The organism is Limimonas halophila, assembly GCF_900100655.1.
In the GTDB taxonomy this organism is placed as follows: domain Bacteria; phylum Pseudomonadota; class Alphaproteobacteria; order Kiloniellales; family Rhodovibrionaceae; genus Limimonas; species Limimonas halophila.
This window is the reverse complement of sequence record NZ_FNCE01000001.1, coordinates 55,970-112,322: the sequence shown is the minus strand read 5'-3', so window position 1 is coordinate 112,322 and position 56,353 is coordinate 55,970. Positions and strand designations below refer to the sequence as shown.

The following is a 56,353-nucleotide window of genomic DNA, read 5'->3' as shown; positions in this document are numbered from 1 at the left end:
TGGGCGCGCGGTTATAACCACGCCCCCGCCGGCACGCAAGGTCGCGCGTCGGCCGGACCGCGGCGATGGAACGGCGCGCGCCGCGTTTTGAACGAACAGTTGGAACCCTAACGTATTCGTGTCCATTTCGACCCGGCTTTTCCTAAATTCCAGTTAACCACGGGGTTTACAGCCACGGTTGGCTTTTCTAATCCTCCCGATGGTTGCGGCCTGTTTACTTGCCACCAAAAAGTTTTAAAATTCCTGGTGGGAAATAGGTGAACCGGCGCGTGAAAGCGCAAACCGTGCAAAGCTGAACAGTTGGCGAGCAATGATGGGTGATCCGCAGGAAAACGTTGGGCACGCCGTGAACGACGAGCCGGGCGTGGCGACGAGCGAAGCGACCTCCGCCTCGGGTGAGGACATCGCCGTTACCCTGGAGCAGTTGATCCGGGTGCACTTCAGCCAGAGCTTCCGCAGCGGCCTCAAGCCCGCGCAGTGGCACGCCCTGCGGTACTTCGCCACCGCCGAGCCCGAGGACCGCACGGTCACGGCGTTCGCGCGCCACCGCGCGTCCACGATGGGCACGGCGTCGACGACGATCTCGACGCTCGTGCGCAAGGGCTATCTGGCGCGCGACTACGGCCGGGGCGTTCCGCGCAATCGCGGGCTGCACATCACCGACGCCGGGCGCGAGTTGCTGCAACAGGACCCCATCCAGAACCTGGTGAACGCCATCAACCGCCTCGGCGACAGCGAGCGGGCGAACCTGGACACCGCGCTGCACAGGCTGGTGGCCGACATGGTGGATTCGCCCGACCGCGAGACGGCGTAGGCACCACGGTTCGGGCGCGGCGGCAGGTTCGACGCCGCGCCCGCGCCGCCCTCGCCGTCAGCCGTGACGCCGGGCGAAGGCCCGCACGGCGTCGGCAACGGCGCCGGGCGCGTCCTCGGGGCTGAAGTGCCCGGTGTCCGGAATGGTCTCCAGCCGTGCGCCCGGAATGTCGCGTTCCAGTTCGTGCGCGTAGCTCACCGGCTGCCAGCGGTCGTCCGCACCCCACAGGATGTGGACGGGCACGCGAATGCCGCTCAGGGCCGGCGTCAGCGCTTCGGTGTAGCGGCTGTCGTAGTGGCGGACCTGATGGTGGAAGAAGGACACCTTCCCCATGGGCCCGCTCAAGGGTTGCAGGTAGGCGTCCAGCACCTCGCCCGTCATCGTTTCCGGGTCGTGGACCGTCATCTGCAGCTGACGCGTCAGCATGGCGTGAAAATCCGGTTCGGCCATCGCGGTATAGCTGTCGAAGTGATCGCGGATGATGGCCCGCCACGTTTCGGACGGCCAGGAGTCGTAGCTCACGCTGTCCACCAGCATCAGCCCCCGCACGCGCTCGGGCGTATGCACGGCCGCGCGCAGTCCGACGGCGCCGCCGATGTCGTGGGCGATCAGAATCGCGTCCGACAGGCCCCAGTGATGCAGTAGCGCCCCTAAGAGCGCCTCCTGCGCCGCCACCGAGGTGTCGGCGGCCAACGGCCGTTCCGACGCGCCGAAGCCCAGCAGATCGAAGAGGTGCACGCGCAACCCTGCCTCGACGAGGCGCGGCACGACATTGCGCCAGATCACGCTGTGCGACGGCGTTCCGTGAATGAGCACCACCGGCGTTCCATCCGCCGGGCCGTGCACGCCCGTGGCGATGCGGTGGCCGTGGACGAGCGCGTTCCCGGTCAACGGGCTTTGGATCGGCATGGCTCAGGCCCTTTCGTGCTCGTGAACGGGGCCGAGGGTGCCGCCGCGCGCGACCGGGCATAAAGCGGCCAATGGCGATGCCTGTCATCACGGCCTGTGCGACCGGCATTCACACCGCGCGGCCAAGCAGGCACGCTGCCGTCACCGCAAGCCACCAGCCGCGAGCCACCGCCATGCGACACCTGCTTGCCGCCCTTGCCGCCCTCGCCGCCGCCGGCCTGGGCACCGCCCCCGCCGCCGCGAGCCCCGACACCGCGGCCGCGGCCAAGGCGCCGGTCCAGACCAGCCAGGCGCAGTCCTTCAGCGACGACACCATCTACCGCTTCGCCAAGGCGGCGCTGAACGTGCGCAACGTCTTCTCCCGCAACGCGGAGGATTTGAAGAGCGCCCAGCGCAAGCAGGAAAAGAAGGAAATCGAAGAGCGGATGCGCAAGGAGATCCGCGAGGCCGTGGACAACGCCGGGCTCACGGTCGAGCAGTACAAGAAGATCAATCAGGCGATGTCGCAGGATCCCCGCCTGCGCCAGCGGGTGCTGCAGCTGGTCGAGCAAATGGGCGGCGGCCAATCGAGCGGGCAGTAATGCGGCGCCCGTCTCGGCGTCCCCGGGGCTCGGCACCGCGCTTGTCCCACGGCAAGCCCGGCGGCACGATACGGCCGGTATGCACACCGAAGGAGACCCGCTCGTGACCGTGACGCTCAGCCTGACCGACGTCGAAGACCTCACCCGCCGCGCCCTGCTCGCCTCGGGCGTCGCCCCCGGCAACGCCGAGTCCGTGACGCAGTCTGTGGTGGCGGCGGAGCGCGACGGCATCCACAGCCACGGCCTGGCGCGCCTGCCCACCTACTGCGAGCACGCGCGCTGTGGCAAGATCGACGGCCGCGCCGAGCCGACGCGCGCGCAGCCGCGCGCCGGCACCGTGCTGGTCGACGCGCGCGACGGCTTCGCGCACCCGGCCATCGACCTGGGCTTTGACGTGCTGCCGGACGCCGCGCGCGAGGCCGGGATCGCCGCCATGGCGGTGACGAACTCCTACAACTGCGGCGTCGTCGGCTATCACGTGGAACGGCTGGCCGAGCAGGGCCTCGTGGCGCTCGGCTTCGTCAACGCGCCCGCCTCGATCGCGCCGTGGGGCGGCCACAAGGCAACCTTCGGCACCAACCCGCTGGCCTGCGCCGTGCCGCGCGCGAACGCCGCGCCGCTGGTGATCGACCAGTCCTCCAGCGTCGTCGCCAAGAGCGAGGTCATGGTGCACAAGCAGAAGGGCGAGCCGCTGCCCGAGGGCTGGGCGCTGGACGCCGACGGCAACCCGACGACCGACCCCGAGGCGGCGCTGGCCGGCGGCACGATGGTCCCGGCGGGCGGCTACAAGGGGGCCAACCAGGCCCTGGTCGTGGAGGTCTTCGCCGCCGCGCTGACCGCGAGCAGCCTGTCCATCGACGCCTCCTCCTTCGCCAACAACCAGGGCGGCTCGCCGGAGACGGGGCAGTTCTTCGTCGCCGTGGACCCGAACGCCTTCGCGGGCGCGATGTTCGCGGACAAGGTGGAACGCCTGCTGGGCGCGATCGGCGAGCAGGAGGGCACGCGCCTGCCCGGTCAGGGCCGCCTGAAGGCGCGCAGCACCACAGCCGAGGCCGGCGTGGCGATCAAACAGGATCTATACGACAAGATCCGCGGCTACGCCGAGGGCTGAGCGACAGGCTCAGCCCGTCGGCTCGCTGACCGCGCAGCCGTCCTCGCGCGCGGCCTCGCACAGCCATTCCCAGACGGAGACGCCGACGCTCCGGGCGACGATGACGTCCGCCGTCGGCGTGCCGTCCACCAGATGGATCGCCGCCGAGACGTGGCCCAGGGCCGCCAGGCGCACCTCGCCGGGCCGGAACGCGGCTGCGTGCAGGTCGACCGCGCAGCCCTTGGCGAGCACCCGGCGCGTCGCCGGGCCGGACAGGCGGATGATCGTGCGGCCCATGCTGACGTCCACGACGGCCGCCGACGCCTCGCCCAGGCCGTCACGCAGCTCGCGGTCCAGATCCCAGCCGTGCGTTCCGGGCCGCATCACCAGCCAGCGTGCGGGGCCATTCCACAACACCGTTGTGGTGCCGTCGCTGGCGCTGCCGTTGGGCTGACCCGGCACGTCGAGGCCGGTGGCGGTGGCCAGCGCGGCGCGCAGCGACTCGCCGTCCTTGTCCCAGGCGGAAACCTGCACGATGGCGACGCCCCGGCGCTCCGCCAGGGTGACGCCGGGCGCGTCGCCGCTGATGCGGCCGAAGCGGCCGGGCGCGTAAACGCTTTCCAGCGCGGAACGGGCGTCAGGCATGAAGGCGGGCCCCCTCGGGATCGACGAACACCGGACTGGTCACGCGGGCCGCGACCGTTTCGCCGTAAAGCGGGTACTGGGCGTAGACGACCTCGCCCTCGCGCTCCCGGCCGCGTTCCAGGAACGCCAGCGCGATGGAATGGCCCAGCTCCGGGCTGAACGAGGTGGAGGAAATGTGCCCCAGCAGCGTCGCCGGGATCTCCGGCTGCTCTTCGGCCGTGAGTTGTGAACCCGGCCGGAGCTTGTGCGACGCGTCCACCGGAACGAGGCCCACCTGCACCTTGCGGCCCTCGTCGTGGAACGCCTCGCGTTCCAGCGCGCGCCGGCCGATGTAGTCCTTCTTGCCGGAGAGCATGCGCCCCAGGCCCAGGTCGCCGGGGCTGGTGCGGCCGTCCAGCTCGGCGGCGACGGGGTGGCCCTTCTCGGTGCGCAGCACGCCCAGGGCCTCGGTGCCGTACGGGGCGATGCCGAGATCCGCGCCCGCGGCCATGACGCGTTCCCACACCGCGCGGCCGTAGTCGGCGGGCACGGCGATCTCGTAGGCCAGCTCGCCGGAGAAGCTGATGCGGAAGATGCGTCCCGGCACGCCGGCGACCGTGGCCGTGGTCACGCCCATGAACGGCAACGCCTCGTTGCTCACGTCCGCGTCTTCGACCACGCGCGCCAGCACCTCGCGGCTCTTCGGGCCGGCGAGCGCCATGGTCGCCCACTGCTCGGTGACCGAGGCGACGTCCACGCGCAGCTCCGGCCAGTCCACGGCGAGGTGGCGCTCCAGCCGCGCCATGACCGAGCCGGCCTTCCCGGTCGTCGTGGTCATGACGTAGTGCGTCTCGCCCAGGCGCGAGGTGGTGCCGTCGTCGTCCACCATGCCGTCCTCGCGCAGCATGGCGCCGTAGCGCGCCTTGCCCACCGGCAGGCGCTTCCAGCCGTTGATGTAGACGCGGTTGAGCAACTCAGCCGCATCCGGCCCCTGGATGTCGATCTTGCCCAGGGTGGAGACGTCCACCATCCCGACGGCCCGGCGCACGGTGCGCGCCTCGCGTTGGATGGCCTCGTGCGCGCTCTCCCCCGGCTTGGGGTAGTACTGCGCGCGCAGCCACAGCCCGGCGCTCGTGAACACCGCGCCGTGCTCGACGTGCCAGTCGTGCATCGGCGTGCGCCGCGTCGGCTCCAGGTGCGCGCCCGTGTCCTGCCCCGCCAGCGTGCCGAAGGTGACGGGCGTGTAGGGCGGGCGGAAGGTGGTGGTGCCCACCTGGTCCATGGGCTCGCCGCGCAGTTCCGCCAGCAGCGCGTGGCCGTTGACGTTGCTGGTCTTCCCCTGGTCGGTCGCCATGCCGAGCGTGGTGTAGCGCTTCAGGTGCTCGACCGCGCCATAGCCCTCGCGGTGGGCCAGCTTGACGTCCTTGGCGGTGACGTCGTTCTGGAAGTCGATGAAGTTCCGGCCCATCGAGCGGCTGCCCGGGATCGCCCAGAGCGCGCGCACGTGGCCGCGGTCCTCGCTGTCGCAGGCGGGACGCTCGGGCGCGGTGCCGCTGCCGTGCCCGGTGGCGTGGGCGGCCTCGGCGCCGGTCTTGAAGCCCTCGCGCAGGCAGTCCGCGAGGTTGAGCGTGCCCGCGGCGGCGCCCGCCGAGCGCTCGGCCTGCTTGGACGCGCCGGGGACGAAGGCGCCGATGCGGTCGTCGTAGACGGGCCGCCCGCCCGCCTGGGAGTGCAGGTGCACCGCCGGGCTCCAGCCGCCGGACATGGCGACGAGATCGCAGGGAATGCGCCGGCGCGCACCCTCGACGCGCGCGCCGTCCTCGCTCAGCGCCATGACCTCGGCAGCGCGGACGCCGTGGCCGCCGCGCGTCGTCACGACGGTGTGGCCCGTCAGCACCTCCAGGCCCTTTTCCTTCACCTGCCGCATGAGCGCGCCGCCCCCCTTCGGGCGGACGTCCACCACGGCGGCGACGCCCAGCCCGGCCGCATGCAGGTCCAGCGCCGTGCGGTAGCCGCTGTCGTTGTTGGTGGCGATCACGGCCGTCCAGCCCGGCGCGACGGCGTACTGGTTGACGTAGGCGCGCGCCGAGGCGGCCAGCATGACGCCCGGCCGGTCGTTGCCCGCGAACACGAGCGGGCGCTCGATCGCCCCCGTGGCGTGGACGACGCGCCGGGCGCGCACGCTCCACAGGCGCTGGCGCGGCAGGTCCGGGTCGGGCTCGGGCAGATGGTCCTGCACACGTTCGGCGAGCGCCACGTTGTTGTGATCGTAGTGGCCGAAGGCGGTCGTTCGCGGCAGCAGCGTCACGTTGGGCGCCCCGGCCAGCTCGCCCGCGACGCCGGCTGCCCACGCCGCACCGGACTCGCCGTCCACGCTCAGGCGCTCACGGCGCAGCCAGCCGCCGAAGCCCTCGTTCTCGTCGGCCAGGATGACGCGCGCGCCCGTCTCCGCCGCCGCCTTGGCCGCGGCCAGCCCGGTGGGCCCGCCGCCGACGACGAGGACGTCGCAGTGCGCGTGCATGCGCTCGTAGCGGTCGGCGTCCGCCTGCTCGGGGCTGACCCCCAGCCCGGCGGCGTTGCGGATGATGCGCTCGTAGAGGTGCCAGGCCTTCTGCCCGCCGCCCATGAAGGTCTTGTAGTAGAAGCCGGCCGGGAAGAGCGGCGAGAGGACCCCCGTCAGCGCGTTCACGTCGAACCCGAGCGAGGGCCAGCGGTTCTGGCTCTGCGCCACGAGGCCGTCGGTTAGCGGCGTCATCGTGGCGCGCGTGTTGGGCTCGTAGCGCGCGCCCGCGCCCAGGCCGACCAGCGCGTTGGGCTCCTCCGCCCCGGCGGACACGATGCCGCGCGGGCGGTGGTACTTGAAGCTGCGCCCGACCAGGCGCACGCCGTTCGCCAGCAGCGCCGACGCCAGGGTGTCGCCCGGATGGCCGGTGTAGCTGCGGCCGTCGAAGGTGAAGGTCAGCCGGCGCTCGCGGTCGATGGCGCCGCCCGAGGCGCCGGCGGAGAGGCGGTGCGGTTGCTCGCTCATGCCGTCTCACCCGTCGCATCCGGCGCCAGGGCGTCGTGCGGCCCGCCGGTCGCCAGAACTTCGTGGGTCGTGGTGTCGCGGACGACCTTGATCCAGGCGCGGCAGCCGGCGCTGTGCTGCCACAGCTCGGCGTGCGGCCCCTTGGGGTTGGCGCGCAGGTAGATGTGATCGACCCAGGCCTCGCGCGAGATGGCGTCCGGATCGGCGGGGCGCATCGCGGCCGCGTCGCCGCCGTAGGTGAACTCGCTCTGGTCGCGCTCGCCGCACCAGGGGCAGCGGATCAGCATGTCAGATTCTCCTAATGGGCTCCGGGCCGCGGGCCCATGCCCTTCTCGTCGACGACGCGGCCGGTGTGGAAGCGCTCCAGCGTGAAAGGCGCGTTCAGCGGGTGGGGTTCGTCGCGGGCGATGGTGTGGGCGAAGGTCCAGCCCGAGGCCGGCGTCGCCTTGAAGCCGCCGTAGCACCAGCCGCCGTTGAGGTAGAGGCCGTCCACCGGCGTCTTGGCGATGATGGGACTGCCGTCCATGGACATGTCCACGGTGCCGCCCCAGTGGCGCAGCATGCGCAGCCGGCTGGCCCGCGGGAACATGGCCGTCAGCGCGCCCGCCAGCGACTGGATCGTGGGCAGGTTCCCGCGCGCGGCGAAGCTGTTGTAGCCCTCCAGGTCGCCGCCGAAGACCAGCTCGCCCTTGTCCGTCTGGCTGCAGTAGAGGTGCGTCGCGCCGGAGGTGACGACCATGTCCAGCGTGGGCTTGAGCGGCTCCGACACCACGGCCTGAAGCACGTGGCTCTCGATGGGCGTGCGAATGCCCGCCATGTCCGCGAGCTGCGTGGTGTGCCCGGCGACGGCGATGGCGACCTTGCCCGCCGTGATCGGGCCGCGCGTGGTGTCCACGCCCGTCACCGCGCCGCCGTCCCGGTGGATGCCCGTGACCTCGCAGTTCTGGATGATGTCGACGCCCAGCGCGTCCGCCGCCCGCGCGTAGCCCCAGGCGACGGCGTCGTGCCGCGCCACGCCGGCGCGCGGCTGCAACAGCCCGCCCATGACGGGGAAGCGCGCTTGCGGCGACACGTCCAATGAGGGCACACGCCGCGCGACCTCCTCGCGCGACAGCAGCTCGGCATCCACGCCGCCCAGGCGCATGGCGTTGCCGCGCCGGGCGAAGGCGTCGAGCTGGCCTTCCGTGTGCGCGAGGTTCAGCACGCCGCGCTGGCTGAACATCATGTTGAAGTTGAGCTCCTGGGAGAGGTTCTCCCAGAGCTTCATCGACCACTCGGTGAAGTAGGTGTTCGGCTCCAGCATGAAGTTGGAGCGCACGATCGTGGTGTTGCGGCCGGTGCCGCCGCCGCCGAGCCAGCCCTTTTCCAGCACGGCGACGTTCGTGATGCCGTGCTCGCGCGCCAGATAGTACGCCGTGGCCAGGCCGTGGCCGCCGCCGCCGATGATGACGACGTCGTAGGCGGGCTTGGGGGCCTTGTCGCGCCAGGCGGGCGTCCAGCCCCGATGGCCGCCGAGGGCGTGGCGCAGCAGGCTGAGCGCGGAATAGCGCTCCCGCACCCGCGGTTTGCCGGCGTCGTCGGGCCGCGCAGGCCGCACAAGCTCCGAGGCCATCGTGACGGCGTTCTCCCCCAGTGGTGATCCCATCGCAGAGGCGTACAGCCGCCCGCACCCGGCCGTCCAGCCGGTCCCCGCGCGCGGTGCCCGCGATTATCACCTGTCAGCCGCCGCGCCGGAGTCAAGCACCGGCTGTCGATTTGCGCCCCACGCGCCGCGATCGACGGGGCCGACACCGGGTTTCGCCCCCGGCCGGTCTTATCGATCCATTTCCCCGGCAAATCGAGCCCCGGTGAGCGCGGAAACGAGACTCGACACGCCGCCGCGACGGCTCAGGCGCCATCCGGTTCGGGTGCCGCTTCGTCCAGAACCCAGTCGACGAAGGTCTGGGTTTCCGGCGCGAGCGCCGTGCCGGCGGGATGGACCAGGTGGTAGGCGCCGCGCGGCTGCATCGTGGGCGCGATGGGGCGGACGAGCTGCCCGGCTTCCAGGAAGTCCTGCACGAGGTGCCGCCAGCCCAGCGCGACGCCCTGCCCCGCGACCGCGGCCTGGATGAGCAGGGTGTAGGTGTTGAACAGCAGCCCCGAGCGGTGCCCCGGCGCGGCACGGCCTTGCGCGCGGAACCATTCCCCCCAGTCGACCCAGTCCTGATAGGACACGTCCAGGTGGAGCAGGGTGTGCTCGGCGAGCGCGTCCAGGCTGGTCAGGCCGGGATGCGCGCGCAGGTAGGCCGGGCTGCACACCGGAAAGATCTCGTCGGCGAACAGGCGCGTCGTCTCCAGCCCCGGCCAGTCGCCGCCGCCGTAGCGGATGGCGGCGTCCACGCCCTCGCGGACGGGATCGACGTAGGGGTCGAAGGCGGTGATGCGCAGCTCGATGTCGGGATGCGCGGCGCGGAAGTTGGGGATGCGCGGCATCAGCCAATAGGTCGCGAAGGCCACCGAGGTCGCCACGGTCACCTGGGCCGAGCGCCCGCGCTGGCGCAGCTGGTCGGCCGTCTCCGCGATCCGGCCCAGGCTGGCGGACACCGCGGCCTGCAGGCGCTCGCCCTCGGGCGTCAGGCGCAGCCCGCGGTGCAGGCGCTGGAACAGGCGCACGCCCAGGTCGTCCTCCAGCGCGCGCGTCTTGCGGCTGACCGCCGCCTGGGTCAGGCACAGCTCCCCCGCCGCCTTCGTCACCGAGAGGTGGCGCGCCACGGCCTCGAAGGCGACCAGCGCGGCCAGCGGCGGCAACGTCCGGTTCAGTGTCGCCATCGCGCGTCCCGCCCGCTTTATTGCGCTGCAACATTACGCAGCGTCAATCGAGCAATACGAATTCATGCCGTTCACGCCGCGATGACGATACGCCAGCCTTTTCGATGATGAAACACGCCGCGCACCCGAACCGCGGGCATCGAGGGAGGTCACGCCATGACGCACGCCATCACGGACGGGATCACGACCGGGAGCCTCGCCGACCGCTTCCCGGCCGAGATGTTCGAGGCGGCGAAGCGCCCCGTGGCGGAGGCGCGCGGCCTGCCCAACGCGTGCTACATCGACCCCGCCTTCCGGGCGTATGAGCGCGAGCAGCTGTTCGCGCGCACCTGGACGTGCATCGGCACGGCCAGCTCGCTGCCCCGGGCCGGCTATGCGCGCCCCGTGGACTTTCTGGGCGTGCCGCTGGTGATGGTGCGCGACCACGACGGCCAGGTGCACGTCTACCACAACGTATGCAGCCACCGCGGCGTGAAGCTCGTCACCCAGCCGATGCGCGCCAAGGGCCGCCTGCGCTGCCCCTATCACTGCTTTTGCTACGAGCTGGACAGCGGCGAGCTGACGGCAACACCGCACTTCGGCGGCCAGAACGTCGACGAGCACCCCGCCCTGGACCGCTCGCAGCACGGCCTGAAGCCGGTTCGCAGCGCCGTCTGGGCGGATCTGGTGTTCGTCAACCTCGCGGAGAACGCGCCCGAATTCGCCGAGCACGTGCGCCCGCTCGCGGAGCGTTGGCAGGCCTACGACCTCAGCCTCATCCGCCACGGCGGCGAGATCGGCGGCGCCATGGACTTCGACGTGGCCACGAACTGGAAGCTGGCCGTGGAGAACTACTGCGAGAGCTACCACCTGCCGTGGGTGCACCCGGGCCTGAACAGCTATTCGCGCCTGGACGACCACTACAACATCGCCGAGCGCAGCTACGCCGGCCAGGGCGTGACCAACTACGCCCCGAGCGACGACGCACCGCTGCCCAAGTTCCCCGGCCTCAGCGCCGAGCAGGACACGGCGGCGGAATACGTCGCGCTCTTCCCGAACGTGCTGCTCGGCATCCAGTCCGACCACTTCTTCTCCATCTGGCTGGAGCCGCTTTCCGAGGGTCGCACGCTGGAGCACCTGAACCTCTACTACGTCGGCGACGAGGCGGTGTCCGACGCCTACGCGGAGAGCCGCCGGCGCACGATCGCGCGCTGGGAGGAGGTCTTCGTCGAGGACGTGGACGTCGTCCAGCGCATGCAGGAAGGCCGGCATTCGCCCGCCTTCCAGGGCGGCTTCTTCTCGCCCGTGATGGATACGGGCACCCACGCCTTCCACCACTGGGTCGCGCGCGCGATGTCGGAGGACGGCGCCCTCGACCACGCGCCGGTGATGGCGGCCGCCGAGTAGGCTGCCCGTCCCGGCGGAGGGCGCCGCCGTGGTGCCCGATCCGATCCGTTTGCCTCCCCCGGCGCCGGGGTGCGCTGGTTTTCGCCCGCGCCAGCGCACCCCGCGCCAGCACGGTGCGGGGTGGCCGCCAGCGCTCGGCGGTCACCGCGCAGCCGAGCCAACGCCTTGCGCCAGCGCGATTTTTGCGGCCGCGCCGGGGCCGGTCGGCCGGCCAGCCAGCCAGGCGAATTCGTCCGCAATCCAATTGTGCTTGAAGGACGGCGGCATCTCCGTAAGGATGACCGCCGTGTTTCATCGTTCCGGAGGCCCGGGCGCTTGGCAAAAGCCCCGAGGTGGTTCAACCGAAGTCGGCGCCAGCCATCGGCACAGTCAGCCGGGTCGGCATGCGCGCGTCCCGCGCCGCGCGCCCGGATCGCGCGGCCAGCGTTTTGGCGCGTCTCCCCACCCGACATGCCCAGCCACACCGCCGGTGCGTGCAGCCATGATGGGCGTACCGCCGGCACATGGGTTGGCGGCGCACCGCTCCGCCCGCGACCGTCGTTGCGGGCCGGCGGGGCCGTGTGGCCGCCGCGACGGGCCGCCGCGATGCGGCACCCCACACAAACCACCAATGGGAGGCTTCACATCATGAAGCGTAGCCTGAAATTCGGTCTCGCGCTTGCCGCCGGCGTTTCGGTCGCCGGCGCCGCGCAGGCGCAGGAAGTCATGATCGGCCACACGACCTGGACCAGCAACCTCATCACGACGCACATCGTGAAGACGGTCCTGGAGCAGGAGATGGACCGCGAGGTTCAGCTGATGCAGGTCGACCCGGCGCCGCTGTACAAGGGCGTCGCCAGCGGGGACGTGGACTTCCACACCGTCGGCTGGCTGCCGAGCACGCACTCCGACTACTACAAGGACGTGAACGACGACGTCATCAGCATGGGCGCCATCTACACGCGCGCCCGCCTGGGCTGGATCGTTCCGGCGTACGTGCCCGAGGACAAGATCAGCTCGATCCCGGACCTGAAGAAGGACGGCATCAGCGAGAAGCTGGACGGCACGATCACGGGCATCGGGCCCGGCGCCGGGCTGACGCGCCTGTCCAAGAAGGCGATGGACGACTACGGGCTGAAGGATGCCGGCTACGAGCTTGAGATCTCCTCCGGCGCCGGCATGACCTCCTCCGTCAAGCGCGCGATCGACAACGAGGAGTGGATCGTCGCCACGAGCTGGAGCCCGCACTGGATGTTCGGCCGCTGGGACCTGCGCTACATCGAGGATCCCAAGAAGACGCTCGGCAAGTTCGAGCACGTCGACATCATCGCCCGCGAGGGCTTCTACCAGGACGACCCGGAGGTGGGTGACATGCTCTACCGCATGCAGATCCCGATCGCCGACGTCCAGGCGGCGATGTACGACGCCGAGGAGTCCTCCTACAGCGAGGCCGCGCAGGCCTACGTGGACGCCAACGCGGATCGCGTCGACTACTGGGTCAGCGGCGAGATGCAGTAAGCCGCCGGCCATCGGGCGGGCGACGGGCCCGGTCGCGACAGCGACCGGGCCCTTTTTATTTGACCACGGCAATCGAACCGACCACTTTCCGTCATCGATTATTTTTCAAAATCGGAATCGCGGATATTTAAAATACTTGTCGTTAACAAGCGGAACAAATAGAATTCCATCCGCCCTGCCGTCAAGAAAACGGTCGAGGCGAAGGTATCGCGCTCCCATGACCGGGCGGCCGAGGGACAGCACCCCGCGGCCGAAACAAACGACACCAAAACGATCGGCCGCCCTGCATTCACGGGGAGGTCGTGATGAAAATCCCGTACGACAATCCGCGCATCCACCTCTACACGCGCATCCAGAAATCGCCGTTCTTCTACGCCTCGCGCCAGCACGGCGTGCAGTCCTACACCGTCTGCAACCGCATGTACCATCCGCGCCACTACGACGACATGATCGCGGAGTACTGGAAGCTGGTGAACGACGTCACGCTGTGGGACGTCGCCGTCGAGCGTCAGGTGGAGATCACCGGCCCGGATGCCTTCGAATTCACGAACATGCTCACCCCGCGCGACCTGACGAAATGCAAGGTCGGGCAGTGCAAATACCTGCCCATGACCGACGAACAGGGGAAGATGGTGAACAACCCCGTTCTCCTGCGTCTGGGTGAGAACCACTTCTGGCTCTCGGTCGCGGACGGCGACGTGCTGCTGTGGGCACGCGGCGTCGCAGTGCATTCGGGCATGGACGTGCGGATCACCGAGCCGGATGTGGCACCGGTGCAGATCCAGGGCCCCAAGGCCAAGGACGTGATGCGCGACCTCTTCGGCCCGGAAATCCTGGAACTGAAGTACTACTTCATGACCGAGGCCACGCTGAACGGCATGCACGTCGTGATCTCGCGCACCGGCTACACCGGCGAGGTCGGCTACGAGATCTACCTGCGCAACGCGCGGCGCGACGGCACGGCCTTCTGGAATACCGTCGTCGAGGCCGGCAAGCCCTACAACCTCGCGCCCATCGGGCCGTGCCAGATCCGCCGCGTCGAGGCGGGCATCCACAGCTACGGCTCAGACATGGTGATCTTCAACGATCCCCTGAATCCCTACGAGCTGGGCCTGGACAAGCTGGTGGACCTGGATCAGGAGCAGGACTTCATCGGCCGCGCGGCGCTCCGGCGCATCCGCGACGAGGGCGTGTCGCGCAAGCTGGTGGGGATCGAGCTGGGCGGGGATCCGCTCATCGGCTACATCGAGGACTACCTGCTGGTCCACGACGGGGACAGCCACATCGGCTACGTCACCTCGGCGTTCTGGTCGCCGCGGCTGGAAAAGAACATCGGCTACGCCCTGGTGCCCATCGCCTACGCCGAGACCGGCACGCACCTCTCCGTCGCCAAGGCGGCTGGCGTCGTGGACGGCACCGTGGTCCCCATGCCCTTCGTCGATCCCAACAAGGAGATCCCGAAGAGCTGACCCGCGCGGCCGGGCGCACCACCGCGTCCGGCCGCATAACCACAGATCAACGGGCTGCTTCCGCAAACGGCATGTGACCCGCCGCGCCGGACAAAATAGGGTCATGGCGGATAGACCGGGGCAAAAATGCCCCACCCCAGGTGAAGAGGTCCGGAATGCAAACGCACGCCGACGTGGTTGTCATCGGTGGCGGCGTGGTGGGCTGCAGCGTGCTCTACCACCTCGCCAAGGCCGGCTGGACGAACCCGGTCCTGATCGAGAAGTCGGAGCTGACCGCCGGGTCCACATGGCACGCGGCCGGCGGCATGCACACGCTCAACGGCAACACCAACGTCGCCACGCTACAGAAGTACACCATCGACCTCTACCGCCAGCTGGAGGAGGAGTCCGGCCAGTCCTGCGGCATCCACATCACCGGCGGCGTCATGCTGGCCGCCGACCGCGAGCGCATGGACTTCCTGCGCCAGCTCCACGCCAAGGGCCGCTATCTGGGCATGGACACCGAGCTGCTCGATGCGGCCGAGGCGGCGCGGCGCTTTCCGCTGATGGACCCGCAGCACTTCGTGGGCGCGCTCTACGACCCGCTGGACGGCCACGTCAGCCCGGCGGACGTCACCCACGCCTACGCCAAGGCGGCGCGCACCAACGGCGCCACGATCCACCGCCACACCTCGGTGGACGCCATGCACCAGAAGCCGGACGGCACCTGGCGCCTGGAGACCTCGGCCGGCCCCATCGAATGCGAGCACGTCGTCAACGCCGCCGGGCTGTGGGCGCGCGAGATGGGCCGCATGGCCGGCGTGGAGCTGCCCGTGCAAGCCATGGAGCACATGTACGTCATCACCGACGACATGCCCGAGGTCGCGGAGATCAACGAGTCCACGGGCGAGGAGGTGCTCCACGCCATCGACTTCTCCGGCGAGATCTACATGCGCCAGGAGCGCGGCGGCATGCTGATGGGGACCTACGAGAAAAACCCCAAGGCCTGGGCGCCGCACAGCACCCCGTGGGACTTCGAGCACGAGCTGCTGGCCCCGGACTTCGAGCGCATCACGCCCTCGCTGGAAAAGGGCTTCGAGCACTTCCCGGCGCTGCAGAACGCGGGGCTGAAGCAGGTCATCAACGGCCCCTTCACCTTCGCGCCGGACGGCAACCCGCTGGTCGGCCCCGTCCGCGGCCTGACCAACTACTGGGTGGCCTGCGGCGTCATGGCGGGCTTCAGCCAGGGCGGCGGCGTCGGCCTGGCGCTCGCCAACTGGATGACCCACGGCGATCCGGGCTTCGACATCTGGGGCATGGACGTGGCCCGCTTCGGCGATTGGTGCCGCCCCGCCTACACGCGCGAAAAGGTGCGCGAGACCTACGCCCGGCGCTTCTCCCTCACCTACCCCAACGAGGAGCTGCCGGCGGGCCGTCCCCTCAAGACCACGCCCGTCTACGAAAAGCTCAAGCGCCGCAACGCCGTTTTCGGCGCCGCCTACGGCATGGAGCAGGCGCTGTGGTTCGCGCCCGAGGGCGAGACGCCGGAAGAGACGCCCACCTTCCGCCGCTCCAACGCCTTCGCGCCCGTGGGCGCGGAATGCCGCGCCGTGCGCGAGAGCGTCGGGCTGATCGAGGTGTCGGGCTTCGCCAAGTACGAGATCACCGGCCCCGAGGCGGCGCCGTGGCTGGACCACCTGCTGGCCGGCAAGCTGCCGCGCGAAGGCCGGCTGACGCTGTGCCCGATGCTCAACCCCGCCGGCACGCTCAAGGGCGACTTCACCCTCGCCCGCCTGGGCCCCGAGCACTTCGTCATCTTCGGCGCGGGCGCGGCGCAGGACCACCACATGCGCTGGTTCCGCGCGCAGCAGCCCGCGGGCGGCGGCGTCGAGATCACCAGCCACGGCCTCGACTGGGTGGGGCTGTCGCTGGCCGGGCCGCGGGCGCGCGCGGTGCTGCAAAGCGTCACCGACGCGGACGTGTCCAACGACGCCTTCCGCTTCCTGGGCATCCAGGCGATGGACCTGGGCATGATCCCGGCGCTGGTGGGCCGCGTTTCCTTCACCGGCGAGCTGGGCTACGAAATCTGGGTGAAGCCGGAATACCAGAACGCCCTTTTCGACCTGCTGATGGAAGCCGGGGCGGCGCACGGCCTCCGCCTCTTCGGCGGGCGCGCGCTCAATTCCCTGCGTCTGGAGAAGAGCTTCGGCTCCTGGGCCACGGAGTACCGCCCGGTGTACGGCCCGGCGGAAGCGGGAATGAGCCCCTTCGTCGCGCTGTCCAAGGGCGACTTCATCGGCCGCGAGGGCGCGCGGCGCGAGCAGGCTGAGGGCCCGAAGCGCCAGCTTATCACACTCACCGTGGACGCGGACGGCGCCGATCCGGGCGGCGACGAGCCCATCACCCACGACGGCACGGTCGTGGGCTGGGTGACCTCGGGCGGCTACGCCCACACCGCCGGGACGGCCGTGGCGCTCGGCTACGTGGCCGCGGACCACGCGGGCGATACGCGCGACGGCGCCTACAGCGTGGAAATCCTGGGCGAGCAGCGCCCGGCCACGCTGCAGCCCAAGCCGCTCGTCGACCCCGAGGGCACGCGCCTGCGCAGCTGACCGGTCCACCCGACGGGGGATCGCCCGGCGGCTTTGCGCCCCCGGCGGCAGGGTGAAACACTGGCCCTGCCGCCGCACGGGCAGCGAGGGCCGCCGTGGCCATCCACAACAGCGACATCGCCGAGCAGTTCGACGAGATCGCCGACCTGCTGGAAATCCAGGGCGCCAACGCCTTCCGCGTGCGCGCCTACCGCACCGGCGCGCGGACGCTGCGCGACCTGCCCCACGCCGTCGCGGCCATGGTGGACAACGGCGAGGATCTCACCGAGTTGCCCGGCATCGGCGAGGACCTGGCGGCCAAGATCCGCGAGGTCGTGGTCACGGGCGAACTGAGCCAGCTCGGCGAGCTGGAACGCGAGGTGCCGCCCGGCCTGGTCGAGGTGCTGGGCATCGCCGGGCTGGGACCCAAGCGCGTACAGGCGCTTCACCGCCAACTCGGTGTCGACAACCTGGACGACCTGCGCACGGCCGCCGAGGCGGGGCAGATCCGCACCCTCTCCGGCTTCGGTGCCAAGACCGAAGCCAACATCCGCCACGAACTCGCCACGCGCGGCAGCGGCGAAAAGCGCACGCGCCTGCGCCAGGCCGAGGAGGTGGCCGAGCCGCTGGCGCACAGCCTGCGCGGTGTCGACGGCGTGGAGACGGTCACGATCGCGGGCAGCTACCGCCGGCGCAAGGAGACGGTCGGCGACCTGGACATCCTCGTGACCTGCCGCGCGGATTCCCCCGTGATCGAGCGCTTCGTGAATCACGAGGACGTGCGCCACGTCGTTTCCAAGGGTGAGACGCGCTCCACGGTGGTCCTGCGCAACAGCCTGCAGGTGGACCTGCGCGTGGTGGCGAGCGCGGCCCGCGGCGCGGCGCTGCACTATTTCACGGGGTCCAAGGCGCACAACATCCACATCCGCCGTCTGGGCCAGGAGCGCGGGCTGAAGATCAACGAATACGGCGTCTTCCAGGGCACCGAGCGCGTCGCCGGCGCGACCGAGGCGGAGGTCTATGCCCGCGTGGGCCTGCCCGAGATCCCGCCGGAGTTGCGCGAGGACCGCGGGGAGATCGCTGCCGCTCAGGCCGGAACGCTGCCGGACCTCATCACCACGGACGCCATCCGCGGCAACCTGCATACGCACACGACGGCCTCCGACGGCCACGCCAGCCCGCGCCAGATGGCCGAAGCCGCGCGCGAGCAGGGGTGGGATTACCTGGCGATCTCGGACCACTCCAAGGCGGTGCGGGTCGCCAACGGCCTGGACGCCGAGCGCCTGGCCGCGCAGATCGACGAGATCGACGCGCTCGACGCGGAGCTGAAGGATATCACCGTCCTCAAGGCGTGCGAGGTGGACATCCTGGAAGACGGCCGCCTCGACCTGCCCGACGCCGTCCTCGCCCGCCTGGACCTCACGCTCGGCGCCATCCACAGCCACATGAGCCTGGCGCGCGAGAAGCAGACGGCGCGCGTGCTGAAGGCGATGGACAACCCGAACGTCTCCATCCTGGCGCACCCCACGGGCCGCAAGATCGGCACGCGCGAGCCCTGCGCGCTGGACATGGAGCGGGTGATCGCCCACGCCGCCGAGACCGGCTGCGTCCTGGAGGTCAACGCCCAGCCCGACCGCCTGGACCTCAACGACCTCCACTGCCGCATGGCGCGCGACGCGGGTGTCCGGCTCGCCATCGGCACCGACGCCCACGCCAAGCACCACTTCGCCTTCATGCGCGACGGCGTGGACCAGGCCCGGCGCGGCTGGGTCACGCCCGCGGACGTCATCAACACCCTGCCGCTCGGCGAGCTGCGCCGCACGCTGGCACGGTGAGCGTCGCGTTCTGGGCGTGAAGCGGGACCTACTCGGCAATCACGACGAACGGCCGCGATGATGACGGCGAAACGCCCCACCCCGCGCGACGCGCTCGCGGGCCTGACGCTCGCGCTGCTTCACGCCGCCACGCCCGCGATCGGCGCGAACCCGGCGAGCGCGGCGCAGGACGAACGCGGCACCTGGTCGTTCATCTGGGAAAACGACGTCTTTTCCGGCACGGACCGGAACTACACCAACGGCAACCGGCTGTCCTACGTCTCGCCCGCCGAACCCTGGGACGCCGGGCTCCACGGCGCCGTCGGACGCGCGCTTTTCGACGCGGACCGCCACGACCGCGTGCGCTACGGGCTGGCGGTCGGCCAGGACATGTTCACGCCGGAAAACATCGAGGCCGAGCGGCCCCTGCCCGATCAGCACCCCTACGCGGGCTGGCTTTACGGCGAATACAGCGTCTACGTCCAGGAACCCGACCGCCTGCACATCGCCGCGCTCCAGATCGGCATGGTGGGCCCGGCGGCGGGCGCCGAGTTCACGCAGGACAACTTTCACGATCTGATCAACAGCCCGGAAGCCAACGGCTGGGACAATCAGCTCAAGAACGAGCCCGCCTTCGCCCTGTTGCTGGAACGCCAGACCCGCGCGCTGGTCGAAACGGGGTTCAACGGCCTCGAACTCGACCTGACCCCGCACATCGGCGGCTCGCTCGGCACCTTGCGCACCCAGGCCAAGGCCGGCCTGACCTTGCGCTTCGGCACCGACCTGCGCCGCGACTTCGGGCCGCCGCGCGTGCGGCCGGCCATCGGCGGCACCGGCTTTTTCGAGGGCCGCAACGGCCTGAGCTGGTACGCCTTCGCCGGGCTGGAGGGCCGCATGGTCGCCCGTAACATCTTCTTGGACGGCAACACCTTCCGCGACAGCCCCAGCGTGGACAAGGAACCATTGGTCATGGACGCGCAGGCCGGCCTGGTGACCACCCTGGGCCGGGCGCGCATCGCCTACACCGCCGTCATCCGCTCGCCCCAGTTCGAGCGCCAGGACCCGCCGCACGTCTTCGGCTCCGTCAGCCTGTCGTTCAAGTTCTGAGGCGATCCCGGCAACGCGCATCGCCTGTCCGTGAAGCCCGCCCGTTCGCCGAAAGGCTGGGCGGCGCGGCGCTTCTTCACAAAAGATGATGCCCGTATCGTACGGACCTGGAAACGCGACCCGCCGGGCTCTCGCGGTCAAGCAACCCCGATTCGGCGAGCTGCGTCCGCGAATAACGGCGTCACGCCGCGCAACCGGGCACGTTGCCGGCAGCGTGGGCGGACTGGCCGGCCCTGCTCGTGATGGCTGGCGGGCCACAGCGTTCAGCGGAAGGGACAGGCACGATGATGCTCGAGTGGTTTGCCCCGGCGCTTTGGCCCATCGTCTGGGTCGCAGCGTCGACGGCCGGAATGTACCTGGCCGTCCTGGGCCTCGCTCGCTGGTCCGGCGTGCGCAGCTTCGCCCAGATGTCGACCTTCGACATCGCGGTCACGATCGCGATCGGGTCGCTGCTCGCCACCACGGTGGCGGCGAAGAACCCGCCGCTGCTCCAGGGACTCGCTGCCGTGGCGACGCTGTACACGATCCAGTTGATCGTTTCGCGCCTGCGCGTGCGCTGGGACCGCGTGGAGCGGACCGTGGACAACGCGCCCATCCTGCTGATGGGAAGCGGGGGCGAGCTGAAGCACGCGAACATGCGCGTGGCGCGGATCACCGAGGACGATCTGCGCTGCCACCTGCGCAAGGCGAACGTGGTCGATCCCGCCCAGGTGCAGGCCGTGGTCATGGAAGGGACCGGAACCATCCACGTGCTGCACCACCACGGCGCAGCCCTGCCGTGGGCGTCCTGGATCCTGCACAACGTGCGGGATTATTCCGCGACCCCGCCGGCGTCGTGAGGGGCCGGGCGATCGCGCTCACGGCCTGGCGTCCACCGTTTCGTGAGGCGCGGAGGCGCAAATGCCCGGCGCCGCGCCCTCGTTCCGGGGCACGTACACCGAGATCGCGTGCCGCCGCAGCCCCCGACGGCGATCGCGTCGACGCCCGCGTGATCGCGGAATGCCGCATCCATCTCCGCCGCGGTCCGGGGCGTGCGGAGGATCACGCGCGCGGGTGCGAACGCGCGGACGATCTCGTCGACGCGCGCTTCCCCAATCGCCGCTGCCCGCTGTGAGGGCACGAGCAGGAGGATACGCCGGGAATTCTCGTTCGCGGCGTTGCGGTCGGCGGGGTCCATCCGCGTCATGGGGCCGTCTCCGTGGCTGCGGCCTCGCGATCCGCGCAACCGGAGCCGCCGAGGCCGTGGGCCGTTCACGCTGTGGGCGCGGGGGCGCCGGGTTCGGCGTCGCGGCTGCTGCCGGACGAACCCGCGACCGCAGCCCGGAGTTCCCGCCGGCCCCTCGCCGCAAAGAGGTAGGGAACCGCCGCCGCGCGCTGGATGTTTTTGTCCTGAAACCCGCCGCGGGAACGGCGACCGCACGATCACCTCCCTGCGGCGGAGGTGTCCATTGATCGGTGAACGTCCCGTCAGGAGCCGGCCATGCTTGGATGGTCCCTGTTCTTCTTGGTGGTCGCGATCGTCGCCGCGGTGTTTGGCTTCGGCGGTATCGCGGCCACGGCTGCGGGGATTGCCAAGATCCTGTTCATCGTCTTCATCGTGCTGTTCCTCGCATCGCTGGCGGTTGCGCTCCTGCGCGGCCGACGGCCGCCCGCCCCCTTATGACGGAATGGCCGCTGCAAGAAAGGAGCGTGTGAAATGCTGCGGAAGGTCGTGATGGCGGTGGCGCTCTTCGGCGCGCTTGCCGGGGGCGTGAGCGCCTGCAACACCGCCGAAGGCGTGGGCAAGGACATGCAGAGCGCCGGGGAGGCCGTTGAGGAAGAGGCGGAGTAGTGGACCGCGCGTGGCCACACGCGTCCCGGCGCCGCAGGCGATGCCGGATCGCGCCGCACGCGATCGCGATGTAAGCGATTGCGAAACAATCGCGCGGATGACCGCAAATCGACGGTCGTGAACACATATTCGCAACACATTCAACACAAATAAATCATGCGATCAACGCAGCTCCTGTAAAAATCGGTAAAGTCTCTTGATCGCACAAAGGAACCCATCCGCCAAATTCCGTGTTCTTGGCGAGCGGACCAAGAAGCGTCCGAAGCATGCTGAAAGCCTGGGGATATGCCTGGAGGAACACGATGAAACGAATGCTGCCGATTCTGACCGTGGTGGCCGCTCTGGCGGGCGGGCTGGCCGCCTGTGACGACAACGACAGCGCCGGCGAGCAAGCCGGTGAAGCCGTCGAGGAAACCGGCGAGGCTGCCGAGGAAGCCGGCGAGGCAGCGGGCGAGGCTGCGGAAGAGACTGGCGAGGCCGCGGACGATGCCGCCGGCGACGGCGATCAACAATAGCGGTGACGATGCGGGCTCCCGACCGGCGCCGCCCAGGGGCAACGCCGAACAAACCCCAACAACGGCCCGCACCGGGCGACGGTGTTCGGGAACCCGCCCGCCACGCCTGAACACCCTCCTGCACCCGCCGTGCCGAACGGCGTCGACAACCGTATTGGGGCAAGCGCGTCCACGCGGTTTCAACCGACCCGGCCGTGCGCAGACGCGAACCCATCGCCCCGTTCCGCGCGCCCGGTGTCGGCGTCCGGTGTCGGCGCGCACCCCGTCCGGTCATCGGGCGGGCTGGCTCCGGTCGACTCGTCGAACGCCTTCGACGCCCAAAACCGGCGTTAACGCCGGTCAACAGAAACGACCGCTTCGTCAAAGCTCTTTTCTCTTCCCGTAAAACACAAATCCGTTTGGGTATCATCCATTTTCATCGTTTACGAACACCAGAACGACCGCGACGGTCAGTGCGTTATTGATGCTTCATGATTCATGAAAGGCGCTGTCTTGTCATGAACAAGCAGATCAGGACCGCGGCCGTGTGCGTGCTGCTCGGGTCGGTTTCGCTGACCGCCCTTGCCGGGTGCGAGTCCATCGAACAGGAAACCGGCGTCAAAAAGGAAACGCAGATGGGCGCCGGCGCGGGGGCGGCTGCCGGCGGCCTCCTCGCCATCCTCGCCAATGCCAATCCGGGGTGGGTCGCCGCCAGCACGATTCTCGGCGGTGTCGCCGGCGGCGTGCTGAGCGAATACCTCAGCGAGGAGGACGCAAAAAAGCATGCCGCCAACCAGTTTCAGTCCCTTCAAAACCTGGAGGAAGGCGAAACGAACACCTGGACGAACGACGAAACCGGCAACAGCGGGAAGACGACGGTGACGAAGGTCTTCACGATGGCCGACGGCACCGAATGCAAGAACTTCGTCGAGGAGATCGACACCGGCGAACGGACGTTCAAGGAGACGGGAACGGCCTGCAAGAAGCCGGGCGGCCAGTGGAAGGTGCGCACGGGCTGAGCGGCGGCATCCCACCTCGGTGTCACGACCCGCATCACGTCCATGCCAGCCGACCGCACCCGGCCACCGGGCATGCGGGATATTTTTTTTAAGCAAAACCAAGGGGAAAGTGGTGGGCGTGCGAGGATTCGAACCCCGGACTCGGCGATTAAGAGTCCGGCCATTACCTAGCTAAAACAAGCACTTACAGTTGCAAGTTGGAATCCGACGTGAGGATCATCACGGTTCCGATTTTTTTAGACTGCATTTCTGTGGCGTTTTGATGCTCTGCTTTGGTCGCGCGTTTTCAGTATCAATTCTCTACGAAAAGGTGTACATCTGTTAGGTCACTAACAGCTCACGCAAAGTGCCTAAACCCTAGCTAGACGCGCCCTTTTCGGACACAGTGCAATGGATCATCTTCTAACAACAATGTGACCTAAACGAACTGTTACAAAAGCTCAAACAGCTCTTCACTCACAATGGAGAACCCAGACATGAAGCTTCGAGCTACAATGACTATAGATATGGAAGTTCCTGGTATAATCGACGCTGCCAAAGCAGCTGAGCACCTGGATCAACTGGCGAAAGAGTTGTCTTGTAAGTACCACACAGTACGCCTCGACATGCGCCAGCGTCGTGCCAGCGCCAAGGGCTTTAGCGGGCTGCAGTCTGACCACATGTACTCCGCCGGTAAGTCCATCGACCGAGACGGCTCAGATACCCCGAACCCAGATAACCCTAAGACCACGGGCGATAATGGCGGCGAGCAACAGCCGTAGCAGCACTCGTGGAGGACGCAAACGGGGAAACCAACTTTGAACGGGACTTCGAGCTTCTGCCCCATGCTACTGAGCCAGTACGCTCAAACAGACCTATCCCTGAATAAATAGTCGTTTTATGGGCGGGGCTGCGGGACCTCGCCCATTCTTTTTCCGGTTACATTTTTCCAACCTGTTCCAACCTTGCCCCTTCGTGTGTCGCTATGGAGCGGCCGCTACCACCAGTAGAATCGGTGATATTTTTGACGCCCGCGCACCCTCGAATCAGGGGCGTCCGAGGTTGGAATCCAACCTGTTCCAACTTTTCCAACTTAGGGCAGTGATCCTGCCCTTTCATTTTTCGATTTTTTCAGGGATTTCAGGGAGATGGTGGTGGGCGTGCGAGGATTCGAACCCCGGACTCGGCGATTAAGAGTCGCCTGCTCTACCAGCTGAGCTACACGCCCATCGCGGTGCGCGCGAGGATGTAGCACCTGCCGGCGGCTTTGTGAAGGGTATCGCAGCCAGGATTTGGCTGACGGCCGCGATCCTACTGCTCGTCCTCCAGCCCGCGCCGGGGAATGCGAACGTCGCGGTGCACATGGACCGACATCAGCAACCCGAGCGTGCCGAGCATCGCCAGCATCGCGGTGCCGCCGTAGGAGATCAGCGGCAGCGGCACGCCCACGACGGGAATCACCCCCATCACCATGGCGATGTTGAGGAAGACGTAGAGGAAGATGTTCACCGTCAGCCCGAGCGCCAGGAGTCGGCCGAAGTGGTTGTGCGCGCGCATGCCGATGGCCAGGCCGTAGAGCAGCACGACGGCGTACAGCCCGAGCAGCGCCAGCCCGCCGGCCATGCCGAACTCCTCGGCCAGCATCGTGAAGATGAAGTCGGTCTGTTTTTCCGGCAGGAAGTTGAGGTGGCTCTGCGTGCCTTCCAGAAATCCCTTGCCGAACAACCCGCCCGCGCCCAGCGCGATCTTGGACTGCAGGATGTGGTAGCCGTCGCCCAGCGGATCGTTCTGCGGGTTCAGGAAGGTGAGCACGCGCTCCTTCTGATACGCGTGCAGGAACTGCCAAGCGATGGGGATCGACACGATCCCCGCCCCGATCACCACGCCGAACTTCCACAAGCGCACCCCGGCAGCGAAGAAGACCGCTCCGGCGATCATCAGCAGGATCAGTCCCGTACCCAGGTCCGGCTGCTGCATCACCAGCCCCACGGGCACGGCCACCGCCAGCAGCGGTGCGATCAGGCGCGTCGGTCGCGCCACCTCCTCCTCCGACAGGCCGTGGAAGTAGCGCGCCAGCGCCAGCACCAGCGCCACCTTCATCAGCTCCGAGGGCTGGAGCTGGATCACCTTGAGGTCGATCCAGCGCTGGGCGCCCTGCCCCGTCACGCCGCCCACCTCGGTCGCCACCAAGAGGCCAACGGCGAGCGCGTAGATCACCCACGCCCAGCGGAACCAGACGCGCACGTCGATCAGCGCCACCGCCATCATGCCGAAGAAGCCGACGCCGAAGCGCAGCGCCTGGTCCTTCGCCCACGGCTCCCAGGCCCCGCTGGCGGCGGAATACAGCATCGTGCAGCCGATGCCGGCGAGCGTGCAGACGATGAGCACCAGTCCCCAGGTCACGCCGCCGAGCTTCTGGGTGAGGGTGTAGTCCGGGTTCTGGTGGAAGGGGTTGAAGCTCATGCCCCTACCCCGTGCGCCCGCGTCCGCGCCCGGACAGCCTGAGGTCGCCGCGCGTGGCCGGATCGCGTTGCAGCGTCTCGCGCAGCAGGTCGTGCACGATCGGGGCCGCCGCCTTGGAGCCGGCGCCGCCGTGCTCCACCACGGTCGCGGCGCAGTAGCGCGGCGCCTTGACGGGCGCGTAACCGACGAAGAGGGCGTGGTCGCGCTTGCGCCAGGGCAGATCCGCGTTGTCCGTCACGCCCTCGCGGCGCTCCTCGGCCGAGATCCGCCGCACCTGCGAGGTGCCGGTCTTGCCGGCCATGTCGGCGTCGAGCTCGCGCAGCCGGGCGCTGTGCGCCGTGCCGCCGCGGCTGTTCACGACGGCGTCCATCCCCGTGCGCAACACCTCCAGATGCTCCTCGCGCACGCCCATCTTTTCGAAGGACTCTGGGGCGAAGGACTGGTTCTCGCGCTGCTCGGCAACGAGCCGGCGCCCGATGCGCGGTGCCACGGCCCGGCCCGTGGCGATGCGGGCAGTCATCACGGCCAATTGCAGCGGCGTGGAGAGCACGTAGCCCTGCCCGATCCCGCACACGAGCGTTTCGCCCAGCTGCCAGGGCTCACCGAGCTTGCGGTTCTTCCAGTCCTTCGTCGGCATCGTGCCGCCCGCCTCGCCGGGGAGGTCGATTCCCAGCGGGGCTCCCATGCCGAACTGACGCGCGGTTTCGGCGATGGCATCGATGCCCACGCGCCGGGCGAGGTCGTAGAAGTAGACATCGCAGGAGTGCTTGAAGCCGCCGACCATGTCGAGCTTGCCGTGGCCCCACTGCGCCCAGCAGTGGAAGCGCGCGTCGCCCAGGTCGTAGTAGCCGGGGCAGTGTACCTCGTGGTCCGGGGCGACGCCGTTCGCCATGGCCGCGGCGGCCACGACCATCTTGAAGGTGGAGCCGGGGTTGTAGGCGCCCGTGGTCGCCTTGTTGGCCAGCGGGTCGTAGGGGTTGCGCGTCAGCTCGCGCCAGCGCTGCTCGGAAATGCCGAGCGCGAAGGTGTTGTTGTCGAAGCTGGGCGTGGAGGCCAGGGCCAGAACGTCGCCAGTGGACACGTCCAGGATGACCGTGGAGGCGCTGCGCGCGTTGGAAATGCGGGCGTGGGCCCGTTTCTGCAGCTCGGTATCCAGCGTGGTGACGAGGTCGTGGCCCGGCTTGCCGGGGTCGCGGTCCAGCTCGCGGATGGTGCGGCCGACGGCGTTGACCTCGACCTGGCTGGTGCCCGCCTCGCCACGCAGCGCGGTGTCGTACTGCTTCTCCAGCCCCGTTTTGCCGACGAAGAAGCCCGGCACCTCCAGCAGCGGATCGTCCTTGCGCATGTCCTTTTTGTCGACGGCGCCGACGTAGCCGAGGACGTGCGACAGCGCCGCCCCGTGCGGATAGGCGCGCGTCTGGCCCACGTCGATGTTCACGCCGGGCAGCCGGGGCGCGTTAACTTCGATCCGGCTGACGGTTTCCCAGGACAGATTCTCCGCCACCTTCACGGGCACAAAGGGGCGCTTGGCGTGGACGTCGTCCAGGATGCGCCGCTTCTCGGCCTCGCTGAGTTGCACGATGCGGCTCAAGCGGTCGAGCGTGCGCTCGATGTCGGCGGCCTGCTCGGCCACCAGCATGACCCGGTAATTGTGCTCGTTGACGGCGACGGGCGTGCCGTACCGGTCGAGAATGCGCCCGCGCGGCGGCGCCAGCAGGCGCAGGGATACGCGGTTCTCCTCCGCCAGCGTGGCGTAGCGCTCGTTCTCCACGATCTGCAGCTCATAGAGCCGTGCCGCCAGGCCGCCGAACAGCAGGAGCTGCCCGCCGCCGAGCAGCAGCGCCCGGCGGGAGAAGGTCTTGTAGCGCCCATGCTCCTCGTTGAGCAGCGACATCCCGGCTACCTCAGGACCGCGCGCTGCACGTGGGCGAACACCCAGGTCAGCAGCGGATACATCGCGATCGTGGTCAGCGTCTGGAAGACCATGGGTTCGGGCGACAGCAGCACCCCAGTCGCCACCATGGTCAGGCCCCAGTGCAGGGCCATCGCCACCAGCGCCACGATGGCGAACACGGCCCACAGCACCGAAAAACTCCGCGAGACGAAGAACCGCCGCTGGCCCGCGATGGCGGCGTGCACCAGCAGCAGCACGATGATTCCCACCCCGAGCGGCGCCCCCGCCAGCAGGTCGTAGAACAGCCCGACGGCGAACACGGCCGGCCCGGGCATGAGGTCCGGCCGGTGCGCTGCCCAGTAGAACACCGCCACCAGGGTCAGCCAGGGCATCACCGGCCCCAGGTGGGGGACGTGCATGGGCATGCGCGCCAGGATCACCGTCACCAGGGTCAGCAACACCGGGGCGATCTGGCGCGCGACGAGATCCAGGTTCTGCCAGACCGTCAGCTTCACCGCGGAGTCCCTTGCGCCACCGCCGCTTCCGCCGAGGGGGCCGCATCCGTCATCAGCGCATCCGCCTGGGCGTGGTCCGCCACGCGCAGGTATTCCATGCGATGCCAGTCCACGAAGGGCTGAACGCGCACGCCCGATTCCGGCGTCTCGACAACCTTCCCCACGGGCACGCCCGGCGGGAAGACGCCACCATCACCCGACGTGACCACGCGCTGGCCGGGGGCCACCTCCGCCTGGTCCGCGAGGTAGGTGAGCTTGGGGCGCTCCGTGTTGTCGCCGGCCAGGACGGCGCGCACGCGCGTGCGCTGGATGACCACTGGAATGCGCGAGTTGATGTCGGTGATGAGCAGCACGCGCGCGCTGTTGCGGCCGACCTCCACGACGCGGCCGGCGAGCCCGTCCGGTGCCAGGGCCGCCTGCCCCACGGTCACGCCGTGCTGCTGCCCGGCGTTCACCAGAACGGAGCGCACGAAAGCGCCGCCGCTGTCGCCGATCACGCGGGCGGTGACGTACTGCGTGTCCGGCGCGTTCGGCACCTTGAGCATGCGCTGAAGCGCCGCGTTGTCGGCGCGCAGCTCGTGCGCGACGGCCCTCCAGTGTTGCAGCCGCTCGTTTTCGCGGCGCAGGGCGGCGTTTTCCGCCCGCAGTTCCGCCAGGCTCTCCACGCTGTGGATGACGTCGGCGGTGGTGGCGACGGGACGCGAGGCGACGTCCAGAAACGGCGCCACAAGGTCGGTGACGGCGGTGCGCAACTCACTGACGACCGGGGTGTCCGAGCGGCCCATGAGGGTGAGGGCGAAGGCGGCGCCCACCAGCAGCACGAACGCGAACCGTTGGGTCCACGCCTTCAGCGGCGTTGCCAATCGGACCAGGGGACCCCTCACGCCGCGCCTCCAGGTTCACGCGCCCGGCCGGCGCCGGGCACGGCCGCATTCCGTACCAATCAATCGTGGTACGACATCGTAAACAAAATCCAAACGACTGGGAATCCCGGAGACTTCCACAGGGTTTGGGTCAAGATCGTTCGCTTTCTTCATGACGACTCGTCGCCGCCCGCCCCGGCGGGGGTTAATACATCGAGATCAGGACGTTTTTCAGCGTCTTCATCTCTTCCAGGCAGCGCCCCGTGCCCATCGCCACGCAGGACAGCGCCTCGTCGGCGATCATGACCGGCAGCCCCGTGGAGGCGCGCAGCACATGGTCGAGGTTGCCCAAAAGCGCCCCGCCGCCGGTGAGGACGATGCCCTTGTCCACGATGTCCGCCGCCAGCTCGGGAGCGGAGTGTTCCAGGGCCACCTTCACGGCTTCGACGATCGCGCCCACGGGTTCGGCGAGCGACTCCGCGATCTGACGCTCCGAGATCACCAGCTCCTTGGGCACGCCGTTCATCAGGTCGCGGCCCTTGATCTCCAGCGTGCGCCCCTCCTCGCCGTTCTCCGGCGGGCACGCGGAGCCGATCTGCTTCTTGATGTGCTCGGCCGAGCCCTCACCGACCAGCAGGTTGTGGTGGCGGCGGATGAAGGCGATGATCGCCTCGTCCATCTTGTCGCCGCCCACGCGCACCGAGCGCGAATAGACGATCCCGCCGAGCGAGAGCACCGCGACCTCGGTGGTGCCGCCGCCCACGTCGACGATCATCGAGCCCGCCGGCTCGGTCACGGGCAGCCCGGCGCCGATGGCGGCGGCCATGGGCTCCTCGATCAGGAAGACGCGGCGCGCGCCGGCGGCCTCCGCCGACTCCTGAATGGCGCGGCGCTCGACGGCCGTGGACCCCGAGGGCACGCACACGATGCACTGCGGCGAGGCGAAGCTGCGCCGGTTATGCACCTTGCGGATGAAGTGCTTGATCATCTCCTCGGCGATCTCGAAGTCCGCGATGACGCCGTCGCGCAACGGGCGGATCGCCTGGATGTTGCCGGGCGTGCGCCCGAGCATCATCTTCGCCTCGTCGCCGACCGCCAGCACCTGCTTGCGCCCCTTGCGCTCGGCGATGGCGACGACGGACGGCTCGTTGAGCACGATGCCGCGCCCCTGGACGTAGACCAGGGTGTTCGCCGTGCCCAGGTCGATGGCCATGTCGGCGGAAAGCATGCCCAGAAGGCGGGAGAACATCGCGGCCGAGCCCTTTCGAGATGGCGTGGTTAACGCGCTTGGTGCCACGCGTTCACACGGCGGGCAACGCAGCCGTCCCCGCCGGGCACACGCCGCACCACGACACCCCGCTTGGGATAGCCACCACCAAAGGGGATTTCAAGAACGCCCACGCCGGCGTGCGTTGCCGCCAGGGTGTATTGCCCGCCGCATTGGGCGCCAAGCCGTTGACCTGCAGGGACGAATCAAAATCGCACCGGGAAGCCGGCCCGGCGCCGGGCCGGCTTCCCGGTCCGAAACGGCATCACGCCACGGAGGACGCGGCCGCGGCCTGCTGCTCCGGCGTGGCGGCCTTTTCGCGCTTCACCAGCAGCTTGTTGAGCGCGTTGACGTAGGCGCGGGCCGAGGCGACCAGGGTGTCGTAGTCCGCGCCCTGGCCGTTGACGGTCATGCCGCCCTCGTTCAGGCGGACGGTGACCTCGGCCTGGGCGTCCGTGCCCTCGGTGACGGCGTGGACCTGGTAGAGTTCCAGCGCCGCGTCGTGCGGCCAGATCGCCTGGACGGCGTTGAAGGTCGCGTCCACCGGGCCGTTGCCGGTAACGCTCGTGCTTGTGCGCTCGCCGTCGACCTCCAGCGTCAACTCCGCCGTCTGCGGCTGATCGCTGCCGCAGTGGATGCCCAGCGAGACGAAGCGGATGCGGTCGTTGTGGCGCAGCACCGCGTCGTCCACCAGCGCGATCAGGTCCTCGTCGAAGACCTCCTTCTTGTGGTCGGCGAGGTCCTTGAAGCGCTTGAAGGCGTCGTTCAGCTCCTTGTCGTCCAGCTCGAAGCCCAGCTCCTGCAGCTTGGACTTGAAGGCGTGCTTGCCGGAGTGCTTGCCCATGACCAGCGTGGAGCGCGTCAGGCCAACGGACTCCGGCGTCATGATCTCGTAGGTCTGGGCGTTCTTCAGCATCCCGTCCTGGTGGATGCCCGATTCGTGCGCGAAGGCGTTCTTGCCCACGATCGCCTTGTTGGGCTGGACGGTGAAGCCGGTGATGCCGGAGACGAGGCGCGAGGCGCGCGTGATGTAGTGGCTGTCCACGCCGGTGTGGAAGGGCAGCACGTCCCGGCGCGTCTGCAGCGCCATCACGATCTCTTCCAGCGCCGCGTTGCCCGCGCGCTCGCCGATGCCGTTGATCGTGCACTCGACCTGCCGGGCGCCCGCGCGCACCGCCGCCAGGGAGTTGGCGACCGCCAGCCCCAGGTCGTTGTGGCAGTGCACCGAGATCGTGGCCCGATCCATGTTGGGCACGCGGTTGCGCAGATCCTGGATCAACTCAAAGAACTCGGCCGGGACGGTGTAGCCGACGGTGTCGGGAATGTTGATCGTGGTCGCGCCCGCCTTTACCGCGGCTTCCACCACGCGGCACAGGAAGTCGCGGTCGGTGCGCGTGCCGTCCTCGGGGGAGAACTCGACGTTGTCGCAGAGCTTGCGCGCGTGAGTGACCGCCTCGACGGCGTTCTCGTAGACCTGCTCGGGCTCCATGCGCAGCTTGTACTGCATGTGGAGCGGCGAGGTGCTCAGGAAGGTGTGGATGCGCGGGCGGTTGGCGTGCTGCACGGCCTCCCAGGCGCGGTCGATGTCGCTCGGGCGCGCGCGGGCCAGCCCGGCGACGCGGGCGGTCCGGCAAGTGCGCGCGATCTCGCGCACGGCCTCGAAGTCGCCCACGGAGGACGCCGGGAAGCCGGCCTCGATGACGTCCACGCCCATCTCGTCGAGAACGCGCGCCACCGACAGCTTTTCTTCCTGGTTCATCGAGCAGCCGGGCGACTGCTCGCCGTCGCGCAGCGTCGTGTCGAAAATCGTCACACGGCCGTCGTCGCCGGCCTGAACGGCCCGGACGTCACCGCCGCTGTGCTGATCGCTCGTCATGATGCTCTCCGCCTCCAGCCGAAAAAGGGTTGTGTCGTGAACGGCGGGGTGCCGTCCCGTCTCCCCCTGAACGCCCGCACCCCCGTCAGCGCGGCGGCGTTCAGGGGCCCATAAGGCGGAGGCGCAGGTTCCCGAGACGGCGGCTGCCGAGCACACCGCACCCGGAAACCGGCCGGGCCTTGGTGTTCGCCTGTGTGCTCGCGTCCGTCATCACGGGCATCCGGTCCGCGTGGTTCACGAAGCTCGAAGGTCCGTCACGGCCCACCGTCGGGCGCACATCGCTCCGGCGGGCGGTTCACCTCATCCGTATGTATCGCATCGCGGGCGGTGCGACAACACACCCGCCGTTTGCGGCCCCAGGATCGTGCCGGCGGGCGGTGCCGCTTTCGAGCACCCCCGGCCGAACAATTGTGCCCCCGCCCGCGCGGGGCCGAAGCTTGCTGCACCGCACTCCGGCGTAGGGAGACCGCGAGCATGCTGTGTGTGATGGCGACCCGGATCGACCCCGAGAGCTTCGACAAGCCCGCCGATCTGGAAGACCTGGAAAAGCGCGCGATGGACGCGATCCGCCGCCACTGCCCGGATGTGACCTGGAAGATGAGCTTCGCCGTGCTGGGGCCCTACGACTACATCGACGTCTTCGAGGCCCCGGACATCGCGACGGCGCAGCACGTCTCCGCGCTCATCCGCTGCCACGGCCGCGCGCATTCCGAGATCTGGCCGGCGACCACCTGGAAAGACTTCGAGCAGCTGATCGCCGGGCAGTCCTGACGGCGCCGCCGGCCGGACCTCAGACGAGCACCATGCCGTCGTTCTGCGTGTCGGCATCCTCCTCGGCCGCCGTGTCCTCGGGGCCGAGCAGGATCTCGTTGTGCGCGGCACCCGCCGGGATCATGGGGAAGCAGTTCTCCACCTGATCGACGCAGCAGTCCACGATCACCGGGCCCGGCGTGTCGATCATCTGCTGGATGACGTCGTCCACCTCGCCCGGCTTGGTGGCGCGCAGCCCCGTGGCGCCATAGGCCTCCGCCAGCTTGACGAAGTCCGGCAGACTCTCGGTGTAGCTCTGCGAGTAGCGCTCGCCGTGCAGCAGCTCCTGCCACTGCCGGACCATCCCCATCCACTGGTTGTTCACGATGAAGATCTTCACCGGCAGGCCGTACTGCACCAGCGTCGACATCTCCTGCATGTTCATCAGGATCGACGCCTCGCCGGCCACGTCCACCACCAGCGCGTCGGGGTTGGCGACCTGCGTGCCCACCGCGGCGGGCAGGCCGTAGCCCATCGTCCCCAGGCCGCCGGACGTCATCCAGCGGTTGGGCTTGTTGAAGGTGATGTACTGGGCCGCCCACATCTGGTGCTGGCCCACCTCGGTGGTGATGTAGACGTCGTCGCGCGTCTCGGTGAGCTTCGCCAGGCGGTCGATGGCGTACTGCGGCTTGATGACGTCGCCGAGCTGCTCGTACTTGAGGCATTCGACGCTGCGCCAGTCGCCGATCAGCTTCCACCAAGCGCTCAGCGCCTCCTGGTCGATTTCGTGACCGCCCTCGCGCCACAGGCGCAGCATCTCGCTCAGCACCTCGCGCACGTCGCCGACGATGGGCACGTCCACGACGACGTTCTTGTTGATCGAACTGGGATCGATGTCGATCTGGATCTTCTTCGAATAGGGCGCGAAGGCCGAGACCTTGCCGGTCACGCGGTCGTCGAAGCGCGCGCCGATGGCCAGCATGACGTCGCAGTCGTGCATGGCCATGTTGGCCTCGTAGGTGCCGTGCATGCCGAGCATGCCCAGGAACTGCGGGTCCGTGCCGGGATAGGCGCCCAGGCCCATGACGGTGTTGGTGATGGGCGCGCCCGTGGCGCGCGCGAAGGCGGTCAGCAGCTCCGCGGCCTCCGGCCCCGAATTGATGACGCCGCCGCCGGTGTAGATGATCGGGCGCTTGGCGTTCGCCAGCAGCTCCACGGCCTGCGCGATGGCGCCGGCATCCCCGCGCGTCTGCGGGTTGTAGGTGCGGTGGCGCACCTCCCCGCGCGGCACGTAGGTGCCCTGCGCCTGGAGCACGTCCTTGGGCAGGTCGACCACGACAGGCCCAGGCCGCCCGGAGCGCGCGACGTGGAAGGCCTCGTGCATGATGCGCGGCAGATCCGCGATCGACTTCACGAGGTAGTTGTGCTTCGTGCAGGGCCGCGTGATGCCGGTGGTGTCCGCCTCCTGAAAGGCATCGTTGCCGATCAGGTGCGTCGGCACCTGCCCCGTCAGGCAGACCACCGGGATGGAATCCATCATCGCGTCGGTCAGGCCGGTGACGGCGTTGGTCGCCCCGGGCCCGGAGGTGACCAGCGCCACGCCAACCTGGTTGCTGGAACGCGCATAGCCCTCGGCCGCGTGCACCGCGCCCTGCTCGTGCCGGACCAGGATGTGGTGGAGCTTCTCGACCTCATAGAGCGCGTCGTAGATGGGCAGGACAGCGCCGCCCGGGTAGCCGAAGATGGCTTCCACGCCCTGCTCCTCCAGGGCCTTCAGCACCATCTGGGCGCCGGTCATGCTTTCGTCCGTCATGGCTGTCCTGTCCCTATCGTGATCCGTGTCGCTCGTGAGCCAAACGGTGAATGCCGCACCGCAGTACGGGCGTCGCCGGCAGATGAGCACGCAACGTGCCGCCGGGGCAAGCGTGAATGCTGCGCCGCACCGCACGCTCCCGTCGTGACAGCCGCGCACGCACCGCTTTCCCCCCGATGTGGCGGGCGACGGTACGGGGTCAAGGTTCCCCGGTCAACACGAACCGGCGAATTTTCGCCAAGACGTGGGTCATATGACTTTCCGAAAATTGCTCTTGAACGCGGACAATCTTGCAAAAATCTTGCGGGCTCTGGTTGCGCAGCCAGGTGAGCTGGCGCTTGGCATACTTCCGCGTGTCGCGTTTCGCCGCGGCGGCCGCGGCGTCCAGATCGATTTCGCCGCGCACGTGGCGCAGCAGCGGCGGGACGCCCACGGCGCGCATCGCGGGCAGCGTGGGATCCAGGTTGCGGGCGGCGAGCGCGCGCACCTCCTCGACCGCGCCCGCGGCCAGCATGGCGTCGAAACGCGCGTCGGCGGCCGCGTCCACGTCCGCTTTCGGCGGCACCGAGAGGACGCCCAGCGTGTCGTAGGGGGCCGCGCCCGCGTCGGGCAGCGCCTGATAGGCGGCCAGCGAGCGCCCCGTCGCGCGCACGACCTCCAGCGCGCGGGCGACGCGCTGGCTGTCGTTGACGTCCAGCCGCGCGGCCATCCGCGGGTCTTCAGCCGTCAGCTCGGCGTGCAGCTGCGGCGGCGGCACCGCTTGCTGGCGCGCGCGCACGGCCGCGCGGATGTCGGCGGGCACGTCCGGGATGGGGGCGATCCCGCGCGTGAGGGCGCGCAGGTACAGGCCCGTGCCGCCCACGACGATGGGCAGGCGGCCGTGGGCGTGCGCGCTCGCGATCTCGCGCAGGGCGAGTTCGCGCCAAGCTTCCGCCGAACAGGGGCGCGCGGCGTCGCGCACGCCGTAAAGCCGGTGCGGCGCGCGGGCCATCTCGGCGGCCGTCGGCGCGGCGGTGAGCACCGGCACCTCGCGGTAGATCTGCATGGAGTCCGCGTTGATGACCGTGCCGCCGAGCGCCTCCGCCACGGCGAGCGCAAGGCCGGACTTGCCGCTGGCGGTGGGGCCGGTGACGGCGACCACTGGCTTGCGCGCGGGAATGGCTGCGCTGACCTCGCGATCCATGCCGCTGCATTACGGACCGCCGGGCGCCGCCTGCAAGCCCCTGAGCGGCACGACCCGACGGACGGGCCCAAAACCCCACAGGAAACGCGGGTGTCACAGGGATTCGCTCGCAGGGGCCGCGCGTGCATGCTAAACAGGCAGGGTTAACAAGCGGGGTCGTCCGGGGCGGCTGTCGTTAACCCGGACGGCCGGGATGGGGCGGCGGCTGGCGCGGCCGCCCGCAACCGTTGCAGATGAGGTCTGCCATGCGCCACGAACCCTCCCCCGTAGAAATCGGGGATCGCATCCGCCGTCAACGCAGCGAAGCGCAGCTCTCCGCCTCGGAAGTGGCGCGGCGCACGGGCGTCACGCGGGAAACCCTGGCCGCCTGGGAAAGCGGCCAGAGCGCGCCGCGCGCGAACAAGCTGGTGACCCTCGCCGACGCGCTGGGCGTGGATGTCGGCTGGGTGCTCGGCAACGGCGACGCGGAAGGCACCGCGCCGACCGCGGACGACCCCGTGGCGGCCCTGCGCGAAGAGGTGGCGCAGGCGCGCGCCTTGACGGCGGACCTGGCCTCGCGCCTGGATGGCCTGCGCGGCCGCCTGGACGCGCTGGACGAGGACGAGGGCTAGCCCCACCTCGCTCGACGCCCTCGCGCGGCCGGCAGCCGCGCGCCGGCCCGCCGCGCCCGGGATCAGCGAGCCGCCGTCACCATGCACGTCGAGCCCAAGCCGCTTTCGGCCTACCCCTGGTACCTGCGCCCCTTCTTCTGGAACCAGAAGCGCACGTACGGGGCCGTGCTGGAGCCGGCGCTGCTGTGGGCGCGCTCGCCCAAGGTGTTCGCCGCCGTGGCGCTGCTCTACGGCGCGTTCGAGCGCCGAAAAAGCCCGCTCGATCCCGCCCTGCGGGCGCTCGTCACGGTGCTTGTGTCGCAGATCAACCACTGCGCCTTCTGCGTCGACATCAATTCCAAAACGCTCAACAAGCGCGGCGTCGACTGGGCCAAGATCGACGCCCTGCCGAGCTGGCGGGAAAGCAACGCCTTCGACGCGCGCGAACGCGCGGTGCTCGCCTACACCGAGGCGGTTACCCACACCGACGGGCGCGTGAGCGAGGAGATGATGCAGGCCCTGAAGCAGCACTTCGACGACGACGCGCTCACCGAGCTGACGGGGCTGATCGCCTTCCAGAACATGTCCAGCAAATTCAACAGCGCGCTCGACGTGCCGCCGCAGGGCTTCTGCAAGCTGCCCGGGCAGTAACCCGGGCACGGCGCCGCCCGGGCCGGCTTCGTCCATCACCCGGGGATGCACGAGCCGGCAGCCGTGCCTATATCCGGCGTGGCTGCGATGGGCGCGCCGGGCGGCGACTGGTACACAGGCACGACCGAGACGCGCACCCCGACCCGATGGAGGAGACGATGACGCTGCGTATCAACGACATCGCGCCGGACTTCGAGGCGCAGACGACCGAGGGCCCGATCCGCTTCCACGAGTGGATCGGCGACAACTGGGCGATCCTGTTCTCCCACCCGAAGGACTTCACGCCGGTGTGCACCACCGAGCTGGGCGCCGCCGCCAAGCTCAAGCCCGAGTTCGACAAGCGCGGCGTGAAGATGCTCGGCCTGAGCGTCGACCCCGTCGACAGCCACAAGCAGTGGGCCCAGGACATCGAGGACGTCACGGGCAACGCGCCCAACTACCCGATCATCGGCGACAGCGACCTGAAGGTCGCCAAGCTCTACGGCATGCTCCCGGCCGACGCCGGCGAGAGCTCCGAGGGCCGCACCCCTGTGGACAACCTGACGGTGCGCTACGTCGTGGTCGTCGGCCCGGACAAGAAGGTGAAGCTGATCCTCACCTACCCCATGAGCACGGGCCGCAACTTCGCCGAGATCCTGCGCGCCATCGATTCGCTGCAGCTCACGGCCGAGCACGCCGTCGCCACGCCGGCCGACTGGCAGCAGGGGGAGGACGTGATCATCGCGCCCAGCGTCTCCAACGATGATGCGCAGAAGAAGTATCCGGACGGCTGGAAGACGCTGAAGCCCTACCTGCGCGTCATTCCGCAGCCGAATGCGTAACAGCGGCGACCGGCCCGGCGGGTGCGCGGCCCGCCGGGCCGTTTTGCGCCGGCGCGCACGCTTACATCAGCGTCCAGGACTTGTTGGTGATTTTCCAGCCCGCGCCCTGCTGGACCAGCGTGAAGACGTCCAGGGCGTCGCGCCCCAGAAACCCGGTTTCGCGGCACTTCACCAGCGCGATGGGCTCGTGGATCTCGATCTCCTCGACCCGCATGCCGTGGTCCCGCCCGGTACCACCCGGCGCCAGATCGTTTTCCACCCAGGACAGCAGCCGGGAAACCGGTCCGGTGAGCATGGAATCGCCCATTGGCCCACAAAGATTCGCGTCGTCGTGAAATGCGATTTTTAACAACCCGGGATCGGCATGGCGCATGCCATTGAGATAGGCGTAGAGCGTCGCCTCAATGGATTCCCGGTTTCGGGCGTTCGACATGGCTACCTCCTGGGTTTGAAAAAACCCAAAACCCCTCGAATTCATCGAGCGTACCGGGCGAATCGGCGCGCGCGCCACCACTTCACACGCTTGTCACAGGGCGCAGGCGTCGTGCCACGCCGGGACCCCGGCGCTCCGCGCAGCCTGCCAGCGGGCGGCGGCCGTCCCATGCCTCTTTCCCTGCTCCCGGCGCCGTGCCATGGCTCTTTCCGTGCGCCCCGCACCGTGCCATGGCTCTTTCCGTGCGCCCCGCGCCGTTCCATGGCTCTTTCCGTGCGCCCCGCGCCGTGCCATGTCCGGATCGATGAGCGCCGACGCCCCGCCGACCGACCTACCCCAACCGCTCGCCGACTGGTTCGCCGGCCGCGGCTGGCAGCCGCATCCCCATCAATGGGCCATGCTGGCAACGGCGGCCCAGGGTCGCTCCGCGCTGCTGACCGCGCCCACGGGCGGCGGCAAGACGCTCGCCGGCTTCCTGCCCACGCTGGCGGAGCTGATCGCGCAGCCCCGCGACGGGCTGCACACCCTCTACGTCGCGCCGCTGAAGGCGCTGACGCAGGACATCCACCGCAACCTCACCGACCCCGTGGCGGAGATGACCGCGCCCGTTAGCCTGGAAACGCGCACGGGCGACACGCCGCAGAGCAAGCGCCAGCGCCAGCGCCGCCAGCCGCCCAACATCCTGCTGACGACGCCGGAATCCCTGGCGCTGATGCTGTCTTACCCGGACGCGGGCGAGGTCTTCGCCGGCCTGCGCTCGGTCGTGATCGACGAGCTGCACGCGCTCGCCGGCACCAAGCGCGGCGACCTGCTGGCGCTCGATCTGGCGCGGCTGGACCGCCTGGCGCCGGGCGTGCGGCGCGTGGGGCTCTCGGCCACGGTGGCGCAACCCGACACGCTGGCGGCCTGGCTCTCGGCGAGCGGTGAAGACGACGGCCGCGTGGCCCGCATCGACGGTGGCGAAGGGCCGAAACCCGAGATCGAGATCCTGACCACGCGCGAATACCTGCCGTGGGCGGGCCACATGGCCGTGCACGCCCTCGGCGAGGTCTACGAGCGCATCCGCGCCGCCACGACCGCGCTGGTCTTCGTCAACACGCGCGCGCAGGCGGAAATCGTCTTTCAGGAGCTGTGGCGGCTGAACGAGGACGCGCTGCCCATCGCGCTCCACCACGGCTCGCTGGCGATCGAACAGCGCCGCAAGGTGGAAGCCGCCATGGCGCGCGGGGAGCTGCGCGGGGTGGTCGCCACCTCCTCGCTCGACCTCGGGATCGACTGGGGCGCCATCGACCTCGTGGTCCAGATCGGCGCGCCCAAGGGCGTCTCGCGCCTGCTCCAGCGCATCGGCCGCGCCAACCACCGCCTGGACGCGCCCAGCCGCGCGCTCCTGGTGCCCGCCAACCGCTTCGAGGTGCTGGAGTGCCGCGCCGCCGTGGACGCCATCCGCCACGGCACCCTGGACGGCGAACCGGCCAGGGCCGGCGGGCTGGACGTGCTCGCCCAGCACATCCTGGGCATGGCCTGCGCCGGGCCGGTGGACCCGGACGAGCTCTACCACGAGGTCCGCCACGCCCAGCCCTACCGCGACCTCGCACGCGAGGACTTCGACGACTGCTTCGCCTTCGTGGACCACGGCGGCTACGCGCTCAAGAGCTACCGGCGCTATCGCCGCCTGCAGCACGACGAACAGGGGCGTTACCGCGTCACCAGCATCCCCGACGCGCAGCGCTACCGCCTCAACGTGGGCACGATCGTGGAGGCGCCGACGCTCGCGGTGCAGCTGCGCAAGGGCCGCACGCTCGGCGAGGTCGAGGAGTTCTTCGCCCAGCACCTCACGGCCGGCGACACCTTCATCTTCGGCGGCGAGATGCTGCGCTTCGAGCGCATCGTCGGGCTGACGTGCGAGGTGACGCGCGCGAAGGGCCCCGACGCGCCCAAGGTGCCCGCCTACATCGGCGGCAAGCTGCCGCTGTCCACACACCTGGCCGAGCGCGTGCGCGGCATCCTGGAAGACCGCCGGGAATGGCGCGACCTGCCCGACCCCGTGGCCGAATGGCTGGGCATCCAGCGCTGGCGCTCCGCCGTGCCGGGGCGCGAGGGGCTGCTGGTGGAGACCTTCCCGCGCAACGAGGTCCACTACCTCGTCGCCTACTGCTTCGAGGGCCGCAACGCCCACCAGACGCTCGGCATGCTGCTCACCCGCCGCATGGAGCGCATGGGCCTGCAGCCGCTGGGCTTCGTCGGCACGGACTACGTGCTCGGGGTGTGGAGCGCCAAGCCGCTCGACACCGCCCACATCGAGGCGCTGTTCGAGCAGGACATCCTGGGCGACGACCTGGAGGAGTGGATGGCGGAGTCCTCGCTGCTGCGCCGCACCTTCCGCAACGTCGGCCTCGTCGCGGGCCTCATCGACCGCCAGGTGCCCGGCCGCGAGAAGTCCGGCAAGCAGGTCACCTTCTCGTCCGAGCTGATCTACGACGTGCTGCGCAAGCACGAGCCCGGCCACGTGCTGCTGCGCGCCACGCGCCAGGAGGCCGCCGCCGGCTTGACCGACGTGGCGCGGCTGGACCAGATGCTCGCCCGCGTTCAGGGCAAGCTGCGGGTCCACCACCTGCCGCGCATCTCGCCGCTGGCCGTGCCCGTGCTATTGGAGATCGGCCGCGAGCAGGTGCACGGCGAGGCCGTGGACGCGCTGCTGGAAGAAAGCGCCGACGACCTCATCGCCGAGGCCACCGCGCCCGAGCTGGATCAGGCGAGCCTGCCGCTGGATTGACGATCGAAAAGACGGCGTGCTTGATCGCATTTGTCAAGCGAACAGACGCCGTCCAAGCGCGATGGGGGCGGCACTCTCGGGAAATGTGGCCATCCGAACCGTCACCTTCTCCTTCAGGCGGACAGGCGAGCTTTGCTCGCCTCGCACGCCCCAGGCGCGCAAGATCGATGAGGCTCCAGCTTCATCGGGATGAGGCGGTGACGGTGAAGCGTGCGACAAACATGGAAGGTGTTCCGCGCAATGCCCGAGGGTGATTATACCCAGTGACGCACCTTGGCACGCAGCGCACGACACGCCTTACCGATTGCGGCTGTCGGGTGACAGCGTATATGCTGTCCAAATGGCCGACATCGTTCTCGATACGAACGTGGTGGTGGCGGGTCTGCGCGCTGGGGGCGGGCGATCGCGCGAGGTTCTGCGGCGCGCGATCGACGGTCGCGATGTGCCCCTTTTCGGCACCACCCTATGGTTGGAATACGAAGCGGTCCTCTCCCGTCAGGACATGGACACCGGGACCACGCGAGCGGAACGAGAGGCCGTGTTGGCAGCGCTGGCAGCCGCGGGCCGGTGGGTGCACATCTTCTATCGCTGGCGGCCCAACCTGCCGGATGAAGCCGACAACCATCTGGTTGAGCTGGCGATGGCTGGCACCGCCTCGTACATCGTGACTTGGAACGTGCGGGATGTGGGCGGCGGCGATCTCCATGTCCCCAATGTCCATGTCCGCACACCACGAACGTACCTGGAGGCAGTCTCATGAGCACCCTGACGATCCGGCTGCCCGACGACACAGCCGCCCGCTTGAAAGCCCTGGCCCAAAGCCGCGGGATCAGCGTCAACAAGCTGTTCGAAGAGTTGAGCACCCAGGCCATCACAGCGTGGGACGTGGAGAACCGCTTCCGGGCCATGGCGTCTCAAGGCGACCGGGATGCGGCCTTGGCCGTGCTCGATCGCCTCGACCGGGACGACGAGGGGTAACCGCATCAAGCGCGTGCCGCCGCTGAGCGGCCGCATAGGGGCGATCAAACATCCCATCCGTCAAGCGATCGGACGCAAACATGGCATGTTTGATCGCCTTCGTCAGCTGACCGGACGCCGTCCAAACGCGATGGGGGCGGCTGTCTGGGAATCGTTGCCATCCGTACCGTCACCGCCTCCCCCCGCCCGGCGACGGGGGTCGCCGGGCGGCCATCTCCCGGCGGGAGAGGGTTGGCGCGACGCGACGTTTCGCCAACCACCACCTTCTCCTTCAGGAGAAAGGGCGGGATTGGCGAAGCGGGATTCGCCGCGTATCAATCGCGCTTCGAGGCCCCCACCGCCGTGGCGACGGGAGGCACTTGCCCCACCCCGGCGCCGACGCGCGGTGAAGCGCCGCCGCATGCCCCGCGCCGCCAGTGGGAAGCGGGACCGCTCGACAAGGCCGGCCGTCTCGACAAGACCGCGCATGAGGAGACGATCGCCCGTGCGAGCGCAGGACGCGCCCACCGCCGAGCAGCCAACGATCCGCCTGAACGGCGTCGCGCTGCAGCCCGATCCGGCGGGCGTGCTGCTGTGGCCGGCCCGGCGCACGCTCATCGTCGCCGACCTGCATCTGGAAAAGGGCAGCAATTACACCCGCCACGGCGCCGGCCCCCTGCCGCCCCACGACAGCACGGCAACCCTGGACCGCTTGGCCGCGGCGCTCGACCGGCACCGCCCCGACACCGTGATCTGCCTGGGCGATTCCTTTCACGACCCCGGCGGGCCGCAGCGGCTGGACGCGGCTGAGGGCGAGCGGCTGCGCGCGCTGACGGCGCGGGCCCACTGGATCTGGATCGCGGGCAACCACGACCCCGACCCGAGCCCCGCCTTCGGCGGCGAGGTCATGCAGGAGCATTGCGCGGGCGGCCTGGTGTTCCGCCACATCGCGCGCACCGACGCGCTGCCTGCGGGCGAGGTCTCCGGACACTACCACCCCAAGGCCAAGGTGCGCGTGCGCGGGCGCACGCTCCGGCGGTCCTGTTTCGTTCACGACGGCCGCCGCCTCGTGCTCCCGGCGTTCGGTGCCTACACGGGGGGGTTGAACGTGCGCGATCCGGCTTTTCAAAGCCTGTTCGCGGCCCGGTTCCGGGTCCACGTCCTGGGCACGCAAAGCGTGTACGGCTTTTCGGGCGACCGCCTCTTGTCGTGAGCGGCGACGACGCCATCGTCCCCGCGGGTGGGTCGGAAGGATGCCGGGCGACACCGCTCGAGGGTGGGGTGTGGGGTTGGGGGAACGACCGGCGCCGCCCGGCGCACGGGACGGAGTTTTATCGGGAAGTGAGGAGGCCTAGCCGAGGCGAGACGCCCTCCCGATGGGACGAACTCCATCCCATGTTCAGAACACCTAGTCCGAATTTGCCCTGTCATACAATGCGACACAAGATCGCAAAGGCTTCAACGGGCTGTCACATCGGCGTGAGCGTATCGGCGTTCGCGTGAGTTATCAACCCCCCGAAAGGGAAACACAATCATGGGATGTGATTGCCCCACTTTGATGTGGTTTCGATCGGACCTCCGGGTGGCGGACAACCCCGCGCTGGCGGCGGCCATCGACCACGGGCACCCGGTGGTGCCGCTGTTCGTGCTGGACGAGGAGACGCCCGGCGCGCACGCCCCCGGCGGCGCCGCGCGGTGGTGGCTGCACCAGTCCCTGCGCGCGCTGGCCGATGCGCTGGACCGCCTCGGTGCGCCGCTGGTCCTTCGGCGCGGGCCGGCGGAAACGGTCGTGCCGGCCGTGGCGGCGGCGGTGGGCGCCGGGGCCGTGCACTGGAACCGCCTCTACGAGCCCTGGGCCAACGACCGCGACGCCCGCATCAAGGCGGACCTGCGCGCCCGCGGCGTGCACGCGGAAAGCCACAACGGGCGGCTGCTGGCCGAGCCCTGGGGCATCAAGACGGGCGCGGACGCGCCCTACAAGGTGTTTACGCCCTACTGGAAGGCGTTCCGCGCGCGCCCGGAACCCGAAGCGCCCTTGCCCGCGCCCGAACGCGTCCCCGGCGGCGTCACGGCGGACAGCGAGACCCTCGACGCCTGGGGGCTGACGCCGACGGCGCCCGACTGGGCGCATGGCCTGCGCGCCGCCTGGACACCGGGCGAAGCCGGCGCCCACGCGCGCCTGAACGCCTTTCTGGAAACCAGCCTCGCCGGCTATCCCGAGTTGCGCAACCGGCCCGACACAGCGGGCACCAGCCGCCTGTCGCCGCACCTGCACTGGGGCGAGGTGTCGCCGCGCCAGGTCTGGGCCGCGACGCGCGCCCGCATGGCGGCCGAGCCCGGGGTGGAGTCCGCCGGCTGGGATTTTCTGCGCGAGCTGGTGTGGCGGGAGTTCTCGTATCACCTGCTCTACTGGTGGCCCGAGATCCCGGAAACCACCTGGAAATCGCAATTCCGCGCCTTCCCCTGGCGCGACGATGCGGACGCCTACGCCGCCTGGACGGCGGGACGCACCGGATACCCCGTGGTCGACGCCGGGATGCGCGAGCTGTGGGCCACGGGCTGGATGCACAACCGCGTGCGCATGATCGTCGGCTCCTTCCTGGTGAAGGACCTGCTGCTGCCGTGGCAGTGGGGCGAGCGCTGGTTCTGGGACACGCTCGTGGACGCCGACCTCGCCAACAATTCGGCCTCGTGGCAGTGGGTCGCCGGCTGCGGCGCCGACGCGGCGCCCTACTTCCGCATCTTCAATCCGGTCACGCAGGGGCAGAAGTTCGACCCCGAGGGCGGCTACGTGCGCACCTGGGTGCCGGAGCTGGCGCGGATGCCGGCGAAGCACATCCACGCCCCCTGGCAGGCGCCGCCCCAGGTGCTGACGGGGGCGGGGGTCCGGCTCGGCGAAACCTACCCCCACCCCGTCGTGGACCACAGCGCCGCCCGCAAGCGCGCCCTGGCCGCGTTCGAGACGATCAAGGGGGGCTGACGCTCACCCGTTGCGCACTTCCTTGAGGAAGCCGTCGACCTTGGTGGACAGCGTGTCGGCCTGCCGGGACAGGCTGGACGCCGCGGACAGCAGGTCGTTGGACGCCGTGCCGGCCTGACTGGCGGTGTCGCCGATGTCGCCGAGCTGCGTGGAGACGTCCTGAACGCCGGTCGAGGCTTCCTCGACGTTGCGCGAGATCTCCCGCGTCGAGGAGGTCTGCTCCTCCACCGCCGAGGCGATCGAGGAGGCCGCCTCGTCGATCTCGCGCATGTTGTCGGCCACCGCCTCGATCACGCTGACCGCCTCGCTGGTCTCGTTCTGCACCGTCTTGATGCGCTCGGAGATGTCCTCGGTCGCCTTCTGTGTCTGGTTGGCGAGCGACTTCACCTCGTCCGCCACGACGGCGAAGCCCTTGCCGGCCTCGCCGGCGCGCGCCGCCTCGATGGTCGCGTTGAGGGCGAGCAGGTTGGTCTTCTCGGCGATGTCCTGGATCTGCTGGATGACGCCGCCGATCTGGTCCGCCGCCTGGGCCAGGGATTGCACCTGCTCGCGCGCGCCGTCGGCGCGCTGCCGCGCGGCCCGCGCCGTCTCGGACTGCTGGTTGATGCGCGATCCGACCTCGTCGATGGAGTTCGTGAGCTGCTGCGCCGCCGAGGCCACGGTCTGCACGTTGCTGGATGCCTGCTCGGCGGAGGAGCCGACCGCCTGCACGCGCTCGCTCGTGGTGGAGGCCGAGTTGGACATCGTTTCGGCCGTGCCCTGAAGCTGCTGGGCGGAGCTGCTGACCTGCTGCACGATCTCGCCCACCTCGCGCTCGAAGCGCTGGGCCAGTTCGTTCATCGCCTGCTTGCGCTCTTCCTGGGCCTGACGTTCCTTCTCTTCATTTTCGCGCTTCAGGCGGTCGGACTCTTCCGCCTGCTCGCGGAAAACCTCGACCGCCTGCGCCATCTGCCCGGTTTCGTCGCGCCGCCGCGTGCCGGCCACGGTGAAGCCGTGGTTGCCCCGGGCCAGATCGCTCATCTGGTCGCGCAGGCGCGTCAAGGGGCGCGTGATGCTGCGGCTGACGAGCACGGCCAGCACCGCCCCAACCAGCAGCATGCCGGCCGTCAGGCCAATCAGCCGCCAGACCAGCGAATCCCGCTCGGCCATGCTGTCGCCGAGAAACTTCTTCGCCATGTTGCGGGCGAACTGGAGCAGCTTATCCACCGAGTCATAGGCGGCCTGGAAAGTCTCGCGCCCTTGTCCGGCGTACAGCTTGCGCGCCTGCTCCCGGTTGCCGTTGTCCAGCGCGCTCAGCGTGCGCTCGACGACGTCCCGATACGCCTGCACGGTGTTTTCGATGCGCGAGATGTCCTGCTTCTCGCCCAGGTAGCGGGCGTGCAGCGTGTCGATGGCCGCGGCGATCTGCTTGCGGTCCTCGGCCACGCGCTCGCGCACGGCCTCGCGGTCCGCGTCCACGTCGCCCGCCGTGAGCACCAGCATCGCGTCGCTGGTGCTGAGCAGCGCCGTGCGCAGGTTCCCCAGCGCATTGCTGACTTTGAAGGGATGGTCGTAAAGGTTTTTGGTCGCCTGCGCGGTGTTGTTGACGCCGCGCACGCCCAACCAAGTCGCGACGACGGCCAACGCCGCCAAGAGAACGATGATCGAGGCGATCTTGTTGCCAATGCGCACATTGGCAAGCCGCTCGCGGACACCAGCCATATTTTCCTCCCGGACCGGAAACACGCCACGCGCGCCGCAACTCCTGCGGCAGCTCGACACCCGATCCGAGACTGGCGCGAAAAGGTTTCGTATATCTTAATACGAATTTTATTCATCCAAAAGCGGTCTGAGATTATCAAATGGCGATCACCATCGCACTGATGCAACCGGAGCGATCGGAAAGCAACCAAATCAGTATCGCATCACGACATGCCAATTTACTCCGGCTAAGACATTTGACGACATTGGTTGAACATCGCCGCGCGAAGGTGACCGCACGACACCCCCGATGCTTCCCGCGCGAGCGGCCGGCTGTGCGCGGTGCGGCGGTTCTTTTGCGATTCCGCGCCCGCATCCGCATGCTACCGCCTCGGCGCGGACCACGGACGGAGACCACCATGCGAGGCTTGGCACAGCTCATCGCCGCCGCCGCGATCAGCGCGGCCTTCGCCGGCCCCGCCAAGGCCGGCGGCATCGGCTTGGTGCTGGACACGCTGGAAGACGACCGCCGCGGCTGCCGGCTGGTGTTCGCGCTGTCCAACCGGACTGGCCACGGCTTCAAGGCCTACGGCCTGACCCTGACGGTGCTCGACGACGGGGGCGGTGTCCTGCGGCGCCTGCCCGCCCGAACGCGCGGGATGCCCGCGGGCGTGCTCACCGCAACCAGCTTCGTCGCCCACGACGTCCCCTGCGACACGATCGCGGCCGTGCGCCTGGACGGCATCTTCGCCTGCCGCACGGCCGACGGTGCCGAGCCGGATTGCATCGCGCTCACCGCGCCGTCGTCCCACGCGCGCGTGCCGTTCAGTCGGTGAGCCACAGAAAAGCCCCGGGTGCGCAATCACACCCGGGGCCAGGCGAGAGGCGTCGTCTTTTTTGGGGGTTGGGCGCCTCAAAAAGCGGCGGTCACGCGCATGATGACGCTGCGGCCGGTGCCGGGGAGCCGCTGACCGACGCCGACGTCGCTGTTGGCGACGCGGTTGAAGCCGCCGAGCTGCTGCTCGTAGCTGTCGTCGAAGAGGTTGTTGACCGCGAGCTGCACGTTCGCGCCCTGGGTGACCTGCAATCTGCCGCCCAGGTTCACGATGGCGTGGCCGGGCGTGCGCGGATCCTCGGTGCTCGGGTCGTTGTTGGTCTGGGAGATGCGGTCCTTGTCGGCGGCCAGATCCGTGCCGACGAAGGCGCTCCAGCCGCTTTGCGCATAGGTGAAGCGCAGGTTCCCCTGCGCGGGCGGCACGCGGTAGACGTTGTCGTCGATGTCGGTGCGCTCCGCGCGGGTGAGCGACACCTGCCCGTCCATGCGCAGGTTCTCGGTGAAGCGGTAGCCGAAGTCGACGTCGAAGCCGTAGAACTCCGCGCCCGTGTTGCTGTAGATCAGCGGCGTGGCATCGCCGTTGGCGTTGCTGACGCGCTCCACGTCGCTGTCGATCGTGTTCGGCGTGTCGTCGAAGGGCGTGCCGGTGATGAAGTCGTCGACATCCCGGTAGAAGACGCGCGGGCGGAAATAGACGCTGCTCGTGGTCCAGTCCGCGCCCAGGCCGACCTCGTGCGCCACCTCGGGGTCGAGGCCGACCCGCCCGACGTAGTTGTTGCCGTCGGCGAGACCAGCGGTGGCCTCGATGGGCAGCCAGGCGAAGCGCTCGATGTAGGAGGGGGAGCGCGTCTTGCGCCCGCCTTCCAGGCGCAGCGTAACGCTGTCGCTGACATCGTAGGCCACCTTGGCGACCCAGTCGACGAGGGTGTCGCTCGTGTCGCGGTCGCCGCCGTTGAAGTCGTCCACCAGCCGCTGCACCGGCGGCGCGCCCGGGGCGCTGCCCGTGGCGACGCGGCTGGCGTCCATCTCCACCTGCGTCACACGCGCGCCCAGCTCGACGTTCAGGTCGCGCGTCACCTCGGCGTCCCACTCGCCGAAGACGCTGTAGCGGTCGCGGTCGATGTCCTCGAAGTTCTGGACGAAGAAGGCGGCGTTGCGCGGGTTGAAGATGTTCATCTCGTGCCCGGCCAGGTGGCCGTCCACGCCGAGCTTCAGCGATCCCAGACCGATGCCGCGTTCTAGGCCGAGCGACCAGCCGATGCCGGTGCTCTGGGCGTTGACGCGGCGCGGATTGGCGTTGCCGAGCGCGCGCAGCGTCACGTTGTCCATCTGGTGGTCGATGTCGGAGTAGGACAGTTCCGCCGTCACCGTGCCGAGCCCGGTTTCGCCGGTGTAGTCGGCCGACAGGATGTTCGTGTCGAAGAAGCGGATGTCCATCGGCAGCGCGGGGTTGCCGGTGTCGTCGGTTTCGTGGTGGCGAACGTTGAACGACAGTTCGTGCCCCGGCGCCAGGCGCACGCCGTAGCCGCCGCCGACCATGGTGCGCTCGTGCTCGCTGGCCTGGATCTCGCCGCCGGGGAATTCGATGTCGCCGCCCGTGCTGCCGCTGGTCATGGCGTGGACGCGGTGGCGGTCGCTCGCCGCCTCGACGAAGCCGGAGCCGCTGCCCGAATCCTCGGCCGTTCGGAGTTCGCCGTTGACCTCGGCGCCCACGCGGATTTCCCCGCCGGCGGCGAAGCTGCTTTCCTTGAGCTTGGCGTTGACCGAGCCGCCGATGCTCTCGGCGCCGGTGCTCACCGACGCCATGCCGCGATCCGCCTCGACCGTGTCGATCAGGCCCGAGGGCGCGTAGTGCAGCGGCGGGTCCATCCAGTTCGGCCCGCCCGGGTTCACGTAGGTGCCGTCCACGCGCACGTTCATGCGCGGCCCGAACATGCCGCGGTGCTGCACCTGCCCGCTGATGGGGCCGTTGTCGTTGACGCTGTAGCCGGGCTGGCGTTCGACGAGGTCGGCCGAATCGACGCCCGAGGTTGTGGTTTCCGCGGGATCGACCGTGAGCGTCTCCGCCGGCCCCGGCGCCATGATGGGCGTCCCCTCGACCGCGATCGTGCCCAGGGTTTCCGTCCCGTCCGCCGTCTGCGCCGGCGCGACGTGCGGCAGCGCGAGGGCGCCGGCGAGTGCGCCCACCCCTGCCAGGCGGCGCGCCCGCCGCGATGCCGTGTGCTGAATCATGCTTGAGCCCCGTCCCCCGATTTGCGACACCCGTGTTGCGAATGATTCGCAGGTCCGGTGGATCGAAAGCGCCCGAACACAACCAGCGCCCGAACCTTCCACCGTTGGAACCTTTCGTGTTAGGCAAGACGCGTCAAGCGACAGATCGTCACACGGGCTGGAAACACACCAGCGGCGCGCGGGATGACGCGGCCGGTCGAAAGGCGATACCGCGATGAAGCGGCACGGAAACGGATCGAATCCGACGGACCACACCCCCGGCATGCTTGACGCACGCCGGGACCAGGGATAGGGCTGCCGACATGTTACGATATAACATCATTGGCGTCACCGGCCTCGCCGCGGGGCTGCTGGCGGGCACCGCCAGCGCCGAAACCGGCAAGGTCGGCGTGGAGCTGAACAAGCTGGAGGCCGTCGACGGCGGCTGCCGCGCCTACATGGTGTTCGACAACGCCAGCGGGCACGCCTTCGACGCCTACACGCTCGACCTCGTCATCTTCGACAGCCGGGACGTGATCGCGAAGCGGCTGGCCGTGCGCACCCGAGGGCTTCGCGCGGACAAGACCACGGTGAAGCTGTTCGACATCCAGGGTGTGGCCTGCGGCGACGTCGGGCGCATCCTGCTCAACCGCGTGCGCGACTGCCAGCCGGCGGGCGACGCCACGGTGGACTGCACGGCCCTGACGGCCACCAGCTCGCGCACGGACGCGGCCTTCGTGAAATAGGCCCCTGCGGGAAACGGACCGGCGCCCCCGGCGCCGAGCAGAGGATGTCAGCCATGCAGACGGATTCCCAGGGCATCCTGGACACCCTGCTGTCGCTGGCGCAGGCCGGCGGCCCGGTGGTGGTGATCCTGGTGGCGCTCTCGGTGATCGCGCTGGCGGTCACGCTCGCCAAGGCGTACCAGCTCTGGCGCGCCCGCCCCGACCCCGACGGCACGGTGGAGGCGGCGCTCAACGACCACCGGCGCGGGGCGACGGCGCACGCCCTCAACCGCCTGAACGCGGGGCGCGGGGCGCTCGCGCCCATCCTGGCGCGGGCGCTGGCGGGGCTTCGCGGCGGCGCGGGCGACCGGGCGAGCCTGCGCGAGGAGATCGAGCGCGAGGCCGGTCAGCTCATGGAGGAGCTGCGCTCGCACCTGCGCGTGCTGGAGATCATCGCCGCCGTCAGCCCGCTGCTCGGCCTGCTGGGCACGGTGCTGGGCATGATCGAGGCATTCCAGCAGATGGAGGCCGCGGGCAGCCGCGTGGACCCGGCCGTGCTCTCCGGCGGCATCTGGGAGGCCCTGCTGACCACCGCCGTCGGGCTGGCCGTGGCGATCCCGACGCTAATGGCCTTCACCTGGCTGGAGCGTCAGGTCGAGCGCATCACCCACCACGCCGAGGACGCCATCACCCGCGTGTTCACCGCCGAGGCGAGCGCCCATGCCGTCCCCGAGCCAGCACCGGCCGTCCAGGCTGCGGAATAGGCGCCGCCGCCGCGCGAGCGTGAGCCTGACGCCGCTGATCGACGTCGTCTTCATCCTGCTGGTCTTCTTCATGCTGGCGTCCAGCTTCCAGAGCTGGCGCAGCATCGCCATGGAGCCGCCGGTGGAGCGCGGCGGCGGGGGCGACGGATCCCCGGCCGTGCTCGTGCGGCTGCTGCCCGGCGGCGGGCTGGACCTGAACGGCCGGCGCGTCGACGAGGCCACGCTGCGCCAGCGCCTGACCGGCTATGCCGAGCGGCCGGAACCGCCGCGCGTGCTGATCGAGCCGCGCCCGGGTGTGTCCTTGCAGCGCGCGGTGGGCGTCATCGACCTCGTGGAGGCCGCGGGGCTGAAGCGCACGCGCCTGTTGCGCGCGGAGGGCGGGTCATGAAGCTGCGCCAGCCCCAACGCCGCGAGCGCCCGGAGAACGTGACGCCGCTCATCAACGTCGTCTTCCTGTTGCTGATTTTCTTCATGATGGCCGGGCAACTCTCGCGCAGCGATCCCTTCCCGCTCAGCCCGCCGTCCTCGGCCAGCGAGCGTGAACCGGCGAAGGACCCGGCGACGCTCTATGTGGCCGCCGACGGGCGCATTTCCGTGGGCGGGCAGACGGTGAAGCTGGCCGGGCTCGCCGACGCCGTGGCCGAGGCGCGTGGGGCCGAGGCGCGTGGGGCCGACACCGGCCGCCTGCGCCTCAAGGCCGACGCGCGCGCCGACGCCGCCCGTGTGGTCGCCGTCATGGATCGCCTGCGCGAGGCGGGTGTCGAGCGTATCGACATGCTCACGGTCCGCGGCGGGGGCTGAGGCATGCGTTTGCGGACCCGGCATCTCGCCGCCGCCGCCGGCGGGGCACTGCTGTTGCACGCCGCCGCGGCGGCGATCGTCGCGTGGGCCAACCGCGCGCCGCAAATGCCCTCGCCGGGCGGCGGTGGCGGCGGCGCCACGATCTCGGTGGGCAGCGGCCCCGCGAGCGCCAGCGCCGCGCCGGCGGCCGATGCGGCCGTGGCGGACGCGGTCGAGTCCGCGCCGCAGACGGCGAAGGCCGTCGGGCCGACGGACGCGGCCAACGCCGCGCAGGCGGAAACCGCCGAGCCCGTCGAGACGGCGGACACGGCCGAGACGCAGGCGCCGTCGACGACCAGCACGCCCACGGAAACCGTGGAAACCGCGCAGGCCGTCGAGCCGGAAACGGCCACGGCCGAGGCTGTGCAACCGGAAACGGCGCAACCATCCGCCGACACGGCGGCAACCGTGGACACGGCTCAGCCCACCGAAACGACGACGGTCGAGACGGCCGAGGCCGCTCCGGCGGTCGAGACGCCCGAGGCCGCCCCGGCGGACGCGGTCGCGCCCGAAGCCGCGCAGCAGGCGCAAACAGCCGAAACCGTCGAGACCGCCGAACCCGCCGAAACCGCCAGCACGGTGGAACCAACCACCACGACGGCCACGGCCTCCGTGCCCGACGCCCCCACCACGAAGCCCAGCCGCCCCGACACGCCGACAGCCGAAACGGCGGACGCGGCGCCCGAGGCCCCGACCGCGAAGCCCGAGCAAACCACCGCCGAACCGCCGGAGCGCGTCGAGGCCGCCGACGCCGAGCCCGAAACCGCCACCACCCCCGAGCCGGCAGAACAGGCCACCGAGCCGGTCGAGCGGCCGGAGACGCAAACGGCCACCAGCGCACCCGCCGAGGGCGATACGGCCGCCGAGACCACTGGCGAGCAGGGCAGCGCGCCATCGACCACGAGCGGCGGGTCCGGTCAGTCCGCCGGCTCGGGCCGGCAAGGGGCGTCGAGCGGCGGTCCGGGCGGCGGCGCGCCGGACAGCTACCTGGGCACGCTCCAGCAGCGGCTCCTGGCGAACAAGACCTACCCGCGCACCGCCCGGCGGCGCGAGCTGGAGGGCACGGTCAAGATCGCCTTCGAGATCGCCCGCGACGGCGAGCTGCTGAGCCTGGAGATCGTGTCCGGCTCCGGCCACGGCGTGCTGGACCGCGCGGCCCGGCGCATGGTGCGCCAGGCCGCGCCCTTCCCCGCCTTTCCCGACAGCATGACGCGCGAGCGCTTTCGGCTGGTCGTGCCCGTGGGCTACGCGCTACGCTGAGCGTTCGAACGCTCGCGCTTGACGCGCGCGGCGCGATCCCACATGCCCCTGACAGCCCACACCGACCGCCCGGCCGCACACGGTGTACGCGGGGCGCGGCGGCGAACCGCAGGGCATGATGAGCCCGGATCGGACGGATCCGGGCTCAGCCATCATGCCCGCACATGAACGACAAGAGCGCGATGCGGCGCGTCGGCTGATCCCGCGTCGTCCCATCGCGCTCTTCTCTCGCAGCCATCAGCGCAAGGATCGAAGCCTCATGGACGAACATCAGCAGCGCGACCTCGCCGCGCAACGCATCCTGGAAGCCATGCAGAGCGCCATCGACGAGGGCGCCTCCTCCGAGGTCGTGAAGCTCGTCACGCTCTCCGCCGCGGTGACCAACTTCGTCAGCGACTACGGCGAGGAAGCCACCGCCAACATCGTCGAATCCCTGCCGGACAAGATCCGCAACGGCGCCTTCACGCGCCAGGAGTCCGGCGGCAACGGCGAGGCCGGCGACGCCGAGACCGGCGACGAGCAGGCCAACGACAGCTGACGTTTTTTGCGCGCGCCGGCCCGTTCCACCGGCGCGCGCTTTCGCTCCCTGTCCTTCCCGCGCCGGGCGACAGGGCACGCGCATTCGGCGGCGCGTCGCTTTTCAGCAGACAGACAGTCCCGGACAGCCCAGCGGTCCGCGCCCAGCGGCGTGGTGCGGCATGCGGACAAAAAAAGCCGCCAGATCGGGTGATCTGGCGGCAAGTTGAACAGGGAGGCTTCACGTCTGGGAGACGTAGGACCCGAAGGCCCTTCCCGGGCTAAACCCGGAACCGGAACCGGCTCCGCACCGGACCGTTCGCACCATCGCTGCCGCGCACCGATGTCTGACCGGGAAAATATGGTTTTGCGCTTCTGAGAGAAGAGGGATTGTTTCACGGGTGCTATGAAAGCGCCGCATAGCTTGCCGCGCCGCACCCACAACCCGTGCGTGCTTTGTCGCCCAAAAAATCCCGCCGTCGCCGGGCTTCGCAGGCCCGAGCGCCGCGGAAGATCGGGGACTGTAACACGAGGCTCACACGTGCGCTAGCGGCTTGTCGAGCGATCCGGCGGGATGTCGGCGCCGGCCAGTGTCCAGCCCGGCCGCCCGAGCACTGACACCCCTGCGGCGACGTCAGAATCGCGAGCGGGCGACCTGGCGCAGCAGGAAGTCGCGGAACACCTGGATGCGCTTGGAGTTGCGCATCTCCTCGGGATAGACGAAATAGGCGTCGAGCTGCGGCCCCTCCAGCTCGGGCAGCACCTGCACGAAGTCGCTGGAGCCCTGAACCATGTATTCGGGCAGCGAGCCGATGCCCACGCCGTCCTCGATGGCCTGCATGATGCCGTAGATGTTGTTCACCGTCATGCAGGGCCGGCGCAGGTTGCCGTCGCTGCGCCCCGCCCGCAGGGGCCAGTTGATGTCCGGCACCGGCGGCCGCAACTCGTCGCCGTAGACGACGATGCGGTGGTTATCCAGATCCTCGGCGTTGCGCGGCATGCCGTTGCGCTGGATGTAGGCCGGCGAGGCGTAAAGCTGCATGTGCACCGTCAGCAGGTGGCGCTGGATCAGGTCGCCCTGGCGCGGCGGCGACAGGCGCACGGCCACGTCCGCCTCGCGCATGGACAGGTCCAGCTCGCGGTCGACGAGCAGCAGGTGCGTCTCGATGTCCGGGTACAGATCCAGGAACTCACGCATGCGCCCGGCCAGCCAGGTGGAGCCGAAAGCGACCGTGGTGGTGATGCGCAGCGGCCCGCGCGGGCGGTCCTTGCTCTCCCGAATCTGCGCCTCGGTCATGGCGAGCTTGCCGAAGACGTCGTGCGCCGTCCGGTAGAGCAGCTCGCCCTGCTCGGTGAGGATGAGTCCGCGCGCGTGCCGGTGGAAGAGCGGCACGCGCAGGGACTCCTCAAGCCCGGAAATCTGGCGGCTGACCGCCGACTGGCTGAGGTTCAGCAGATCGCCGGCGTGGGTGAAGCTGCCGGCCTCGGCCACGGCGTGAAACACGCGCAGCTTGTCCCAGTCCATCAGCGTCGGGCTGGGGCCGATCTGCCCACGCTGGCCCTGCGCCGCCGCCTCGCCGCCACCGGCCGCGCGCGATCCGCGTGTCTTCGCCTGTCCCGATCTGGGCATGAGCCGTGTCCGTGCCTCTGTCTCACCCTACTCCGCGGCTTCCAGCTCGGCGACGGCCTGCTCGGCCAGGAAGCGCTCGGCCTCCAGCGCGGCCATGCAGCCCATGCCCGCCGCCGTAACCGCCTGCCGGTACACCTTATCGCGAACGTCGCCGGCCGCGAAGACGCCGGGCACGTTCGTCTTCGTCGAATCCGGCGCGGTGAGGATGTAGCCCTCGTCGTCCATGTCGAGCTTGCCCTGGAACAGGCGTGTCGCCGGGTCGTGGCCGATGGCGACGAAGAGCCCCGCCACCGGCAGGTCCTGCGTCTCGCCGGTGTGGACGTGCTTGACGCGCACGCCGGTTACGCCCGGCGGGTTGTCCCGACCCAACACCTCATCGACGACATGGTTCCAGCAGAACGCGATCTTGTCGTTGTGGAACAGGCGCTGCTGCATGATGTGCTCGGCGCGAAGCTGGTCGCGCCGATGGATCAGCGTCACCTTTTCCGCGAAGTTGGTGAGGAAGAGCGCCTCTTCGGCCGCGGTGTTGCCGCCGCCGACCACGGCGACGTGCTGGCCCTTGTAGAAGAAGCCGTCGCAGGTGGCGCAGGCGGAAACGCCGAAGCCCTGGTACTTGGACTCGCTCTCCAGCCCCAGCCAGCGCGCCTGCGCGCCCGTGGCGATCACCAGGGTCTCGCCCCAGTAGGTCGTGCCGGAATCGCCCTCGGCGCGCACCGGCCGCTGCGAGACATCCACGTCGGTGATCGTGTCGAAGATGATCTCGGTGCCGACGTTGCGGGCCTGCTGCTCCATCTGCTGCATCAGCCACGGGCCCTGGATGGGGTCGGCGAAACCGGGATAGTTCTCCACGTCCGTCGTGATCGACATCTGGCCGCCGGGCTGCATGCCTTGCACCAGCACGGGCTGCAGGTTCGCGCGCGCCGCGTAGATCGCGGCGGTGTAGCCGGCCGGCCCGGCGCCGATGATGAGAACCCTGGTGTGCCGCTCGGACGCCATCGTGTCTCTCCGTTGTGCGTGCCCGTGGCACGCGGGATTCCGTCGTG

Annotated in this window: 49 protein-coding genes, 1 tRNA gene and 1 pseudogene; 31 read left to right on the top strand and 20 right to left on the bottom strand. The window is 69.5% G+C overall.

The window, feature by feature from the left end; genetic code table 11:
• Positions 1-313 precede the first annotated feature (313 nt).
• Positions 314-814, top strand: coding sequence for a MarR family winged helix-turn-helix transcriptional regulator (locus BLQ43_RS00510; protein WP_143006097.1), 501 nt, complete (start codon positions 314-316; stop codon positions 812-814).
• A 57-nt stretch (positions 815-871) separates the two neighbouring features.
• On the opposite strand, the gene BLQ43_RS00505 is transcribed toward BLQ43_RS00510, so the two are convergent.
• The gene (locus BLQ43_RS00505) at positions 872-1,723 is read right to left on the bottom strand and encodes an alpha/beta fold hydrolase (protein ID WP_090018167.1); all 852 of its coding nucleotides are present in this window, start codon (positions 1,721-1,723) and stop codon (positions 872-874) included.
• Positions 1,724-1,896: 173 nt separating this feature from the next.
• Here BLQ43_RS00505 and BLQ43_RS00500 point away from each other — a divergent pair, with 173 nt between their 5' ends.
• Both BLQ43_RS00500 and BLQ43_RS00495 read left to right on the top strand, forming a co-directional pair.
• Positions 1,897-2,304, top strand: coding sequence for a DUF4168 domain-containing protein (locus tag BLQ43_RS00500; RefSeq protein WP_176758446.1), 408 nt, complete (start codon positions 1,897-1,899; stop codon positions 2,302-2,304).
• A gap of 103 nt (positions 2,305-2,407) precedes the next feature.
• The gene (locus tag BLQ43_RS00495; protein WP_245659394.1) at positions 2,408-3,415 is read left to right on the top strand and encodes an Ldh family oxidoreductase; all 1,008 of its coding nucleotides are present in this window, start codon (positions 2,408-2,410) and stop codon (positions 3,413-3,415) included.
• 9 nt (positions 3,416-3,424) lie between these two features.
• On the opposite strand, the gene BLQ43_RS00490 is transcribed toward BLQ43_RS00495, so the two are convergent.
• The 5 genes from BLQ43_RS00490 to gcvA form a co-directional block, all read right to left on the bottom strand.
• Positions 3,425-4,039, bottom strand: coding sequence for a sarcosine oxidase subunit gamma (locus tag BLQ43_RS00490; protein ID WP_090018164.1), 615 nt, complete (start codon positions 4,037-4,039; stop codon positions 3,425-3,427).
• On the bottom strand, positions 4,032-7,046 hold the full coding sequence (locus BLQ43_RS00485) for a sarcosine oxidase subunit alpha family protein (protein ID WP_090018163.1): 3,015 nt from the start codon (positions 7,044-7,046) through the stop codon (positions 4,032-4,034). Before BLQ43_RS00485 ends, BLQ43_RS00490 begins: the two co-directional genes overlap by 8 nt.
• The gene (locus BLQ43_RS00480) at positions 7,043-7,333 is read right to left on the bottom strand and encodes a sarcosine oxidase subunit delta (protein WP_090018162.1); all 291 of its coding nucleotides are present in this window, start codon (positions 7,331-7,333) and stop codon (positions 7,043-7,045) included. Before BLQ43_RS00480 ends, BLQ43_RS00485 begins: the two co-directional genes overlap by 4 nt.
• An 11-nt stretch (positions 7,334-7,344) precedes the next feature.
• On the bottom strand, positions 7,345-8,658 hold the full coding sequence (locus BLQ43_RS00475; RefSeq protein WP_090018161.1) for a sarcosine oxidase subunit beta family protein: 1,314 nt from the start codon (positions 8,656-8,658) through the stop codon (positions 7,345-7,347).
• Between the two features lie 275 nt (positions 8,659-8,933).
• Positions 8,934-9,854 carry a transcriptional regulator GcvA gene (gene gcvA, locus BLQ43_RS00470; RefSeq protein ID WP_090018160.1) on the bottom strand — a complete coding sequence of 307 codons (921 nt, stop codon included), beginning with the start codon at positions 9,852-9,854 and terminating at the stop codon, positions 8,934-8,936.
• A gap of 156 nt (positions 9,855-10,010) precedes the next feature.
• Here gcvA and BLQ43_RS00465 point away from each other — a divergent pair, with 156 nt between their 5' ends.
• The 12 genes from BLQ43_RS00465 to BLQ43_RS14175 all read left to right on the top strand — a co-directional run bounded on the left by BLQ43_RS00465 (position 10,011) and on the right by BLQ43_RS14175 (position 23,802).
• A complete protein-coding gene (locus BLQ43_RS00465; RefSeq protein ID WP_218119069.1) occupies positions 10,011-11,240 on the top strand; it encodes an aromatic ring-hydroxylating oxygenase subunit alpha in 1,230 nt (409 codons plus the stop codon).
• 627 nt (positions 11,241-11,867) lie between these two features.
• A complete protein-coding gene (locus tag BLQ43_RS00460) occupies positions 11,868-12,737 on the top strand; it encodes a glycine betaine ABC transporter substrate-binding protein (RefSeq protein WP_090018159.1) in 870 nt (289 codons plus the stop codon).
• A 305-nt stretch (positions 12,738-13,042) separates the two neighbouring features.
• Positions 13,043-14,206, top strand: a complete 1,164-nt coding sequence (locus tag BLQ43_RS00455; protein ID WP_090018158.1) for a glycine cleavage T C-terminal barrel domain-containing protein — start codon at positions 13,043-13,045, stop codon at positions 14,204-14,206.
• Between the two features lie 155 nt (positions 14,207-14,361).
• Positions 14,362-16,797: a GcvT family protein gene (locus BLQ43_RS00450; protein ID WP_090018157.1), complete on the top strand. Its 2,436-nt coding sequence runs from the start codon at positions 14,362-14,364 to the stop codon at positions 16,795-16,797.
• A 95-nt stretch (positions 16,798-16,892) separates the two neighbouring features.
• On the top strand, positions 16,893-18,611 hold the full coding sequence (gene polX / locus BLQ43_RS00445) for a DNA polymerase/3'-5' exonuclease PolX (protein ID WP_090018156.1): 1,719 nt from the start codon (positions 16,893-16,895) through the stop codon (positions 18,609-18,611).
• A 60-nt stretch (positions 18,612-18,671) separates the two neighbouring features.
• Positions 18,672-19,697: a lipid A deacylase LpxR family protein gene (locus BLQ43_RS00440; RefSeq protein WP_176758445.1), complete on the top strand. Its 1,026-nt coding sequence runs from the start codon at positions 18,672-18,674 to the stop codon at positions 19,695-19,697.
• Between the two features lie 284 nt (positions 19,698-19,981).
• Positions 19,982-20,536: a DUF421 domain-containing protein gene (locus BLQ43_RS00435; protein ID WP_218119068.1), complete on the top strand. Its 555-nt coding sequence runs from the start codon at positions 19,982-19,984 to the stop codon at positions 20,534-20,536.
• 641 nt (positions 20,537-21,177) lie between these two features.
• Positions 21,178-21,360, top strand: coding sequence for a DUF1328 domain-containing protein (locus tag BLQ43_RS00425; RefSeq protein WP_090018153.1), 183 nt, complete (start codon positions 21,178-21,180; stop codon positions 21,358-21,360).
• Between the two features lie 33 nt (positions 21,361-21,393).
• The gene (locus BLQ43_RS00420) at positions 21,394-21,528 is read left to right on the top strand and encodes an entericidin A/B family lipoprotein (protein WP_090018152.1); all 135 of its coding nucleotides are present in this window, start codon (positions 21,394-21,396) and stop codon (positions 21,526-21,528) included.
• A 266-nt stretch (positions 21,529-21,794) separates the two neighbouring features.
• The gene (locus tag BLQ43_RS00415) at positions 21,795-22,043 is read left to right on the top strand and encodes a hypothetical protein (protein ID WP_218119067.1); all 249 of its coding nucleotides are present in this window, start codon (positions 21,795-21,797) and stop codon (positions 22,041-22,043) included.
• Between the two features lie 497 nt (positions 22,044-22,540).
• A complete protein-coding gene (locus tag BLQ43_RS00410; RefSeq protein ID WP_090018150.1) occupies positions 22,541-23,041 on the top strand; it encodes an RT0821/Lpp0805 family surface protein in 501 nt (166 codons plus the stop codon).
• A 476-nt stretch (positions 23,042-23,517) separates the two neighbouring features.
• Positions 23,518-23,802 carry a hypothetical protein gene (locus BLQ43_RS14175; RefSeq protein ID WP_143006095.1) on the top strand — a complete coding sequence of 95 codons (285 nt, stop codon included), beginning with the start codon at positions 23,518-23,520 and terminating at the stop codon, positions 23,800-23,802.
• A 370-nt stretch (positions 23,803-24,172) separates the two neighbouring features.
• Here BLQ43_RS14175 and BLQ43_RS00405 read toward each other — a convergent pair.
• The 7 genes from BLQ43_RS00405 to BLQ43_RS00375 form a co-directional block, all read right to left on the bottom strand.
• Positions 24,173-24,248: transfer RNA gene (locus tag BLQ43_RS00405), tRNA-Lys, on the bottom strand.
• Positions 24,249-24,331: 83 nt separating this feature from the next.
• Positions 24,332-25,483, bottom strand: a complete 1,152-nt coding sequence (rodA, locus tag BLQ43_RS00400) for a rod shape-determining protein RodA (RefSeq protein ID WP_090018149.1) — start codon at positions 25,481-25,483, stop codon at positions 24,332-24,334.
• Positions 25,484-25,487: 4 nt separating this feature from the next.
• Positions 25,488-27,377 carry a penicillin-binding protein 2 gene (mrdA, locus tag BLQ43_RS00395; RefSeq protein ID WP_090018148.1) on the bottom strand — a complete coding sequence of 630 codons (1,890 nt, stop codon included), beginning with the start codon at positions 27,375-27,377 and terminating at the stop codon, positions 25,488-25,490.
• A 5-nt stretch (positions 27,378-27,382) separates the two neighbouring features.
• Positions 27,383-27,892 (bottom strand): rod shape-determining protein MreD, encoded by a 510-nt coding sequence (mreD, locus tag BLQ43_RS00390; protein WP_090018147.1) that lies wholly within the window; start codon positions 27,890-27,892, stop codon positions 27,383-27,385.
• Positions 27,889-28,776, bottom strand: coding sequence for a rod shape-determining protein MreC (gene mreC, locus BLQ43_RS00385; RefSeq protein ID WP_090018146.1), 888 nt, complete (start codon positions 28,774-28,776; stop codon positions 27,889-27,891). Before mreC ends, mreD begins: the two co-directional genes overlap by 4 nt.
• Positions 28,777-28,960: 184 nt before the next feature.
• A complete protein-coding gene (locus BLQ43_RS00380) occupies positions 28,961-30,004 on the bottom strand; it encodes a rod shape-determining protein (protein ID WP_090018145.1) in 1,044 nt (347 codons plus the stop codon).
• Positions 30,005-30,287: 283 nt separating this feature from the next.
• The gene (locus tag BLQ43_RS00375; protein WP_090018144.1) at positions 30,288-31,898 is read right to left on the bottom strand and encodes a 2-isopropylmalate synthase; all 1,611 of its coding nucleotides are present in this window, start codon (positions 31,896-31,898) and stop codon (positions 30,288-30,290) included.
• 474 nt (positions 31,899-32,372) lie between these two features.
• Between BLQ43_RS00375 and BLQ43_RS00370 the strand changes: the two genes are divergently transcribed.
• Positions 32,373-32,669 carry a GYD domain-containing protein gene (locus BLQ43_RS00370; RefSeq protein WP_090018143.1) on the top strand — a complete coding sequence of 99 codons (297 nt, stop codon included), beginning with the start codon at positions 32,373-32,375 and terminating at the stop codon, positions 32,667-32,669.
• Between the two features lie 19 nt (positions 32,670-32,688).
• Here BLQ43_RS00370 and BLQ43_RS00365 read toward each other — a convergent pair whose 3' ends face one another.
• The gene (locus BLQ43_RS00365; RefSeq protein WP_090018142.1) at positions 32,689-34,461 is read right to left on the bottom strand and encodes an acetolactate synthase 3 large subunit; all 1,773 of its coding nucleotides are present in this window, start codon (positions 34,459-34,461) and stop codon (positions 32,689-32,691) included.
• A gap of 199 nt (positions 34,462-34,660) precedes the next feature.
• The gene (gene miaA / locus BLQ43_RS00360; RefSeq protein ID WP_090018141.1) at positions 34,661-35,644 is read right to left on the bottom strand and encodes a tRNA (adenosine(37)-N6)-dimethylallyltransferase MiaA; all 984 of its coding nucleotides are present in this window, start codon (positions 35,642-35,644) and stop codon (positions 34,661-34,663) included.
• A gap of 245 nt (positions 35,645-35,889) precedes the next feature.
• Between miaA and BLQ43_RS00355 the strand changes: the two genes are divergently transcribed.
• The 3 genes from BLQ43_RS00355 (at position 35,890) to BLQ43_RS00345 (ending at position 37,706) form a co-directional block, all read left to right on the top strand.
• The gene (locus tag BLQ43_RS00355; protein ID WP_176758444.1) at positions 35,890-36,255 is read left to right on the top strand and encodes a helix-turn-helix domain-containing protein; all 366 of its coding nucleotides are present in this window, start codon (positions 35,890-35,892) and stop codon (positions 36,253-36,255) included.
• Between the two features lie 81 nt (positions 36,256-36,336).
• Positions 36,337-36,885 (top strand): carboxymuconolactone decarboxylase family protein, encoded by a 549-nt coding sequence (locus BLQ43_RS00350; RefSeq protein ID WP_090018139.1) that lies wholly within the window; start codon positions 36,337-36,339, stop codon positions 36,883-36,885.
• 158 nt (positions 36,886-37,043) lie between these two features.
• Entirely contained in the window at positions 37,044-37,706 is a 663-nt protein-coding gene (locus BLQ43_RS00345; RefSeq protein ID WP_090018619.1) for a peroxiredoxin, read from the top strand.
• A 61-nt stretch (positions 37,707-37,767) separates the two neighbouring features.
• On the opposite strand, the gene BLQ43_RS00340 is transcribed toward BLQ43_RS00345, so the two are convergent.
• The gene (locus BLQ43_RS00340; protein ID WP_176758443.1) at positions 37,768-38,139 is read right to left on the bottom strand and encodes a nuclear transport factor 2 family protein; all 372 of its coding nucleotides are present in this window, start codon (positions 38,137-38,139) and stop codon (positions 37,768-37,770) included.
• Positions 38,140-38,443: 304 nt separating this feature from the next.
• Between BLQ43_RS00340 and BLQ43_RS00335 the strand changes: the two genes are divergently transcribed.
• The 5 genes from BLQ43_RS00335 to BLQ43_RS00315 all read left to right on the top strand — a co-directional run bounded on the left by BLQ43_RS00335 (position 38,444) and on the right by BLQ43_RS00315 (position 44,849).
• On the top strand, positions 38,444-40,912 hold the full coding sequence (locus BLQ43_RS00335; protein ID WP_090018137.1) for a ligase-associated DNA damage response DEXH box helicase: 2,469 nt from the start codon (positions 38,444-38,446) through the stop codon (positions 40,910-40,912).
• Positions 40,913-41,252: 340 nt separating this feature from the next.
• Complete coding sequence (locus BLQ43_RS00330; RefSeq protein ID WP_090018136.1) at positions 41,253-41,672, top strand: putative toxin-antitoxin system toxin component, PIN family; 420 nt, start codon at positions 41,253-41,255, stop codon at positions 41,670-41,672.
• The gene (locus BLQ43_RS00325) at positions 41,669-41,890 is read left to right on the top strand and encodes a ribbon-helix-helix protein, CopG family (RefSeq protein ID WP_090018135.1); all 222 of its coding nucleotides are present in this window, start codon (positions 41,669-41,671) and stop codon (positions 41,888-41,890) included. Before BLQ43_RS00330 ends, BLQ43_RS00325 begins: the two co-directional genes overlap by 4 nt.
• 484 nt (positions 41,891-42,374) lie before the next feature.
• On the top strand, positions 42,375-43,082 hold the full coding sequence (gene pdeM, locus BLQ43_RS00320) for a ligase-associated DNA damage response endonuclease PdeM (protein WP_245659391.1): 708 nt from the start codon (positions 42,375-42,377) through the stop codon (positions 43,080-43,082).
• A gap of 321 nt (positions 43,083-43,403) precedes the next feature.
• The gene (locus tag BLQ43_RS00315; RefSeq protein WP_090018133.1) at positions 43,404-44,849 is read left to right on the top strand and encodes a cryptochrome/photolyase family protein; all 1,446 of its coding nucleotides are present in this window, start codon (positions 43,404-43,406) and stop codon (positions 44,847-44,849) included.
• A 3-nt stretch (positions 44,850-44,852) separates the two neighbouring features.
• Here BLQ43_RS00315 and BLQ43_RS00310 read toward each other — a convergent pair.
• Positions 44,853-46,514: pseudogene (locus BLQ43_RS00310) on the bottom strand (methyl-accepting chemotaxis protein); the annotation flags it as partial.
• A 434-nt stretch (positions 46,515-46,948) separates the two neighbouring features.
• Here BLQ43_RS00310 and BLQ43_RS00305 point away from each other — a divergent pair.
• Positions 46,949-47,365 carry a hypothetical protein gene (locus tag BLQ43_RS00305; protein ID WP_143006093.1) on the top strand — a complete coding sequence of 139 codons (417 nt, stop codon included), beginning with the start codon at positions 46,949-46,951 and terminating at the stop codon, positions 47,363-47,365.
• Between the two features lie 77 nt (positions 47,366-47,442).
• Here the strand turns inward: BLQ43_RS00305 and BLQ43_RS00300 are convergent, their stop codons facing one another.
• The gene (locus tag BLQ43_RS00300; protein ID WP_176758442.1) at positions 47,443-49,596 is read right to left on the bottom strand and encodes a TonB-dependent receptor; all 2,154 of its coding nucleotides are present in this window, start codon (positions 49,594-49,596) and stop codon (positions 47,443-47,445) included.
• A gap of 302 nt (positions 49,597-49,898) precedes the next feature.
• Between BLQ43_RS00300 and BLQ43_RS00295 the strand changes: the two genes are divergently transcribed.
• From BLQ43_RS00295 to BLQ43_RS00270, 6 genes are all read left to right on the top strand, one after another.
• Entirely contained in the window at positions 49,899-50,321 is a 423-nt protein-coding gene (locus BLQ43_RS00295) for a hypothetical protein (protein ID WP_090018129.1), read from the top strand.
• A 53-nt stretch (positions 50,322-50,374) separates the two neighbouring features.
• Positions 50,375-51,064, top strand: coding sequence for a MotA/TolQ/ExbB proton channel family protein (locus BLQ43_RS00290; RefSeq protein ID WP_090018128.1), 690 nt, complete (start codon positions 50,375-50,377; stop codon positions 51,062-51,064).
• Positions 51,065-51,083: 19 nt separating this feature from the next.
• Positions 51,084-51,452 (top strand): ExbD/TolR family protein, encoded by a 369-nt coding sequence (locus BLQ43_RS00285; RefSeq protein ID WP_218119066.1) that lies wholly within the window; start codon positions 51,084-51,086, stop codon positions 51,450-51,452.
• On the top strand, positions 51,449-51,865 hold the full coding sequence (locus BLQ43_RS00280; protein WP_090018126.1) for an ExbD/TolR family protein: 417 nt from the start codon (positions 51,449-51,451) through the stop codon (positions 51,863-51,865). Before BLQ43_RS00285 ends, BLQ43_RS00280 begins: the two co-directional genes overlap by 4 nt.
• Before the next feature lie 3 nt (positions 51,866-51,868).
• On the top strand, positions 51,869-53,164 hold the full coding sequence (locus BLQ43_RS00275) for an energy transducer TonB (protein ID WP_090018125.1): 1,296 nt from the start codon (positions 51,869-51,871) through the stop codon (positions 53,162-53,164).
• Between the two features lie 259 nt (positions 53,165-53,423).
• Positions 53,424-53,702 carry a hypothetical protein gene (locus tag BLQ43_RS00270; RefSeq protein WP_090018124.1) on the top strand — a complete coding sequence of 93 codons (279 nt, stop codon included), beginning with the start codon at positions 53,424-53,426 and terminating at the stop codon, positions 53,700-53,702.
• Positions 53,703-54,314: 612 nt separating this feature from the next.
• Here BLQ43_RS00270 and BLQ43_RS00265 read toward each other — a convergent pair.
• Positions 54,315-55,205, bottom strand: coding sequence for a LysR family transcriptional regulator (locus BLQ43_RS00265; RefSeq protein ID WP_090018123.1), 891 nt, complete (start codon positions 55,203-55,205; stop codon positions 54,315-54,317).
• Positions 55,206-55,337: 132 nt separating this feature from the next.
• Positions 55,338-56,306 carry a thioredoxin-disulfide reductase gene (gene trxB / locus BLQ43_RS00260; RefSeq protein ID WP_090018122.1) on the bottom strand — a complete coding sequence of 323 codons (969 nt, stop codon included), beginning with the start codon at positions 56,304-56,306 and terminating at the stop codon, positions 55,338-55,340.
• Between the last annotated feature and the right edge of the window lie 47 nt (positions 56,307-56,353).

Bases quoted from the DNA above. Each gene is read 5' to 3' on its own strand.
- BLQ43_RS00270 (WP_090018124.1), top strand. From the start codon at position 53,424: ATGGACGAACATCAGCAGCGCGACCTCGCCGCGCAACGCATCCTGGAA.
- gcvA (WP_090018160.1), bottom strand. From the start codon at position 9,854: ATGGCGACACTGAACCGGACGTTGCCGCCGCTGGCCGCGCTGGTCGCC.
- BLQ43_RS00380 (WP_090018145.1), bottom strand. From the start codon at position 30,004: ATGTTCTCCCGCCTTCTGGGCATGCTTTCCGCCGACATGGCCATCGAC.
- BLQ43_RS00485 (WP_090018163.1), bottom strand. From the start codon at position 7,046: ATGAGCGAGCAACCGCACCGCCTCTCCGCCGGCGCCTCGGGCGGCGCC.
- BLQ43_RS00425 (WP_090018153.1), top strand. From the start codon at position 21,178: ATGCTTGGATGGTCCCTGTTCTTCTTGGTGGTCGCGATCGTCGCCGCG.
- BLQ43_RS00275 (WP_090018125.1), top strand. From the start codon at position 51,869: ATGCGTTTGCGGACCCGGCATCTCGCCGCCGCCGCCGGCGGGGCACTG.
- BLQ43_RS00490 (WP_090018164.1), bottom strand. From the start codon at position 4,039: ATGCCTGACGCCCGTTCCGCGCTGGAAAGCGTTTACGCGCCCGGCCGC.
- BLQ43_RS00290 (WP_090018128.1), top strand. From the start codon at position 50,375: ATGCAGACGGATTCCCAGGGCATCCTGGACACCCTGCTGTCGCTGGCG.
- BLQ43_RS00280 (WP_090018126.1), top strand. From the start codon at position 51,449: ATGAAGCTGCGCCAGCCCCAACGCCGCGAGCGCCCGGAGAACGTGACG.
- BLQ43_RS00345 (WP_090018619.1), top strand. From the start codon at position 37,044: ATGACGCTGCGTATCAACGACATCGCGCCGGACTTCGAGGCGCAGACG.
- BLQ43_RS00465 (WP_218119069.1), top strand. From the start codon at position 10,011: ATGACGCACGCCATCACGGACGGGATCACGACCGGGAGCCTCGCCGAC.
- BLQ43_RS00335 (WP_090018137.1), top strand. From the start codon at position 38,444: ATGAGCGCCGACGCCCCGCCGACCGACCTACCCCAACCGCTCGCCGAC.
- BLQ43_RS00325 (WP_090018135.1), top strand. From the start codon at position 41,669: ATGAGCACCCTGACGATCCGGCTGCCCGACGACACAGCCGCCCGCTTG.
- BLQ43_RS00330 (WP_090018136.1), top strand. From the start codon at position 41,253: ATGGCCGACATCGTTCTCGATACGAACGTGGTGGTGGCGGGTCTGCGC.
- BLQ43_RS00460 (WP_090018159.1), top strand. From the start codon at position 11,868: ATGAAGCGTAGCCTGAAATTCGGTCTCGCGCTTGCCGCCGGCGTTTCG.
- BLQ43_RS00265 (WP_090018123.1), bottom strand. From the start codon at position 55,205: ATGGACTGGGACAAGCTGCGCGTGTTTCACGCCGTGGCCGAGGCCGGC.
- BLQ43_RS00305 (WP_143006093.1), top strand. From the start codon at position 46,949: ATGCGAGGCTTGGCACAGCTCATCGCCGCCGCCGCGATCAGCGCGGCC.
- BLQ43_RS00365 (WP_090018142.1), bottom strand. From the start codon at position 34,461: ATGACGGACGAAAGCATGACCGGCGCCCAGATGGTGCTGAAGGCCCTG.
- BLQ43_RS00340 (WP_176758443.1), bottom strand. From the start codon at position 38,139: ATGTCGAACGCCCGAAACCGGGAATCCATTGAGGCGACGCTCTACGCC.
- BLQ43_RS00510 (WP_143006097.1), top strand. From the start codon at position 314: ATGGGTGATCCGCAGGAAAACGTTGGGCACGCCGTGAACGACGAGCCG.
- BLQ43_RS00480 (WP_090018162.1), bottom strand. From the start codon at position 7,333: ATGCTGATCCGCTGCCCCTGGTGCGGCGAGCGCGACCAGAGCGAGTTC.
- BLQ43_RS00415 (WP_218119067.1), top strand. From the start codon at position 21,795: ATGCTGAAAGCCTGGGGATATGCCTGGAGGAACACGATGAAACGAATG.
- BLQ43_RS00350 (WP_090018139.1), top strand. From the start codon at position 36,337: ATGCACGTCGAGCCCAAGCCGCTTTCGGCCTACCCCTGGTACCTGCGC.
- BLQ43_RS00420 (WP_090018152.1), top strand. From the start codon at position 21,394: ATGCTGCGGAAGGTCGTGATGGCGGTGGCGCTCTTCGGCGCGCTTGCC.
- mrdA (WP_090018148.1), bottom strand. From the start codon at position 27,377: ATGTCGCTGCTCAACGAGGAGCATGGGCGCTACAAGACCTTCTCCCGC.
- BLQ43_RS00315 (WP_090018133.1), top strand. From the start codon at position 43,404: ATGGGATGTGATTGCCCCACTTTGATGTGGTTTCGATCGGACCTCCGG.
- BLQ43_RS00370 (WP_090018143.1), top strand. From the start codon at position 32,373: ATGCTGTGTGTGATGGCGACCCGGATCGACCCCGAGAGCTTCGACAAG.
- rodA (WP_090018149.1), bottom strand. From the start codon at position 25,483: ATGAGCTTCAACCCCTTCCACCAGAACCCGGACTACACCCTCACCCAG.
- BLQ43_RS00475 (WP_090018161.1), bottom strand. From the start codon at position 8,658: ATGGCCTCGGAGCTTGTGCGGCCTGCGCGGCCCGACGACGCCGGCAAA.
- BLQ43_RS00375 (WP_090018144.1), bottom strand. From the start codon at position 31,898: ATGACGAGCGATCAGCACAGCGGCGGTGACGTCCGGGCCGTTCAGGCC.
- BLQ43_RS14175 (WP_143006095.1), top strand. From the start codon at position 23,518: ATGAAGCTTCGAGCTACAATGACTATAGATATGGAAGTTCCTGGTATA.
- trxB (WP_090018122.1), bottom strand. From the start codon at position 56,306: ATGGCGTCCGAGCGGCACACCAGGGTTCTCATCATCGGCGCCGGGCCG.
- BLQ43_RS00500 (WP_176758446.1), top strand. From the start codon at position 1,897: ATGCGACACCTGCTTGCCGCCCTTGCCGCCCTCGCCGCCGCCGGCCTG.
- BLQ43_RS00455 (WP_090018158.1), top strand. From the start codon at position 13,043: ATGAAAATCCCGTACGACAATCCGCGCATCCACCTCTACACGCGCATC.
- miaA (WP_090018141.1), bottom strand. From the start codon at position 35,644: ATGGATCGCGAGGTCAGCGCAGCCATTCCCGCGCGCAAGCCAGTGGTC.
- BLQ43_RS00355 (WP_176758444.1), top strand. From the start codon at position 35,890: ATGCGCCACGAACCCTCCCCCGTAGAAATCGGGGATCGCATCCGCCGT.
- BLQ43_RS00410 (WP_090018150.1), top strand. From the start codon at position 22,541: ATGAACAAGCAGATCAGGACCGCGGCCGTGTGCGTGCTGCTCGGGTCG.
- BLQ43_RS00440 (WP_176758445.1), top strand. From the start codon at position 18,672: ATGACGGCGAAACGCCCCACCCCGCGCGACGCGCTCGCGGGCCTGACG.
- BLQ43_RS00295 (WP_090018129.1), top strand. From the start codon at position 49,899: ATGTTACGATATAACATCATTGGCGTCACCGGCCTCGCCGCGGGGCTG.
- BLQ43_RS00505 (WP_090018167.1), bottom strand. From the start codon at position 1,723: ATGCCGATCCAAAGCCCGTTGACCGGGAACGCGCTCGTCCACGGCCAC.
- BLQ43_RS00450 (WP_090018157.1), top strand. From the start codon at position 14,362: ATGCAAACGCACGCCGACGTGGTTGTCATCGGTGGCGGCGTGGTGGGC.
- BLQ43_RS00435 (WP_218119068.1), top strand. From the start codon at position 19,982: ATGATGCTCGAGTGGTTTGCCCCGGCGCTTTGGCCCATCGTCTGGGTC.
- BLQ43_RS00300 (WP_176758442.1), bottom strand. From the start codon at position 49,596: ATGATTCAGCACACGGCATCGCGGCGGGCGCGCCGCCTGGCAGGGGTG.